Origin of the sequence: Halonotius sp. F2-221B, assembly GCF_046719765.1 — an archaeon.
GTDB lineage: Archaea > Halobacteriota > Halobacteria > Halobacteriales > Haloferacaceae > Halonotius.
Genome location: NZ_JABEBY010000017.1, coordinates 1 through 53,793 on the forward strand (window position 1 = coordinate 1; position 53,793 = coordinate 53,793).

61 protein-coding genes and 3 tRNA genes (1 of these 64 only partly in view) are annotated in these 53,793 nt (G+C 63.9%); 43 read left to right on the top strand and 21 right to left on the bottom strand.

Annotated features, from left to right (window positions below; translation table 11 throughout):
* The first annotated feature begins 117 nt into the window (after positions 1-117).
* The 3 genes from HKK80_RS12255 (at position 118) to HKK80_RS12265 (ending at position 1,524) form a co-directional block, all read left to right on the top strand.
* Positions 118-351: a hypothetical protein gene (locus HKK80_RS12255; protein ID WP_411799885.1), complete on the top strand. Its 234-nt coding sequence runs from the start codon at positions 118-120 to the stop codon at positions 349-351.
* Position 352: 1 nt separating this feature from the next.
* A complete protein-coding gene (locus HKK80_RS12260) occupies positions 353-1,258 on the top strand; it encodes a hypothetical protein (RefSeq protein WP_411799886.1) in 906 nt (301 codons plus the stop codon).
* Between the two features lie 83 nt (positions 1,259-1,341).
* On the top strand, positions 1,342-1,524 hold the full coding sequence (locus tag HKK80_RS12265) for a hypothetical protein (protein ID WP_411799887.1): 183 nt from the start codon (positions 1,342-1,344) through the stop codon (positions 1,522-1,524).
* Between the two features lie 239 nt (positions 1,525-1,763).
* On the opposite strand, the gene HKK80_RS12270 is transcribed toward HKK80_RS12265, so the two are convergent.
* Positions 1,764-1,914, bottom strand: a tRNA-Met gene (locus HKK80_RS12270).
* A gap of 172 nt (positions 1,915-2,086) precedes the next feature.
* On the opposite strand from HKK80_RS12270, the gene HKK80_RS12275 reads away from it, so the two are divergent.
* Positions 2,087-3,292 carry a PH domain-containing protein gene (locus HKK80_RS12275; RefSeq protein WP_411799888.1) on the top strand — a complete coding sequence of 402 codons (1,206 nt, stop codon included), beginning with the start codon at positions 2,087-2,089 and terminating at the stop codon, positions 3,290-3,292.
* Between the two features lie 19 nt (positions 3,293-3,311).
* Here the strand turns inward: HKK80_RS12275 and HKK80_RS12280 are convergent, their stop codons facing one another.
* From HKK80_RS12280 to HKK80_RS12295, 4 genes are all read right to left on the bottom strand, one after another.
* Entirely contained in the window at positions 3,312-3,728 is a 417-nt protein-coding gene (locus HKK80_RS12280) for a DUF5830 family protein (RefSeq protein WP_411799889.1), read from the bottom strand.
* A gap of 102 nt (positions 3,729-3,830) precedes the next feature.
* Complete coding sequence (locus HKK80_RS12285) at positions 3,831-4,010, bottom strand: DUF5786 family protein (RefSeq protein ID WP_411799890.1); 180 nt, start codon at positions 4,008-4,010, stop codon at positions 3,831-3,833.
* Positions 4,011-4,056: 46 nt separating this feature from the next.
* A complete protein-coding gene (locus tag HKK80_RS12290; RefSeq protein ID WP_411799891.1) occupies positions 4,057-4,494 on the bottom strand; it encodes an adenylyltransferase/cytidyltransferase family protein in 438 nt (145 codons plus the stop codon).
* Positions 4,491-5,009: a Mov34/MPN/PAD-1 family protein gene (locus HKK80_RS12295; protein ID WP_411799892.1), complete on the bottom strand. Its 519-nt coding sequence runs from the start codon at positions 5,007-5,009 to the stop codon at positions 4,491-4,493. Before HKK80_RS12295 ends, HKK80_RS12290 begins: the two co-directional genes overlap by 4 nt.
* A 97-nt stretch (positions 5,010-5,106) precedes the next feature.
* On the opposite strand from HKK80_RS12295, the gene HKK80_RS12300 reads away from it, so the two are divergent.
* The gene (locus HKK80_RS12300; protein WP_411799893.1) at positions 5,107-7,005 is read left to right on the top strand and encodes a DHH family phosphoesterase; all 1,899 of its coding nucleotides are present in this window, start codon (positions 5,107-5,109) and stop codon (positions 7,003-7,005) included.
* 20 nt (positions 7,006-7,025) lie between these two features.
* Here the strand turns inward: HKK80_RS12300 and HKK80_RS12305 are convergent, their stop codons facing one another.
* Positions 7,026-8,669 (bottom strand): phospholipase D-like domain-containing protein, encoded by a 1,644-nt coding sequence (locus HKK80_RS12305; RefSeq protein ID WP_411799894.1) that lies wholly within the window; start codon positions 8,667-8,669, stop codon positions 7,026-7,028.
* Between HKK80_RS12305 and purK the strand changes: the two genes are divergently transcribed.
* Together purK and purE are read left to right on the top strand one after the other, a co-directional pair.
* Positions 8,658-9,932 carry a 5-(carboxyamino)imidazole ribonucleotide synthase gene (gene purK / locus HKK80_RS12310; protein ID WP_411799895.1) on the top strand — a complete coding sequence of 425 codons (1,275 nt, stop codon included), beginning with the start codon at positions 8,658-8,660 and terminating at the stop codon, positions 9,930-9,932. The two genes, HKK80_RS12305 and purK, sit on opposite strands and share 12 nt — an antisense overlap.
* Before the next feature lie 278 nt (positions 9,933-10,210).
* Positions 10,211-10,834: a 5-(carboxyamino)imidazole ribonucleotide mutase gene (purE, locus tag HKK80_RS12315; protein ID WP_411799896.1), complete on the top strand. Its 624-nt coding sequence runs from the start codon at positions 10,211-10,213 to the stop codon at positions 10,832-10,834.
* Here the strand turns inward: purE and HKK80_RS12320 are convergent, their stop codons facing one another.
* The 3 genes from HKK80_RS12320 to HKK80_RS12330 all read right to left on the bottom strand — a co-directional run bounded on the left by HKK80_RS12320 (position 10,835) and on the right by HKK80_RS12330 (position 13,183).
* Complete coding sequence (locus HKK80_RS12320) at positions 10,835-12,232, bottom strand: ATP-binding protein (protein WP_411799897.1); 1,398 nt, start codon at positions 12,230-12,232, stop codon at positions 10,835-10,837.
* A gap of 91 nt (positions 12,233-12,323) precedes the next feature.
* Positions 12,324-12,476, bottom strand: coding sequence for a hypothetical protein (locus tag HKK80_RS12325; RefSeq protein ID WP_411799898.1), 153 nt, complete (start codon positions 12,474-12,476; stop codon positions 12,324-12,326).
* Entirely contained in the window at positions 12,473-13,183 is a 711-nt protein-coding gene (locus HKK80_RS12330; protein WP_411799899.1) for a hypothetical protein, read from the bottom strand. Before HKK80_RS12330 ends, HKK80_RS12325 begins: the two co-directional genes overlap by 4 nt.
* Positions 13,184-13,319: 136 nt before the next feature.
* Here HKK80_RS12330 and HKK80_RS12335 point away from each other — a divergent pair, with 136 nt between their 5' ends.
* From HKK80_RS12335 to HKK80_RS12445, 23 genes are all read left to right on the top strand, one after another.
* Positions 13,320-13,868 carry a helix-turn-helix transcriptional regulator gene (locus HKK80_RS12335; RefSeq protein ID WP_411799900.1) on the top strand — a complete coding sequence of 183 codons (549 nt, stop codon included), beginning with the start codon at positions 13,320-13,322 and terminating at the stop codon, positions 13,866-13,868.
* Between the two features lie 209 nt (positions 13,869-14,077).
* Entirely contained in the window at positions 14,078-14,599 is a 522-nt protein-coding gene (locus tag HKK80_RS12340; RefSeq protein ID WP_411799901.1) for a hypothetical protein, read from the top strand.
* A 220-nt stretch (positions 14,600-14,819) separates the two neighbouring features.
* The gene (locus HKK80_RS12345) at positions 14,820-15,233 is read left to right on the top strand and encodes an NADH-quinone oxidoreductase subunit A (RefSeq protein ID WP_411799902.1); all 414 of its coding nucleotides are present in this window, start codon (positions 14,820-14,822) and stop codon (positions 15,231-15,233) included.
* Positions 15,230-15,931, top strand: a complete 702-nt coding sequence (locus tag HKK80_RS12350) for an NADH-quinone oxidoreductase subunit B (RefSeq protein ID WP_411799903.1) — start codon at positions 15,230-15,232, stop codon at positions 15,929-15,931. Before HKK80_RS12345 ends, HKK80_RS12350 begins: the two co-directional genes overlap by 4 nt.
* Positions 15,928-17,589, top strand: coding sequence for an NADH-quinone oxidoreductase subunit D (locus HKK80_RS12355; protein WP_411799904.1), 1,662 nt, complete (start codon positions 15,928-15,930; stop codon positions 17,587-17,589). The genes HKK80_RS12350 and HKK80_RS12355 overlap by 4 nt, the downstream gene beginning before the upstream one ends.
* Positions 17,589-18,662: a complex I subunit 1/NuoH family protein gene (locus tag HKK80_RS12360; RefSeq protein ID WP_411799905.1), complete on the top strand. Its 1,074-nt coding sequence runs from the start codon at positions 17,589-17,591 to the stop codon at positions 18,660-18,662. The genes HKK80_RS12355 and HKK80_RS12360 overlap by 1 nt, the downstream gene beginning before the upstream one ends.
* The gene (locus HKK80_RS12365) at positions 18,659-19,120 is read left to right on the top strand and encodes a NuoI/complex I 23 kDa subunit family protein (protein WP_021041460.1); all 462 of its coding nucleotides are present in this window, start codon (positions 18,659-18,661) and stop codon (positions 19,118-19,120) included. The genes HKK80_RS12360 and HKK80_RS12365 overlap by 4 nt, the downstream gene beginning before the upstream one ends.
* Before the next feature lie 140 nt (positions 19,121-19,260).
* Positions 19,261-19,527, top strand: coding sequence for an NADH-quinone oxidoreductase subunit J (locus HKK80_RS12370; RefSeq protein WP_021041461.1), 267 nt, complete (start codon positions 19,261-19,263; stop codon positions 19,525-19,527).
* Positions 19,524-19,901 carry a hypothetical protein gene (locus tag HKK80_RS12375; protein ID WP_411799906.1) on the top strand — a complete coding sequence of 126 codons (378 nt, stop codon included), beginning with the start codon at positions 19,524-19,526 and terminating at the stop codon, positions 19,899-19,901. Before HKK80_RS12370 ends, HKK80_RS12375 begins: the two co-directional genes overlap by 4 nt.
* Complete coding sequence (gene nuoK / locus HKK80_RS12380; RefSeq protein ID WP_411799907.1) at positions 19,902-20,204, top strand: NADH-quinone oxidoreductase subunit NuoK; 303 nt, start codon at positions 19,902-19,904, stop codon at positions 20,202-20,204.
* Positions 20,205-20,207: 3 nt separating this feature from the next.
* Positions 20,208-22,238 carry an NADH-quinone oxidoreductase subunit L gene (gene nuoL, locus HKK80_RS12385; protein WP_411799908.1) on the top strand — a complete coding sequence of 677 codons (2,031 nt, stop codon included), beginning with the start codon at positions 20,208-20,210 and terminating at the stop codon, positions 22,236-22,238.
* A complete protein-coding gene (locus tag HKK80_RS12390; protein ID WP_411799909.1) occupies positions 22,238-23,767 on the top strand; it encodes a complex I subunit 4 family protein in 1,530 nt (509 codons plus the stop codon). Before nuoL ends, HKK80_RS12390 begins: the two co-directional genes overlap by 1 nt.
* The gene (locus HKK80_RS12395) at positions 23,764-25,293 is read left to right on the top strand and encodes an NADH-quinone oxidoreductase subunit N (RefSeq protein WP_411799910.1); all 1,530 of its coding nucleotides are present in this window, start codon (positions 23,764-23,766) and stop codon (positions 25,291-25,293) included. The genes HKK80_RS12390 and HKK80_RS12395 overlap by 4 nt, the downstream gene beginning before the upstream one ends.
* A gap of 75 nt (positions 25,294-25,368) precedes the next feature.
* Positions 25,369-26,823: a DHH family phosphoesterase gene (locus tag HKK80_RS12400; RefSeq protein ID WP_411799911.1), complete on the top strand. Its 1,455-nt coding sequence runs from the start codon at positions 25,369-25,371 to the stop codon at positions 26,821-26,823.
* A gap of 39 nt (positions 26,824-26,862) precedes the next feature.
* Positions 26,863-27,654, top strand: a complete 792-nt coding sequence (locus HKK80_RS12405; RefSeq protein ID WP_411799912.1) for a CBS domain-containing protein — start codon at positions 26,863-26,865, stop codon at positions 27,652-27,654.
* A gap of 69 nt (positions 27,655-27,723) precedes the next feature.
* Complete coding sequence (locus HKK80_RS12410) at positions 27,724-28,341, top strand: adenylate kinase (RefSeq protein ID WP_411799913.1); 618 nt, start codon at positions 27,724-27,726, stop codon at positions 28,339-28,341.
* Between the two features lie 99 nt (positions 28,342-28,440).
* On the top strand, positions 28,441-29,325 hold the full coding sequence (locus HKK80_RS12415; protein ID WP_411799914.1) for a DUF106 domain-containing protein: 885 nt from the start codon (positions 28,441-28,443) through the stop codon (positions 29,323-29,325).
* An 85-nt stretch (positions 29,326-29,410) separates the two neighbouring features.
* Positions 29,411-29,989 carry a (d)CMP kinase gene (cmk, locus tag HKK80_RS12420; protein ID WP_411799915.1) on the top strand — a complete coding sequence of 193 codons (579 nt, stop codon included), beginning with the start codon at positions 29,411-29,413 and terminating at the stop codon, positions 29,987-29,989.
* A gap of 18 nt (positions 29,990-30,007) precedes the next feature.
* The gene (locus HKK80_RS12425; protein WP_411799916.1) at positions 30,008-30,961 is read left to right on the top strand and encodes an RNA-guided pseudouridylation complex pseudouridine synthase subunit Cbf5; all 954 of its coding nucleotides are present in this window, start codon (positions 30,008-30,010) and stop codon (positions 30,959-30,961) included.
* A gap of 54 nt (positions 30,962-31,015) precedes the next feature.
* Entirely contained in the window at positions 31,016-31,390 is a 375-nt protein-coding gene (locus HKK80_RS12430) for a MarR family transcriptional regulator (RefSeq protein WP_411799917.1), read from the top strand.
* Positions 31,380-31,733 (top strand): hypothetical protein, encoded by a 354-nt coding sequence (locus HKK80_RS12435; protein WP_411799918.1) that lies wholly within the window; start codon positions 31,380-31,382, stop codon positions 31,731-31,733. Before HKK80_RS12430 ends, HKK80_RS12435 begins: the two co-directional genes overlap by 11 nt.
* Positions 31,734-31,812: 79 nt before the next feature.
* Positions 31,813-31,883: transfer RNA gene (locus HKK80_RS12440), tRNA-Pro, on the top strand.
* Between the two features lie 104 nt (positions 31,884-31,987).
* Positions 31,988-32,116, top strand: coding sequence for a hypothetical protein (locus tag HKK80_RS12445; RefSeq protein WP_411799919.1), 129 nt, complete (start codon positions 31,988-31,990; stop codon positions 32,114-32,116).
* Between the two features lie 3 nt (positions 32,117-32,119).
* Here HKK80_RS12445 and HKK80_RS12450 read toward each other — a convergent pair whose 3' ends face one another.
* The 5 genes from HKK80_RS12450 to HKK80_RS12470 form a co-directional block, all read right to left on the bottom strand.
* Positions 32,120-33,019 (bottom strand): DUF6293 family protein, encoded by a 900-nt coding sequence (locus HKK80_RS12450; RefSeq protein WP_411799920.1) that lies wholly within the window; start codon positions 33,017-33,019, stop codon positions 32,120-32,122.
* A 59-nt stretch (positions 33,020-33,078) separates the two neighbouring features.
* Positions 33,079-33,453 (bottom strand): DUF555 domain-containing protein, encoded by a 375-nt coding sequence (locus tag HKK80_RS12455; protein ID WP_411799921.1) that lies wholly within the window; start codon positions 33,451-33,453, stop codon positions 33,079-33,081.
* Positions 33,454-33,527: 74 nt separating this feature from the next.
* A complete protein-coding gene (locus HKK80_RS12460) occupies positions 33,528-34,442 on the bottom strand; it encodes a DNA-3-methyladenine glycosylase family protein (RefSeq protein ID WP_411799922.1) in 915 nt (304 codons plus the stop codon).
* A gap of 56 nt (positions 34,443-34,498) precedes the next feature.
* Positions 34,499-35,986 carry a 4-alpha-glucanotransferase gene (malQ, locus tag HKK80_RS12465; RefSeq protein WP_411799923.1) on the bottom strand — a complete coding sequence of 496 codons (1,488 nt, stop codon included), beginning with the start codon at positions 35,984-35,986 and terminating at the stop codon, positions 34,499-34,501.
* A gap of 93 nt (positions 35,987-36,079) precedes the next feature.
* On the bottom strand, positions 36,080-36,682 hold the full coding sequence (locus HKK80_RS12470; protein ID WP_411799924.1) for an NAD(P)/FAD-dependent oxidoreductase: 603 nt from the start codon (positions 36,680-36,682) through the stop codon (positions 36,080-36,082).
* A 362-nt stretch (positions 36,683-37,044) separates the two neighbouring features.
* On the opposite strand from HKK80_RS12470, the gene HKK80_RS12475 reads away from it, so the two are divergent.
* Together HKK80_RS12475 and HKK80_RS12480 are read left to right on the top strand one after the other, a co-directional pair.
* Positions 37,045-37,848, top strand: coding sequence for a helix-turn-helix transcriptional regulator (locus HKK80_RS12475; RefSeq protein ID WP_411799925.1), 804 nt, complete (start codon positions 37,045-37,047; stop codon positions 37,846-37,848).
* A 96-nt stretch (positions 37,849-37,944) separates the two neighbouring features.
* Positions 37,945-38,235 carry a PRC-barrel domain-containing protein gene (locus HKK80_RS12480; protein ID WP_411799926.1) on the top strand — a complete coding sequence of 97 codons (291 nt, stop codon included), beginning with the start codon at positions 37,945-37,947 and terminating at the stop codon, positions 38,233-38,235.
* Here HKK80_RS12480 and HKK80_RS12485 read toward each other — a convergent pair.
* Entirely contained in the window at positions 38,232-39,683 is a 1,452-nt protein-coding gene (locus HKK80_RS12485; RefSeq protein WP_411799927.1) for a DHH family phosphoesterase, read from the bottom strand. The two genes, HKK80_RS12480 and HKK80_RS12485, sit on opposite strands and share 4 nt — an antisense overlap.
* Before the next feature lie 200 nt (positions 39,684-39,883).
* Between HKK80_RS12485 and HKK80_RS12490 the strand changes: the two genes are divergently transcribed.
* From HKK80_RS12490 to HKK80_RS12515, 6 genes are all read left to right on the top strand, one after another.
* Positions 39,884-39,957: transfer RNA gene (locus tag HKK80_RS12490), tRNA-Lys, on the top strand.
* A 170-nt stretch (positions 39,958-40,127) separates the two neighbouring features.
* Positions 40,128-40,385: an AbrB/MazE/SpoVT family DNA-binding domain-containing protein gene (locus tag HKK80_RS12495; RefSeq protein WP_411799928.1), complete on the top strand. Its 258-nt coding sequence runs from the start codon at positions 40,128-40,130 to the stop codon at positions 40,383-40,385.
* Entirely contained in the window at positions 40,385-40,813 is a 429-nt protein-coding gene (locus tag HKK80_RS12500) for a type II toxin-antitoxin system VapC family toxin (RefSeq protein ID WP_411799929.1), read from the top strand. Before HKK80_RS12495 ends, HKK80_RS12500 begins: the two co-directional genes overlap by 1 nt.
* Positions 40,814-40,925: 112 nt before the next feature.
* The gene (locus HKK80_RS12505; protein ID WP_411799930.1) at positions 40,926-42,095 is read left to right on the top strand and encodes a 3-dehydroquinate synthase II; all 1,170 of its coding nucleotides are present in this window, start codon (positions 40,926-40,928) and stop codon (positions 42,093-42,095) included.
* A 69-nt stretch (positions 42,096-42,164) separates the two neighbouring features.
* A complete protein-coding gene (locus tag HKK80_RS12510; RefSeq protein ID WP_411799931.1) occupies positions 42,165-42,650 on the top strand; it encodes a cation:proton antiporter regulatory subunit in 486 nt (161 codons plus the stop codon).
* A gap of 126 nt (positions 42,651-42,776) precedes the next feature.
* Positions 42,777-43,973, top strand: coding sequence for a cation:proton antiporter (locus HKK80_RS12515; protein ID WP_411799963.1), 1,197 nt, complete (start codon positions 42,777-42,779; stop codon positions 43,971-43,973).
* Between the two features lie 15 nt (positions 43,974-43,988).
* Here the strand turns inward: HKK80_RS12515 and HKK80_RS12520 are convergent, their stop codons facing one another.
* The 3 genes from HKK80_RS12520 to gpmI are packed head-to-tail and all read right to left on the bottom strand — an operon-like array spanning position 43,989 to position 46,799.
* Positions 43,989-44,483: a hypothetical protein gene (locus HKK80_RS12520; protein ID WP_411799932.1), complete on the bottom strand. Its 495-nt coding sequence runs from the start codon at positions 44,481-44,483 to the stop codon at positions 43,989-43,991.
* Positions 44,484-44,507: 24 nt separating this feature from the next.
* Positions 44,508-45,239 (bottom strand): type I 3-dehydroquinate dehydratase, encoded by a 732-nt coding sequence (locus HKK80_RS12525; RefSeq protein ID WP_411799933.1) that lies wholly within the window; start codon positions 45,237-45,239, stop codon positions 44,508-44,510.
* A gap of 39 nt (positions 45,240-45,278) precedes the next feature.
* Positions 45,279-46,799, bottom strand: a complete 1,521-nt coding sequence (gpmI, locus tag HKK80_RS12530) for a 2,3-bisphosphoglycerate-independent phosphoglycerate mutase (RefSeq protein WP_411799934.1) — start codon at positions 46,797-46,799, stop codon at positions 45,279-45,281.
* A gap of 147 nt (positions 46,800-46,946) precedes the next feature.
* On the opposite strand from gpmI, the gene HKK80_RS12535 reads away from it, so the two are divergent.
* Positions 46,947-47,357: a hypothetical protein gene (locus tag HKK80_RS12535; RefSeq protein WP_411799935.1), complete on the top strand. Its 411-nt coding sequence runs from the start codon at positions 46,947-46,949 to the stop codon at positions 47,355-47,357.
* A gap of 9 nt (positions 47,358-47,366) precedes the next feature.
* On the opposite strand, the gene cobT is transcribed toward HKK80_RS12535, so the two are convergent.
* The gene (gene cobT, locus HKK80_RS12540) at positions 47,367-48,431 is read right to left on the bottom strand and encodes a nicotinate-nucleotide--dimethylbenzimidazole phosphoribosyltransferase (protein WP_411799936.1); all 1,065 of its coding nucleotides are present in this window, start codon (positions 48,429-48,431) and stop codon (positions 47,367-47,369) included.
* Positions 48,424-48,885, bottom strand: coding sequence for a hypothetical protein (locus tag HKK80_RS12545; RefSeq protein WP_411799937.1), 462 nt, complete (start codon positions 48,883-48,885; stop codon positions 48,424-48,426). Before HKK80_RS12545 ends, cobT begins: the two co-directional genes overlap by 8 nt.
* A 92-nt stretch (positions 48,886-48,977) precedes the next feature.
* Between HKK80_RS12545 and HKK80_RS12550 the strand changes: the two genes are divergently transcribed.
* Positions 48,978-50,144, top strand: coding sequence for a S1C family serine protease (locus tag HKK80_RS12550; protein ID WP_411799938.1), 1,167 nt, complete (start codon positions 48,978-48,980; stop codon positions 50,142-50,144).
* Here the strand turns inward: HKK80_RS12550 and HKK80_RS12555 are convergent, their stop codons facing one another.
* Positions 50,145-50,648, bottom strand: coding sequence for a bifunctional nuclease family protein (locus tag HKK80_RS12555; protein WP_411799939.1), 504 nt, complete (start codon positions 50,646-50,648; stop codon positions 50,145-50,147).
* 528 nt (positions 50,649-51,176) lie between these two features.
* Here HKK80_RS12555 and HKK80_RS12560 point away from each other — a divergent pair.
* The 3 genes in view from HKK80_RS12560 to purM are tightly spaced (at most 51 nt apart) and all read left to right on the top strand, a layout consistent with a single transcriptional unit that may run on beyond the window.
* A complete protein-coding gene (locus tag HKK80_RS12560) occupies positions 51,177-52,877 on the top strand; it encodes a TraB/GumN family protein (RefSeq protein ID WP_411799940.1) in 1,701 nt (566 codons plus the stop codon).
* Entirely contained in the window at positions 52,874-53,524 is a 651-nt protein-coding gene (locus HKK80_RS12565; protein WP_411799941.1) for a metalloprotease, read from the top strand. Before HKK80_RS12560 ends, HKK80_RS12565 begins: the two co-directional genes overlap by 4 nt.
* Before the next feature lie 51 nt (positions 53,525-53,575).
* On the top strand, positions 53,576-53,793 hold the 5' portion of the coding sequence (gene purM, locus HKK80_RS12570; RefSeq protein WP_411799942.1) for a phosphoribosylformylglycinamidine cyclo-ligase. 778 nt of this gene lie beyond the right edge of the window; only the first 218 of its 996 coding nucleotides appear in the window; it begins with the start codon at positions 53,576-53,578; the stop codon falls past the right edge of the window.

Below are 53,793 nucleotides of genomic sequence, written 5' to 3' on the forward strand. Positions count from 1 at the left end.
CCTCTCGTATCGGCATCCTCACCATGTCAGACTGCGATCTTGCTGCTACCGTTATCAGGAGAACGGACAACTAGCGACAATGGATTTAACCCACTGTACGTCCTCTACTGTGTAGAGATGCTTAGTGAGATACGCCGTGCAAACAGCGATACCCGCGTCCAGTATGTGTTGATGGTTATCTTTGGTGGGCTCTGTATTCTTGCCGCGTTTTCGCCGTTCGAATACACGCTCCGGATGACAACCGTTGGCACCCTGTTTGGGTTTACCGCCGGCATCTGGGTGTCGCACCTCGTGCAGGTGCTTCGTCGGGCCATCGACGCCAACAGCACCGTTACACCACAGGCTGAGTAACATGAGTTCACCAGAGCCCTCCACTGACAGCACGGAGTCGACCGAGGACGCGACGTTTCTCTCCGGGATCGAGTTTCTGACCGGCGATGATCCGAATCTCGGCTCCTTTCTGTTGACGATCGGTGCTGTCACCTGTGTATTTATCGCGCTGTTTCAGCTTGGGCCGGTCGAGCCGCCGGTCTCCCATCTGTTGACCGCCGGTGTGCTCATCATCACCGTCGTTAGTGCCGGCTTCGCCGCGCTGCTCGACTCGCTTGGCTACTTCGATTCGACGCCGCCGGAACAGCCCGAGGCGTCCGCCGACACGACCACCACCGAGTATCCGTGGGTTCCATCCGCGCCGGTGTCGGCCTCCCTCCCGCCGATGCTCAACTTTGATGCGGAACTGCAGGCGTTACACGCCCATTACGACGGCGATCTCCCCGAACAGTTTGACCCGTTTATCGCGGAGTACAAGCGACTCAAGACGAATCCCAGCAATCGGTCGAGTATCGCCAGTGATCTTCGGGCCGATCTCAACCCGATCGGGACGATCCTCGACGAGGAGAGTTCGGCCTACGACAACTACGAACGGATCAGCGAGGGGCTGTTCCGGTATCTCGGCGATGCTGCCGATCACTTCACCGCCACTGAGCCGGTTTTCTACAACAGCACGGATACCGCACACGATGTGGTCGACATCAACGACGAACTGGGGCGGGCCGAGGTCACGATCGACAACGACGGCGAGGCCATCGATATCGATCTTGAGATCGAGTTCTACGACGGTGACACGTTGCTATCGAGCCGGAGCTGTCCGGTCGGCACCGTTGCCTCCGGCCAACAAAAGACGGTCGACACCGATGTGTTCATTCCCGCCGCCGCCGACCGGGCGATGACGGTCATTACACCGGCCGCCGACAGCTAAAGCGTCGCTTCGATTTGTCGGCCGCCCCGGCCCCACGGGAGAGCAGAACGCTCAAGACGGTTGCGTTCGGAGTGGCGGCCAGCATGGAGATCCCGAATCAATCCGGAACCGGCATCATCCTGTTCGTTGTCGGGGCATTGCTCTTTATCCCTGGGCTGGTCTGGCAGGAGGGGCTACTCACGTATGGCATCCTGCTCGCCGCGGCTGTGGTGTTGACTGTTGGTACCTACCTCTTCGGCACCAGCGGTAGCGACCGGCCGGTCTGATGGCACCAGCGATCTGCGTTATTCTCTGAGTCGAGCAGCGCAGTTGTCTCGGTCGGCGATTGTGTTACCCAGTAGAATCATGGCCGGGGTGGGCTCCGAACTTCCGTCGGAGCAAGCTCCGACGACTCGCAGACTCACTGCCGTTCGTCTGCGACCATACACGGGTTCTCCGCCCGCTTCCGGCCACGTCTTTCCGGACTCACCACTCACTGGCGTTCGTGGTTCATCGGAAAGACAAGTGGCCGGGGTGGGCTCCGAACCCACGATCTCCGCATATCCCAGGTACGAGGCTCGGCAGGCCTCATGGGAGCGGACGCTTCCAAGGCGGTACCGCACCGAATCTCAGTAACCCTATGAGTGCGGCGCTATGTCCAGCTAAGCCACCCGGCCGCACCCCAATATACCCTGATCCGGTTCTTTAACCTTCTCATCTACACCGGTCTCACGGCGGGCGATCTGTCGGTCGCTCACACGCCCCGCGCCATCGTTCGCCGCGCGGTGGCCGCCGTGTATCACCGATGAGACAGCCGGTTTTATGTCCCACCACCGGCATCGTACACCAATGAGTTTGCCCGACGCGCTTACGTCCGCACTGGGGGAGGAATCCGCGGTCGCGGAGGTCGATCTCGGCGGCGACGACACCCTCGCTGTCACGCCGACACGGACGCTCGTCTACCGCGCCGAGGGGTTGCTGTCGGACGAGGCCGTCGAGGAGTACCCCCACGACGCCGAACGCCTGACGCTATCGGAGGGCCGCCGGAAGGCCAAGCTGACCATGGAGTACGGCCTCGATGGGACGGAGACGCTGTCGCTGCCATCCTCCCGGGTTGATGACGCACTGTTCCCGATTCTCGCGGGCGTCATCAACGCCGCCGGTATCACCGACCCCGGCGAGAGCGTGCTGAAGACGTTCCGGTTTAGCGAGATCACGCTGATCATCACCAGCAAGCAGGTCGTCAAACATATCGGCGCGCCGGTGTGGACCGAGGAGTTCGAAACCTTCGAGTATGAATCGATCACCGACGTCACCTTCGAGGAGGGAAGCGTCGCGACCACGGTCGTCCTCACCCACGACGGTCGACAGGATCGGTTCAAGATCCCCAGCGACGACGCCCGCGCCGTCCGGGAAGCGATCGTCGATGCGGTCTGTGCGTTCCACGAGGTCGACAGCATCGACGCGCTGCGCGAACAGGTCGCCGAGGCGGCCGACGACGATCCGGACACACCGAGCGACGCGGAGGCGTCGGCCGATCAACTCGACTTTGGGGAGGGGATCGATCCGCTCGGAGCCAACCCGCCCGCGGTTGACGCCGACGCGGACAGCGACACCGGCTCGGAATCGACAGCGAGCGAGGCCGTCGGCGACGAGGCACTCGCGGCGTCGCTCGGTGAAGGCGAAAGCGACCAGTCGACGCCCACCACCGGCGGTGACCACTCGCCCGCGGCCGGCGGTGACCAATCGTCCACGGCCGGCGGTGAGCCCGCGACGGCCGATGGGGACGCGTCGTCGGCTGGTGATAGTCAGCCGGCGACCGAGAGCCAGTCCACCCCCGGCACCACCGATGCTGACACCGATGCCGACGACGCCGGGCCGGCGACACGTGAGCTCACGGCGTCGGGATCTGAAGCTGCTGGTCCGGCTGACGAGGACGAGCTCGCCGAGACGGTTGCCACACTCGCCGAGCGGATCGACCGACAGGAAGAACAGCTGGCCCGCCAAAACGAGCTGATCGAGACGCTGATCGAGGAGCTTCGCCGCGGTCGATAACCAACGCCGGCTTGCCGCGTTAGTCGTCGCGGCCCACAACTTTTCGAACACAGTCGGAGCCAAACGGCCCGAGTTCGCCGGTCTCGAAGCTGATGAAATGGCCTGTCGAGAGCCCCGCGCCACACCGCTGACAGGTAAACTCGCCGTCGCGGGCGACGACCTGCTGCTCGAAGCGGACGAAACTCCCGCCGCGTCGCACCCGAATCCGACCCTCCTCGCGCTCGATGAGACCCCGCTTTTCGGCGGTATCGAGGATCTCCCGGGTGAGCGATGGGCTTGTCGTTACGGTCTCGATGCGATCGATCACCGCCGACAGCGGCAGCTCATCGGCTTCGAGATGCTCGATCAGTGTGAGTGCGAGATCGCGTTTCGCTGCCCGACGCTGCGGAACCGCCTCGTCGGGTGGTTCGCCGGATGCCGAGTCGCCGTCGGTCACGGTCGTGGCTTTGCCGGCGGCCCGCATAATCCTTCCGCGGGCTGATTTGGATTCCTGTTGCGAGCCGCGATTGAATATCTGCTCGCGGTGTCGGTGTCGACGCTATTCTTCGGTGTCGTCTTTCATCTCCGCGAGCTGATCGATGAGGTTGTCGGTGTCGGCTTCCGACTCGAAGGACACCTCGCCGTTGTGGTCGTTTTCGTGGACGGCGACCCCGTCGCTGTCGTCGGTGTCGACATCCTGGTCTTTCTGTTCGGACTCATCGTAGCTTCCGAATCCCATATCGGATCGACCGACAGCGATCGATAAAAGCTGACTGATGTCGCTGTCACCCGCGCTGTGCCAGGATTCGCTCAATGATCGCCCTCGACGACAGCAGTTCGTCATCGTGGGCGGGTTCCCGCGCCGTTGCCCGCTCGATCCGGCAGTCAACCCCGCGGTCGGCCAGCGTCTCGCTGATCGCGTCGGCGTCGTGGTGTTGGTCGTGGCCGAGGACGATCACGTCGGGATCGATCCGCTCGATCGGCACGAAGATGTCCTCGGGGTGGCCGCGGTGGGCCGCGTCGACGACGCCGAGTGCTTCGACCGTCTCCCGTCGCTGGCGATCCGAGAGGATCGGCGGCTCCTTGTGGGTGACGTTGGCCCGCCGGGCGACGATGACGTGGAGTTCATCGGCGTACGTCGCCGCTTCCTCCAGATAGTGGATATGGCCCGGATGTAGCAGGTCGAAGGTGCCTTGGGCGACCGCGCGTGTCGGTGCGGTCATCGGTCGGACTCCTCGCTGTCGGGATCGCGGCCCTCAGCCCGCAGCTCGGCGTCGATATCCGCTTGTGTGAAGTCGAAAAACTGCTCCTCGGGGAGGTCGACATCGAGCACGTCGAGCGATCGGGGGTCGCCGTTGCTGTCGAAGGCCTTCCAGTCGCGCCAGCCATAGGGTGAACCGATGATGATGTGGACGTTGCCCTTGTGGAATGTTTTCAGATCCGCGTCGCTCGGTCGCAACACGCCGTTTGGGTGGGAGTGCACCGAGCCGACGGCTTTGCGGTCGTTGGGGATCATATTGGATTTGACCGTCGCACTCCGGGGGTCGGATTTGGTGCCGGGGATCACCAACACGTCGGTGATGACCTGACCGCGCCGTTCGAGATCGAACTTGCGGGCATCCTCTCCCCGAAGGAGGCCCATATACTCGTTGGGGTGGGTCGCCTCGCTGGCTTCGAGTGCGAACTCCAAGGTCTCGCGGGCGATGCCGAGGATCTCACTCGAACGGAACAGCCGCATTGCCATCCCCTCGGCCCGGCGGCCATCTAAGCGTTCCGAAAGCCCCGGCGAGCGGAGATAACAAGCTTAACACGTCGGTCGCTCGTAGCGGGCGTATATGACCGATGATTCCGCCGGGGATTCCGGCGTTCGGGAGGATTCCCGTCCCGTCGTCTACGATCTCGCCCCTGACTGTACGACCACCGATATCGCGTCGGGCGAACACTACCACGCTGTCGTCAACGGCGTCGTCGACTACGGCGTTTTCGTCGATATCTCGGATAACGTCTCGGGGTTGATCCACGAGTCAAACCTTGATCGCTCCTACGACGTGGGCGACCGCCTTGTCGTCACGCTTGATGTCGCAAAGGACAACGGTGATCTCGCCTTCGATCTCCCCGGGTTCGACGACTACCGAACCGAGCTCCGCGACCACGAGCCGGATATCACACAGATCGACGAGCTTGCGACCGGCGAGACGGTCACCATCGAGGGCCGGCTCGTCCAGATCAAACAGACCGGCGGGCCGACCATCTTCGAGGTCGCTGACGGCACCGGCATCGTCAGCGGTGCGGCCTTCGAGGAGGCCGGCGTTCGGGCGTACCCCGACGCCGAGATCGATGATGTCGTCCGGATCACCGGCGCGGTCGAGCTTCACGACGACGTGCGGCAGGTGGAGATCGACTCGCTGACGATCCTCGCCGGCGAGACGGCCGCCGACGCGAACGACGCGATCGATGCCGCCCTTTCGGAGCGGGCGACGCCGGCCGACATCGAGCCGCTGGTCGAGTGGCCCGCCTTCGAACCGATCTTCGACGACCTCGTTGACCTTGCCGAACGCCTTCGTGAGACGGTGCTTGCGGGTCGCCCGATCCGGATCCGCCACCACGCCGACGGCGACGGGATGTGTGGGGCGACGCCGCTGCAACTCGCCTTGGAGAACTTCATCACCGAGGTACACGCCGATCCCGACGCACCCGAACACCTCTGTAAACGCCTGCCGAGCAAGGCACCCTACTACGAGATGGAGGATGTGACGCGGGATCTCAACTTCGCCCTTGAGGGCCAGGATCGCCACGGCCAGAAGCTCCCGCTGTTGGTCATGCTCGATAACGGCTCGACCGAGGAGGATGTGCCGGCCTACCGGAACCTCGCCCACTACGACATCCCGATCGTCGTCCTCGATCACCACCACCCTGATCCGGAGGCGGTCGACCCGCTGCTGGATGCCCACATCAACCCCTATCTCTACGGCGAGGATTACCGGATCACGACCGGGATGATGTCGGTCGAACTCGCCCGGCTGATCGACCCCTCGATCAGCGACGATGTCGAACACGTGCCGGCGGTCGCCGGGCTCTCGGATCGCTCGAAAGCCGACGTGATGCCGCGGTTTGTCTTCCGGGCCAACGAGGCCGGCTACGACCGCGACGATCTCGAAGCCATCGGCGAAGCACTCGATTACGCCGCCCACTGGCTGCGCTACAACGAGGGCAAAACGCTCGTCAACGACGTGCTTGATGTGGGTTGTGACGACTCCGATCGCCACGAACGCCTCATCGAGTTCCTCGCCGAGCGCGCCGAACGCGACGTGGAACGCCAACTCGACGCCCTTGAGCCGCATGTCGAACACGAACGACTCGACTCCGAGGCGCATCTCTACCGCATCGACCTCGACAACTTTGCCCACCGGTTTACGTATCCCGCGCCGGGGAAGACAACCGGCAACCTCCACGATCGGAAGGTCACCGAGACCGGCGAGCCCGTGATCACGATCGGCTACGGCCCTGATTTCGCCGTCCTTCGCTCTGATGGGGTTCGCCTCGATATCCCCGAGATGGTGACCGAGCTCAACGAGGAACTCCCCGGTTCCGGTGTCTCCGGCGGCGGCCACCTCGTCGTCGGTTCGATCAAGTTCGTCAAGGGGCGTCGTGAGTCGGTGATCGACCTACTGGTCGAGAAGATGGCCGACGCCGACCTCGACGAATCGCTGTCGAGTACGGCCCCGCTGGAATAACGCGGTCGGCTACTGCCTCCTCAGTTCTCAGCAAAGACCAGCCATCGCTTTGCGAGCAGCGCGGTAGCACTGATCACGGCGACGGCGACGACCACGAGCCCGGCCGGAAGCTCACCGCCCGGGAGGAGGCTAAACCCACCGCCGTCGCCGCTGGCCTGCCAGTCGCCGGTGAAGACCTCCCGGTAGTAGTCGGCGACCCGCTCGTCGGTGACGGCGATCGCCACCTCGCGGTTGTTTTCGGCGGAGTTGTCGTTCCAGTTGAGACTCCCGATGACGGCGGTGTCGTCGGCGACGATCCCCTTGGCGTGGATTTTGCCAAATCGGTTGTTCTCCTCAGCGACGCGCACGCTGAGCGGAACGTTGTCGTCGGCCACTCGCTCGCGGAGTTGCTCCGCCAGCGCGGTGTTTTCCTCCTCGGCGTACCAGGTTCCGCTCAGCAAGATTTGCACCTCGGTGCCGCGGTCGGCCGCGCGGATCGCCGCCCGGAGCAGCCGGTAGTCGCGGTCGCCGATCGACGGCTGGATCACGAGTAACTGGTCGTCGGTGTTGTTGATGCGCTCAACCAATGCCGATTCGGCGTTGTCAGGGGCGGCCAACACCCGCAGTTCGTCGGCCGTCGTCGACACCGGCGGGTGGTGCTGTGGATACGAGCCGGTCGCCGTCTCGGCTTCGACGGTCTCGATCTCCTCGCGGACGGTTTCCCACGCGGGCGTATCCTCCCATGTCGTATCGTGTTCGAAGATGGCGGCCAGCTCGTCGGCGACCCCCGCTGAGGTGGTGGTCAGCCCCCAGCCGCGGCTGTCGGCTCCGCCGGTACCTGACGGTTTCCAGTTTTCGGTGAGGACGACGGCGGTGTCGTCGGCGACGGCGTACTTCGGGTGGTGGTACCGGAACCGGGCGGCGTCACCGGTCATCACGCGCACGTCGACGCCGGCGGCGGCGAGCTCATCGAGGACGGTTGCCTGCCGTTCCGTCATGCCGCCAACCGGGCCACCCTCAACGAGGACGGCCACGTCGACCCCGCGGTTGTGGGCGGCGATCAGTTCGTCGACGACCCGTTGATCCGTCAGCGTGTAGGCCGCGAGATACAGTCGGCCGTCGGCGTCGTCGATCGCATCGATCGGTGCGGCCGGATTGTCTGGGAGGACGAACGCCTCGACTGACACGTCGGTGACGGTGGTGGGTGCTCGCGGCTCGAAGCCCGTGGGCTGCCAGCGCGGCTCGCGGTCGGCGCGCCACTGCTGGCTTTCCGGGGCGTCCTCGTAGCTGACGGTGTCGACGACGCTGTCGCCGCGACGAAGGGTTAGTGTCTCGCCGCTGACAGCGAGTTGGAAGCTGCCGCCGGCGGCGACCGCGGTCGCGTTCGTGTAGGTCGCGGTTTGGTTAGGATGCCGTGTCGCGGCGAACCGCCCCGTCCGATCGTCCGGCAGGTCGGCAACCCCCTCGCCGTCGGTGAGCGTCCAGTTGCCCGGCTCGGTGATTGTGACAGTTGCATACTCGCCGTGGTTTTGCTCGGTTGTTGGGTTCGGGTAGAGTTCGACAATCTCCCCTGTCGCTGCTGTCGTTGCTGTCGCGTCTGCTACCCCCACGGATGGCGCGGTGAGGAGGAGGCAGCCACAGACGAGGAGCCAGCCAAGCGGCCGAAGCCGGCGGTGCCAGGTCACGGCGGGGGTGCTGCGGCTTCGGATAAAAACGTCCGGGCGGAGCCCACGCAACAGGTGAGAACCCTTATTTTCGCCCGCCGGAATCTCCCGCGTATGACAACGCTCCCCGGCCCAACGCTCGGCGTCGTCGGCGGCGGGCAACTCGGCCGTATGCTCGCCGAGGCTGCTGCCCCGCTCGGTGTCGAGGTGATCGTCCTCGATCCGACCCCGCAGTGTCCGGCCTCGCTTGTCGCCCGCGACCAGATCGTCGGCGCGTTCGACGATCCCGACGCAGTACGGGAACTCGCCGCCGTCAGCGACGTACTCACCTTTGAGATCGAACTCGCCGATCCCGACCTGCTTTCGGAGGTTGCCGACGAGTACGACGTACCGATCAACCCTGATCCCGATACGCTCCGGACGATTCAGGACAAACTCGTTCAGAAGGAAGCCCTCGCCGACGCCGGGATTCCGGTGCCGGATTTCATCGGGGTTGGCGGCGAGAAAGACCTCCGGCTCGCAGTCGAGGAACTCGACGGCGTGATGCTGAAAGCCCGCGAGGGCGGCTACGACGGTCGTGGCAACACGCCGGTGCAGGATCCCGATGACGCGGCCGCCGCGCTCGACGAACTCGGCGTCGACACGATGGCCGAAGCGTTCGTCCCCTTCGAGCGCGAACTCTCGGTCATCGGCGTCAAGCGAGCCGACGGCGTCGATACCTTCCCTGTCACCGAGACGATCCACGAGGAGGAGATCCTCCGGGCCAGCGTCTCGCCAGCGCGTACCGATGACGAGACACGCAAGCGCGCCCGCGAGGTCGCCGCCGACGTATTGGAGTTCCTCGACGGCTACGGCGTTTACGGGATCGAACTCTTCGAAACCGAGGACGGCGAAATCCTTGTCAACGAGATCGCCCCGCGGCCACACAACTCCGGCCACTGGACGATCGAGGGCGCGCGCACCTCACAGTTCGAAACCCACGTTCGCGCTGTCCTCGGCTGGCCGCTCGGTTCGACTGACCTCCGAGAACCAACCGTCTCGGTGAACATCCTCGGCGATGTCGACGAACCCGAGGCGGCGACGCTTTACAACGTCGACAGCGTGCTTGAATCATCGAACGCCCACATGCACTGGTACGCCAAGAAACAGGTTCGACCGCTCCGGAAGATGGGGCATATCACCGTCACCGATCCCGATGCTGACACCGACGATGCGGGCGACCGCGACGACCTACTTGACCGCGCGGAATCGCTCCGCGACGGCGTTACCTTCGTCGGTGAGTAGCGCGATGGTGGTGCGTAGATGCGCACTGAGCAAACACTATACTTTGGCCGGCGTATCAATCGAATCCTGGTGGATTGAAACGGCGAGACGCGCTCGTCGAACCCGGCCGACGCAAGCACTACAGGAGTGAGCGGAGCGAACGACGAAGCGCGCAGCGAGGCCCGGGAGTCGAGCGCGTCGAGGGCTTTCTACAATAACACGTCTTTCTCAGAGTCGCAGTTGAACCCGACTAGTAATAACCGCAACGCACTTGCCGCCGCTGGGAGCATCCACAGCTAATGACCACAGCACCCGAAGTCCAAGAGCTGATGGACAGACTCGAAGCCGAAGCCGACCAGCAGCGCGACCCGGCGACGACACCGGAAGTTGGCATCATCATGGGCTCGGATTCGGATCTCGACGTGATGGCCGGAGCCTACGAGGCCCTCGACGAACTCGGCTTCGCCGAGCAGACCGACTTCGAGAACCCACCCGAGAGCCGATTTACCTTCGAGAGCTACGTCGTGTCGGCTCACCGCACACCGGAACTGATGACCGTTTACGGCGAAACCGCCGCCGACCGCGGACTCGACGTGATCATCGCCGGCGCGGGCGGGAAATCAGCCGACCTCCCCAATATGACCGCCTCGATCGCCTACCCGATCCCGGTGATCGGCGTGCCAGTCCAAGAGAAATCCGTCGACAGCGTCATCGGGATGCCGACCGGCGCGCCGCTCACGGCAGTTGATGCCGGTAAATCGTTCAACGCTGGGCTCTCAGCGGGTCAGATCATCGCCCGCGAACACGATGAGATTGAGCAGGCATTGATCGAGTATCACGACTCCTTGCAGGGCGGCGTCGGCGAAGTCTCAAAGGCCCTCCACGACCGCGGGATCGACGGCTTCCGCGAGCGCGACGCGTAACTACCCGTGTTGTGATCGAAGTGCGTCGACGAGTTCGCCGATCTTGACGAGCCGGAGGTCGTCACGTTCGCTTGCGGCTTCTTCGACTGACGGTTTGAATCCGCTCCGGCTGATCAGGACGTACTCACAGCGGCGATCCCCGCCGGCTGGCGGCGTCCACCGGAGCTCCTCGGTATGCGATTCCAGCGACGCCAGTGCGTCGTAGCCGAGCGGTGACGCTTGGAACTTGCACTCGCCGACCAGCAGCGTCTTGCCGGCCGTAAACCCAACTACGTCGATCTCGTGATCCTGATACCACCACTGGCCGACATCCGTGATCGTCTCGTCGGGATACAGATCGCGCAGAGCCGTTTGACAGAGGCGTTCGAAAACGGGGCTGACGAAGTCAGCCAGCCTCGGTTCGATGAGTTCCTCGAATGATTCAGGGCCGACCGCGTCGTATCGCCGTCCACTGCCGTAGACAAACTGGAACCAGAACCGAAACAGCGGATCAAGCAGGCGGTATCGTCCGCGGCGTGACCGTTGTTTGTCCTCGGTGATCGGGACGTGTCGCTCGATCAGTCGGAGTCGTTGGAGCCGACTGAGGTATTTCGAGAGCTGGTTAGTGTCGATCCCGGCCGCTTGAGCGATCTCGTTTCGTGTCGTCGCACCGCCGGCAATCGCTTCGAGGATTCCGAAATACCGGCTCGGCTCGGTGAGCTCCATCCGCAACACGTAGTCGGGGTCATCGTGGAGTGGCCCGTGTTGGGTAAGGATCGCTTCGTGAACTGCCGCTGCAAGCGTGTCGAAGCCGGCGGCCGCTTCGAGGTAGTAGGGTGTGCCGCCGAAAATCCCCCACCGGAGGAGCTGTTCGACTGGATCGATCTCCTCGAAGAACGCCATTGCGGCATCGAACGGTAGCTGTCGCACGTCGAGTTTGGTCGACGCCCGGCCGTACATCGGGCTGTTGCCGAGCAGTGCTGCCTCTTCCATCATGCTGATCGATGAGCCAACGAGAACGAACGTCGCCGCCGAGTCGTCCATCCCGTGATCGAACATCGCCTGCAGCACGGAGGGCAGGCTGTCGTCTTCCTCGATGAGATACGGGAATTCGTCGAGCACGACGATGGCGTCCTGCTCAGCGAGAAACGAAAGCACGGGTTCCCAGTCGCGTTGCATCCGGTTGATTCCGGGATACGTCTCGGCCGCAACCGAGACGAACTGGTCGAGTTGGAGGGCTTTGGTCTTCTGGCGAGCCTGATAGACGACGGTGTCGTCTCGACCGCGAAGCGACTGTTTGACGAGTTCGGTTTTGCCGAGTCGCCGCCGACCGTAGATTACAGCCAACTCGGCGTCAGATGAGTTGTAACACGTATTGAGTCGGGCGAGTTCGGCCTCTCGGTCGACGAACTGCTCCATACGACCGTGTCGTTCGCAACTCACATAATTATTTGGAGTACGTTACTTCGAAATAGCATACTCTGAAGTACCGTACTTTGAGGTATGTTATTTATCTCGGTGTCGTCAGCAACGCCGACAAATCGTTCGACGCTGGGTACAGGACGGCGTCGGCAAGGTCTCGAAAGCCTTGCACGACCTCGGGATCGACGGCTTCCGCGCGCGAGTCGTAGACGCCACCCGTCGTCTTGGTTCTCGATCTCACGCCGTGCTGTTGGTCGCAGGCGGACTGATCTCTGTTCCGTTGATCGTCGGCGCGTTTTGTCGAATCTCGGTCCAATCAGTCACATCGGTCACTGTTTCGTTGGTCAGATCGACGTCTACTGAATACTTCAGGTCGGTACGTTCGCTTGCGGTTGGATCCCGCAGCCTGACAACCGCTTCGTCCGGTACGTAGGTTGGCTCGCGGTTGACGACGACCGAACCGTCTGCTGTCTCCTCGGTTTCGGCTTCGTATTTGATTACTGTGACATTTCCTGACTCGCTTCGTTCGGTGACGTTTCCGCTGATCTGCATCGCCGTGGTATCGAGCCGTTGGATGGCGTCGACAGCCAGTGTGTACTCTCCGTCGGCAAGGTATGTTTGGATCGTTTCGTTGGTTCGGGCGATCCGTTTCGCGCGCTCACGCTCCCCCTCGGTTAGTGGCTGTGCCCGCTCGGTTTCGACATTGAACTGCCCAGCGGCTGCCGTTTCGACGCGGACTGACGTGACGTTGTACATATCCTCGGTGACGGTCACCTCCTCTTGGTCGGTCGCAACGGTAACGTTCTGCTCGGTCACGACAAACCGGGTGTCGGCCTCGGCTGTGGTGCCGCTCGGCGCGCCGAGCGTGGCTCCGATTCCGGCGACCGCCACGCCGAGGACGGCGAGCGTCAGCAGGACGGCAAGTCGAGACCGAATGTTGCTGCCCATCGTATGTAATGGTTGGTTGAAAGTCCTCTTGACTCCTGTGATGAAACACGTTGGAAACGCGTTTCAAACGCCTTTCACGCGGGTTTCACGGCCTAAAACGGCAACCGTTAAACCGACCTGTCAGAGAGCCGTTCATATGGTCCGCCGCATGCTTCAGGGCCGACAGCTCGTTGCGGCGACGGCGTTCGTCGGTGCTGTCGTCGTGCTTGCCGTCCAGCTGATCACCCCGTCGCCGGTCATGGTTTCTCTCGGTCAGAACGGTGCCGAGACGACACAGATCGGCCAGTATTTCACCTACGCCGACGTGACGGTGATCGTCGGCAGTGCCATCGCCTGTGGAGCCACCGGCACCTGGCTGCTGGTCGGCGACCACGCTACGTCGGAGCGATCGGAGACGTCGGCGGCGACCCGCTCGGCCGACGGTAGCGGCAGCAAGCCCGACACGACCGAAGTAGCCGAGCAACCCCGCGATCAGTGGGAGCAGACGGCCGAACGCCTCCGGAACAACGAGGAGACCCTCTACTCGTTGCTCGTCGAGGCTGACGGCGAGCTCCCACAGCGCGACCTCGTCGCGGAGACCGACCTCTCGAAGGCAACAGTCAGTCGGACGCTGGACTCGCTGGAACAGAAAGACTTGGTCGAGCGGAAACGCCGCGGCATGGGAAACGTAATCCACCTCGAATAGCGGCTTTTCTGCATGTGGCGTTTTGGAGTCGTTTCAAACCGGTTGTGGCGTCGTTTTCAACAGCTTTCGAACAGTTACCAATAAAGTCCTATTTGGGTTTTCAGGTGAGCTTCCGGCGGGGCAGTCCGGGACGACAGCGATCACAGCAGCCACACCACGACCGCAGCGGGTGTGATGGACACGCTGTCGTCAGGGCTGTTCTGTAACACATGCGATACAAAACAGCAACACTCGCGGTGCTGACGCTGCTCGCCGTCATGGCGAGTGGTGCCAGTGCCGCATCGATGACGCAGCCGCCGGCCTCGTCGGCGGCGGACGTAGCACAGCCGGAAAACTACACCGTCGAAACGATCGATCCCGACGACCAGCTGGATCGGGCCGACGCCGAGTTGGCTCGCCAGCTCGCGTGGGGTAACGACACCGTCAGGGAGCACGTCGACGCGGACGATCCGATCACGTTCCAACTACAAGCACCTGCCAGTGAGGGCGGCCATGTCTCCGTCTGGGTCGAACAGCACGGAACCGCACAGGTGACTGCGGATGTCGACTTCGATGCCGAGTCGGTCGTCGACGTTGACGAGGTTGATGTCCTCACCGTCGACAACACGGAGCGCGTTGAGATGGAGACGGATTTCGACGTGTCCGATGCTGCCGACACGACCGTTTTTGAGGTGACCACCGACCGCGATGGCAACGCTGAGATGACCCTCGAAGGGAGTATCGACGAGTAGCCCGCTGTTGGGGGCTCGTCGATCACTCCCGGCGTCTGTTCGACTGTGCCCGTCACGACTCCTGAGACGGATCTGGCTGCCACCCGCTCACACCGCTTTTTTGATCTTTCGTCTCCCGACGAACCTGCCGAAATAACCCGTACTCGTTTCGAGAAGCCGGCAGAAAATCAATGCTTATGAGGGCCGGGCGCAAACCCTCGTGTGTTACGGAGTATACCGAATGTCATGGATAGCTATCGGGGCACTGGCGTTGGTCGGCATTGCGATCCCGCTTGCGATGATCGTGGTGTCGGCGTTGTTGCGTCCAGCCGTCCCAGAAAGCGGTAAGAAAACGACCTACGAGAGCGGTGAGATCCCGACCGGCTCGGGGCGCGTCCAGCTCAACATCCAGTACTACATGGTCGCGTTGCTGTTCGTCGTCTTCGATATCGAGACGGTGATGGTCTTCCCGTGGGCGGTCATGTATCGCAGCGCGCTTGCGGCAGGCGTCCCCCTGTCACAGGCCCTGCTGCCGCTTCTGGCCTTCGTTGGGATCCTCGTCGTCGGTCTCGTCTGGGCGTGGCGCGTCGGCGCGGTACAGTGGACACGGAGCCTGCGGGCCGCCACGCAGAAAACGGAGCGACAGAACACATGAGCAGCGACAACCAACCGTTTGTCACCGACAGTTCGAAGGTAGGCACAGAAACACGTGAGGCCCGGCTCTCCGGGCAGGACAACCGGTTTAACTCCCGGCTGCGCGAGGCGTTCGGCTCCTCGCCGTTTATCCTCACCAAGTTCGACAAGTTCATGAACTGGGTGCGGGGCTCCTCGATGTTCATGCTGCAGTTCGGGATCGCCTGCTGCAGCATCGAGATGATGCACACCTACGCGGTCAAACACGACCTCGACCGCTTCGGTGCTGGCGTCCCCCGCGCGTCGCCACGGCAGGCCGACGTGATCATCATCCCGGGGACAATCGTCTCGAAGTTCGCCCCGCGGATGAAACGCGTCTACGACCAGATGCCCGAGCCGAAGTTCGTCATCGGCATGGGCTCCTGTACCATCTCCGGCGGCCCGTTCCAGGAGGGGTACAACGTCGTCAAGGGCGCGGAGGAGGTCATCCCGGTCGACATCCACGTTCCGGGCTGTCCGCCCCGCCCCGAGGCACTCATCTACGGCGTCGCCAAACTCCAAGAGCGGATCGCCAACGGCGAGTCCTCGCCGGTGACGGTCAAACCCTACGAGTTAGAGGAGTTCGGCGATCTCGAACGCGACGAGATCATCGACCAGCTCGCCGACGAGATCGATGTCGAGGATCTGGTCATGCGGTACAACTGGGCTGATTCACCATGAGCGTGGAACTCCCCGACTCACCGGATCTCGCCGAACCGACACCCGAGGCCATCGAGGAACTCCTCGGCGACCTCGTCATCGGCCGCGACGACCACGAGAACGCGCCGGGCTTTGTCATCAAACCCGACACCGTTGTCGACGCGCTGCGTCGCCTCCGCGATCAGGCCGGCTTCGATCACCTCTCCTGTGTGACCGCCGAGGAGCACGCGGATCGCTACGAGTCGATCTACCACCTGACGAGCTACGACGACCGCACCCAGGAGGTCAGCATCATCGTCCCCGCCGACAAGGAAAACCCGGTCAGCCAGTCGGCCAACGAGGTCTTCCGGACGGCTGACTGGCACGAGCGGGAGGCCTACGACCTCATCGGCATCGAGTACGACGACCACCCCGACCTCCGCCGCATCCTCCTCCCCGAAACGTGGCAGGGCCATCCGTTGGGGCAATCCTACGACCAGGATCAGCCACAGGTCGTCCCGCTGCGGGAGCACAAAAACCCGCTGTTGGAGGATCAGACGGCCGACAACGACAGCGAGACGATGTATCTCAACATCGGCCCGCACCACCCGGCGACCCACGGCGTCCTCCACATCAAGACCGTTCTCGACGGCGAGCAGGTCGTCGATCTCGAACCCGACATCGGCTATCTGCATCGGTGTGAGGAGCAGATGTGTCAGTCGAGTACCTACCGCTACCAGATCATGCCGTACCCCGACCGCTGGGACTACATCTCGGCGGGCCTGCTCAACGAGTGGGCCTACGCGCGGACGGCCGAGGAACTGGCTGACATCGAGGTGCCGGAGTACGCCCAGATCATCCGAACGATGGGCGCGGAGCTCTGCCGGATGGCGGCACACTTCCTCGCGCTGGGAACCTTTGCCCTCGATATCTACGGCGACTTCACCGCGCTGTTCATGTACTCCATCCGCGACCGCGAGAAAGTCCAGAACATCCTGGAGGATCTCACGGGCCAGCGGCTGATGTTCAACTACTTCCGGCTCGGCGGCGTCGTCTGGGATCTACCGGAACCCCGCGAGGAGTTCTTCGAGAAAACCCGTGATTTCCTCGACGAACTGCCGACCGCACTGGAGGAGTACCACGACATGATGACCTCCAACGAGATCCTGCAGGTGCGGACGGTCGACACCGGTGTGTTACCGCCGGAAGTCGCCAAAAGCTACGGCGCGACCGGCCCGGTCGCCCGCGGCTCGGGCATCGACTACGACGTGCGCCGCGACGACCCCTACGGCTACTACGAGAACCTCGATTGGGATGTCGTCACCGAGGACGGCTGTGACAACTTCAGCCGCCTGCTCGTCCGGATGCGCGAAGTCGAGGAGTCGGCCAAGATCGTCGAGCAGTGTATCGACCTCCTCGAAGACTGGCCGGAAGACGAGCGCAACATCCAGTCGAACGTGCCGCGAACGATCAAACCCGACGACGACACGGAGATCTACAAATCCGTCGAGGGCGCGAAAGGCGAACTCGGGATCTACATCCGATCGGACGGCACCGAGAAGCCCGGCCGGTTTAAGATCCGGAGCCCGTGTTTCTCGAACCTCCAGACGCTGCCGGAGATGTCGAACGGCGAGTACGTCCCCGATGCGATCGCATCGCTCGGCAGTCTCGATATCGTGCTCGGCGAGGTGGATCGCTGATGGCCGGTCTCCTGCAGGGTGAGGTCTTACTGCCGGAACAGATCGCCGACCTGCTCGGGCTTGAGGGCGCGCTCGGCGCGGCTGTCGGCGCGTTGATCGGCGCGTTCGTCGTCGGCAACGTGATGCTAGCGTTTACCGGTGTTGCCGGCCCGTGGGCCAAACGAAAGATCACGGCCGCCTTCACCGACCGGATCGCCGTCAACCGGATCGGGCCGTTTGGGTTGTTCATTATCGTCGCCGACTCGGTGCGGCTGCTCTCGAAGGAGTTGATTATCCCGGATGGGGCTGATCGCCCCTCCTACGATCTCGCGCCGTTGATTCTGCCAGCGTCGGCGATGCTTGGGTTCGCCGTGATTCCGATGGGGAGTCTCGGCCCGTTCAACATTCAACTCGCTGATCCCGAAGCGGGGCTTGCGCTCGTCTTCGCGTTCGCCTCGATCGCCTCGATCTCGCTGGTGATGGGCGGCTACGCCTCGAACAACAAGTACTCGCTGATGGGCGGGCTCCGGGCGGTCGCCCAAAACATCGCCTACGAGATCCCGCTGGTCGTGACGGCGATGTCGGTTGTCGTCTTCACCGGCTCGCTGCAGATGAGCACGATCGTCGCCGAGCAGAGTACGACGCTGATCTCGATCGCCGGTGTGTCGATCCCGGCGTGGTTCGCCTTCGTCAACCCCTTCGCCTTCGTGTTGTTCCTCGTGGCGAACATGGCGGAGATCGGCCGCAACCCCTTCGACATTCCGGAGGCACCGACCGAGATCGTTGCCGGCTACCAGACCGAGTACTCCTCGGTGTACTTCGTCCTGTTTTACCTCGGGGAGTTCCTCCACGTCTTCCTCGGCGGGGCGATCATGGCGACGATCTTCCTTGGCGGGCCGGCCGGACCCGTTCTCCCTGGGTTCGTCTGGTTTGTCATCAAGATCTGGGCGTTCTTCCTGTTCACCCAGTGGGCGCGGTCGGCGTTGCCGCGCGTTCGTATCGACCAGCTGATCGAGATCGGTTGGAAGGGGATGCTCGTGCTCTCCTTCGCTAACCTGGTGCTCACGGCCATTATCGTGGGAGTGATAGCATGATCGGACTCCTCAAAGGGATGGCGACGACGATGAAACACGCATTGGACGGGAAGACCTTCACGGTCGAATACCCCGAAACAGCACCGGAAGTCAGCCCACGGTTCCGCGGCGTCCACAAGTTCAGCCAGGAGCGGTGTATCTGGTGTCGACAGTGCGAAAACGTCTGTCCGAACGATACGATCCAGATCGTGATGGACGACCAACGAAACGGCGAGCAGTACAACCTCCACATCGGGCAGTGTATCTACTGCCGGCTCTGTGAGGAGGTCTGTCCGGTCGACGCCATCCTGTTGACACAGAACTTCGAGTTCACCGCGGATACGAAAGATGAGTTCGTCTACAACAAAGAACAGCTCAAAAACGTGCCGTGGTACAAGGGGATCGACCCGCTGAACTCACGGAACCCCGACCGCGACGCCTGGATCGGCGAGGGCGACGGCGAAGTCGACTATCAGTAATCGCCCAGCCGCTCCACGCTGACCGCGCTGTCTCACCGCGTTGTGTTGCCCTCCCAGAGCTTCGAGGCTGTTTGCCCACACGTCTGTTTTGCGGATCAGTCTCGAAATCTTCAAAGGGATTCCTTCGGGACATACAGGTAATGGTTTATGAGACCATCGCGTTCGCGCTGTTCGCCCTCCTGACGGTGGGCTTCAGCTTGGGTGTCGTCCTCGTCGACGACGTGTTTCACGCGTCGCTGCTGTTGGGCGGCTCCTTGCTGAGCGTCGCGGTGCATTACGTCCTGCTGCAAGCGGAGTTCCTTGCGGCGATGCAGATCCTCGTCTACGTCGGCGGGGTTCTCATCCTGATCACGTTTGCCGTGATGCTGACGCGACGCGAGACCGACTTGGAGGTGACCAACGTATGACCGATACCGACGGCTCGGATCGCGCATCCGCGGCGTTGGCTGTGACCGCGCTGTTTGCCGTCCTGGCAACGATGGCGCTCGGGGCCGCTGGCAGCTTCCCCGAGCCAACTGGCTTCCCGGCCGATGCATCGATCGTCCACAACATCGGCTACGCGCTGTTCGATATCGGGATCGGCGAGATCCCGGCTGAGGGCTTTCTCGCCGCGTTCCTGATCATCGCGCTGGCGCTCGATGTCGCCCTTGACGCCGCGATCTATCTCGCCAAACGCGAGGATGAGGGCTCGATCGTCTCGGCGTTGACCGACGGCGGCCGCGATATCGTCGCCGGCGACGTGGCCGAGCGCGAGCCCGCCGATGAGGGGGGTGACCGATAGATGGTGCCGCCCGAATACTATCTGGTGTTGTCGGCGGCGATCTTCTGTATCGGCCTGTTCGGCATCCTTACCCGACGGAACGCGCTGTACTTCCTGATGTCCGCCGAGCTCATGTTGAACGCGGCGGTCATCAACCTCGTCGCGTTTTCCTTCCAGTGGGGGAACCTCACCGGCCAGACGTTCGCGCTGTTTGTGATCGCCTTGGCCGCCGCCGAGGTCGCCGTCGGGATCGGGATCGTCCTCGTACTGTACCGCAACTTCGGTGAGATTGACGTGCTGAACGCCGACACGATGAGGTGGTAACTAATGGTATCAGCATCCGCATACGTTCCGGCAATCGTCCTGTTGCCGTTCGTCTCGTTTGTCGTCGCACTGTTCGGCCGTGAGAACCTCCCGAAACGGGGGGCCTACGGCGGCATCGCCGCGACCGCGGGGTCGCTGGGGCTGTCGCTGTGGGTGCTTGTCTCCGTGCGCAACGGCGCGGCCTTCCAGGAAACCTACTACACGTGGGCGACCGGTGCCGGCGCTCAAGACTGGACACTCACCTTTGGCGCGCTGATCGATCCGCTGTCGGCGCTCATGCTTGTGATCGTCTCCTTGATCGCCATGCTCGTCCACGTTTTCAGTCTCGGCTATATGAACGACGAGGACGAGCGCGATCTGCCGCGGTACTACGCCGGACTCGGTCTCTTTACGGCCAGCATGCTCGGCTTCGTCATCGCCGACAACCTGCTCATGGCGTTCATGTTCTTCGAGCTGGTCGGGCTCTGTTCCTATCTCCTGATCGGCTTCCACTTCCGGGAGCCTGGCCCACCGTCGGCGGCGAAAAAGGCATTCCTGGTCACCCGGTTCGGTGACTACTTCTTCCTCGTCGGCGTCGTCGCCGTCTTCACGACCTTTGGCACCGCGGCCTTTGCGGGCGCGGAATCGTTCCCCGCACTCGCCGAGGCCGCGCTCAACGGCGAGGCGACGGTGTGGACACCTGGCGGGCTCGCGGAGTCAACGTGGTTCACGATCGTCGGCCTGCTGGTTCTCGGTGGCGTCATCGGGAAATCCGCGCAGTTCCCGCTGCATACGTGGCTGCCGGACGCGATGGAAGGCCCGACACCGGTCTCCGCGCTCATCCACGCCGCAACGATGGTCGCTGCCGGTGTCTATCTCGTCGCCCGGATGTACGGCTTCTACGTGTTGTCGCCGACGACGATGGCGATCATCGCCTTCGTTGGTGGCTTCACCGCCCTGTTTGCGGCGACGATGGGCGTCGTCAAACGCGAGCTGAAACAGGTGTTGGCGTATTCGACGATCTCACAGTACGGCTATATGATGCTCGCACTCGGCTCGGGTGGCTACGTTGCGGCTGTCTTCCACCTGACCACGCACGCGTTCTTCAAGGCCTTGCTGTTCCTCGGTGCTGGCTCGGTCATCATCGCCATGCACCACAACGAGGATATGTGGGATATGGGTGGGTTGAAGGACAAGCTGCCCGTCACCTACTGGACGTTCCTCGCGGGCTCGCTCGCACTCGCGGGCATCTTCCCGTTTGCCGGCTTCTGGTCGAAAGATGAGATCCTGTATGAGGCCCTGATCCACGGCCTTGATGAGCCGCTGATCCTCGGGGCCTACGTGATGGGGCTGCTCGCGGTGCCCGTCACCGCCTTCTACACCTTCCGGATGGTGTTCCTCACCTTCCACGGCGAGCCACGGAGTAGCCTCGCCCGCGACCCACACCCGGTTCGGTGGAACGTCAAAGGGCCGCTGTCAGTACTCGGCATCTTGGCCGTCGTCACCGGCGGCATCAACCTCGTCCCGGTACAGAAGGTATTGGGCATCGAGGGGATCGACTACCTACATCTCTGGCTCGACAACCACTGGGGCGGCATCGAGGGGCTCTCCTCGCACCACTACGCGGAGCTCGACCCCTACAGCAGCCAGTACCTCTTCGGCGGCGAGGTGCCGACCGTGCTTGCCGGCGCGGCTGTCTCACTGGGGCTGGCGATCGGTGGCCTCGCCCTTGCGTGGGTGCTGTACAACGTTGCCGATCCCGACGAGCACACCGACAAGCTCGGCGGGCTCAAAGAGTTGTTGTACAACAACTACTACCAGGATGAGTTCCAGGTCTGGGTCGCCGACACCACCCGCGCGGTCGCCGGTGGTGCCGACACCTTCGATCAGGGTGTCATCGACGGCGTTGTCAACGGCGTCTCCTCGGTGAGCCTGCTGAGCAGCGAGCGGATCAGACGGATTCAAAGCGGCGTCGTCAGCAACTACGCCCTGCTGTTGACCTTGGGGCTGACGACACTGCTTGTTGTCTTCGGCCTCATCGGAGGGTGGTTCTAATGATACTTGAAGCACTACTGGCGGTCACGTTCGCAGCGGCCCTGCTCGTCTTTGCGGCCCCCGACGAGTACGCACCCAAACTCGCCTTCGGCCTCAGCCTGCTGCCGATCGCCGGCAGCCTCTATCTGTGGTCGGCCTTCGAGGCCGGCGGCAACGCGCTGACCGGCGGCGAGATCGCGTTCAACACGGTTGTCCCGTGGCTGGAGGTCGCCGGCTACCAACTGCAGTGGTACGTCGGCCTTGACGGCATCAGCCTGCCGCTGGTCATCCTCACAACGTTCCTCACGTCGCTGGCGATCGTCAGCGCGTGGACACCGATCGACGAGCGACAGAGCCAGTTCTACGGGCTCATGTTGCTGATGGAGGCGAACCTCATCGGCGTCTTCACCGCTCTGGACTTCTTCCTCTGGTTTGTCTTCTGGGAGGCTGTTCTCGTCCCGATGTACTTCCTGATCGGGATCTGGGGCGGCCCACGCCGGAAGTACGCCGCCATCAAGTTCTTCGTCTACACCAACATCGCCTCGCTGGTGATGTTCATCGGCTTTATAATGTTGGTGATCGGGCTGCCGGTCAACAGCTTCGGGCTGCCGGAGATCAGCCAGTCGCTGGCCGCCGGCGAGCTTGGCAACTTCTTCTGGCTGCCTGCCGATACTCTCGCCTTGGTCGCCTTCGCGGCCATGTTCATCGGCTTTGCGGTGAAGGTGCCGGTCGTGCCAGTCCACACGTGGCTACCGGACGCCCACGTTGAGGCCCCGACACCGGTGTCGGTGATGCTGGCGGGCGTCCTGCTGAAGATGGGGACGTACGCCTTGCTGCGGTTCAACTACACGATGTTGCCCGAGCAGGCACAGTATTTCGCGGTGCCGATCGCTATCATCGCCGTCGTCTCCGTGATCTACGGCGCGATGCTTGCGCTCGCCCAGGAGGATCTCAAACGGATCGTTGCCTACTCCTCCGTATCGTCGATGGGCTACGTCCTCCTCGGGCTGGTCGCGTTCACCGAGTTCGGGCTCGGCGGCGCGACGTTCCAGATGATCGCCCACGGCCTGATCTCGGGGCTGATGTTCATGGCGGTCGGCGTCATCTACAACGCGACGCACACTCGTCTCGTCGGCGACATGTCCGGACTGGCTGATCGGATGCCGATCGCCGTCTGGATCCTCGTCGCTGGCGCGTTCGCCTACATGGGCCTGCCGCTGATGGCCGGCTTCGCCGGAGAGTTCTTCATCTTCGTCGGCTCCTTCGGCTCGACGGTGCTGCCGTACGCGCCGGTGTTTACCGCCGTGGCGATGTTCGGCATCGTCATCGTCGCCGGCTACCTCCTGCGTGCGATGCAGGGGACGCTGTTTGGCCCGTTCAACCTTGAGACAGACTACGAACTCGACCGCGCGCCGATCCACGATGTCGCTCCGCTGGTCGCGCTGCTGGCGGCGATCCTCGTGCTCGGCGTTGTCCCCTCGTTGTTCTTCGATATGATCCGTGATGCAACCGTTCCGCTGCTTGAGCTACTGGGAGGTGGGGCACCATGAGCCTCCTGCTCCAAGGTACCGCGACCGACTGGGTGTTCAGCGTGCGCGCGCTGCTGCCGGTCGTTTTGCTGGCACTCACCGGCCTCGTCGTCTTCGGTATCAACAGCTTGCGGCCCGACAGCCGTGATAACAAGTTGCTGGCACTGACCTCGATCGCCGGCACGCTGTCGGCGCTGGGTGTCGCCATCTGGTATCTACTTGCCGGCACCGGCCAACCAACCCACGGCGGCGCGATCAGCCTCTTCAGTGGGGCGATCATCGTCGATGGCCTCGGGCTGTTCTTCACGGCCATCTTCACCAGTGTCGCCACGCTCGTCATCGCCGCCAGCTACGACTACTTTGAGACTGACGCCAACCCGGCGTCGTTCTACTCGCTGTTGCTGTTGGCGACGACGGCGATGGGGCTGATGGCGGTTTCGAACTCGCTGGCGACCGTCTTCGTCAGCCTTGAGATGGCGTCGCTGCCATCCTACGCGCTTGTCGCGTATCTCAAAAACAATCGCGGCAGCGTCGAGGCCGGCCTGAAATACTTCCTTATCGGTGCGGTCTCCTCGGCCGTCTTGGCCTTCGGGATCAGTCTCGTGTACGCGGCGACGGGCTCACTGCTGCTGCCCGATATCGCCGCTCAGATCGGCTCTGTCGCCGATCTCAACGGCGTGCTCGGGGTCGGGATCGTGATGGTCGCCGGCGGTGTCGCATTCAAGACGGCGTCGGTGCCGTTCCACTTCTGGGCACCGGAGGCCTACGAGGGCGCGCCCGCCCCGGTTTCGGCGTTCCTCTCGTCGGCCTCGAAGGCTGCCGGCTTCGCGGTCGGCTTCCGCGTCTTTGCGACCGCCTTCCAGCCCGCCCTCGACATCGGCATTGACTGGGGGCTGCTGTTCGGGATTCTTGCGGTCGTCACGATGGTGCTTGGCAACTTCGCGGCGGCGACCCAAACCGAGGTCAAACGCATGCTTGCGTACTCCTCGATCGGACATGCGGGCTACGCGCTGATCGGACTGGCGGCGATCACCGCCGGCGCGAGTGCCGCCAACGCAACCGTGATGGGCGCGGCGATGGCCCACCTGTTCGTCTACGGCTTCATGAACACCGGCGCGTTCCTGTTCATTGCGATGGTCGAACGCTGGGGCGTCGGCCGCACCTTCGAGGATTACGCCGGGCTCGCCGAGCGCGCACCGATGGCGAGTCTGGCGATGGCGGTGTTCATGTTCAGCCTCGCCGGCCTCCCGCTGTTCGGCGGCTTCTTCTCGAAGTATTTCCTCTTCCTCGGGGCGATCAACGCCGGGTTCTGGTGGCTCGCGGCGGTTGGTGCGGTCACCAGCGCGCTGTCGCTGTTCTACTACAGCCGGGTCGTCAAGGCACTGTGGCTTGAAGATGCGACGACCGATCTCGACGCCGTCGGCGACGTGCCGACCGGTCTCTACGCCGCGGTCATCGTCGCCGGCGTTGCGACCGTCCTGCTGCTGCCGGGCTTCGGGCCGGTCATCGAGACCGCCGAGGCCGCCGCGGCCGCGCTGTTCGCCTGATCTTCGCTTCCACAGTTTTTTCACCCGTATCACCGACACAGCAGTGTTTTCCCCGCGCTTGCCCAACTTCCTCCCATGATGCGTCGGCTCGTTCTCGGTGACCGCGCCGTCGGCAACGCCATCGCGACCAGCGTTGCCGACGACCCCGGGACGCTGTATGTTGTTACCGACGACCGCGGCTGGTCGACAACGCTCCGGGAGGCCGGGATTCGGGCGATCGAAGCTGACCCGACCGATCCAACACAGTACCCCGATGTCGCCGATGTTGTCGTTGTCGCCGCCAGCGACGACGCCCGTGGCTGTGCGATTGCTGAACGCGCCCGCGCGGCCTTTCCGGCGGCGACGCTGATCGCGGTCTGTACCGACGGGATCGATCCCGATCAGCGAGCGGCCTTTGCTGACGTTGTCGACGAACTCGTCGATCCGACCGCCGTGGTCGCCGACGAACTGGGGTCGATCGCTGGCAGCGAGCGGGGCGACCGGATGGCGCGACTCGTGGCCGCAATCCGGCCGCTGTCGGAGCCGCTGGCGGTCGTCGCCCACGACAACCCCGATCCCGATGCGATCGCCAGTGCGATCGCGCTGACCGAGATCGCCGACCATCTTGGTGTCGACAGCGAGGCCTACTACTTCGGGGAGATCACCCACCAAGAGAACCGCGCGTTGGTAAATCTGCTGTCGCTGTCGTTGACGGCGACGACGCCCGACTCGTTTGCGGTCGATGAGTTTGGGGCGATCGCGCTGGTCGATCACGCCCGTCCCGGCGTCAACGATGGGCTGCCGCCGGAGACGATCGTTCGCCTCGTTATCGATCACCATCCGCAGCGCGAACCGATCGACGAACGCGGCGGCTACCTCGACATCCGCCCGGCGTTGGGCTCGACAAGCACGATCATGGTCGAGTATTTCCAACAGCTCGGGATCAGCCCGGAGCCGTCGCTGGCGACCGCGCTGCTGTACGGGATTCAGACCGACACCGACGGCTTCACCCGCGGGGTCGCCCCGGCGGATTTCGAGGCGGCTGCGTTTCTCTCCGCGTATGCCGACGAGCGCGCGCTCACGAAGATCGAATCGCCGACGATGAGCCACACGGTCGCCGACACGCTGGCGGCCGCAATCGACGGGCGGGAGGTGCGCGGCTCGGCGTTGGCAAGCTGTGTCGGCCGGCTTGCCGATCGGGATGCTCTCCCGCAGGCTGCCGATAAGCTGCTGGATATGGAGGGTGTTGAGACGGTCATCGTCTTTGGCTACGACGACGAGACGATCTACGTCTCCGGCCGGAGCCGCGGATCGTCGGTCGATCTCGGCGAAACGCTGCGGGAGGCACTCGGCCAGGTCGGCAGCGCGGGCGGCCACGCGACGATGGCCGGCGCGCAGGTGCCGATGGGGGTGCTTGAGGCCGTCGAGGAGTGGGAGACGCTGTCGGTCGTCGTCCACGACACGATCGCGGGCCGGTTCTTCGAAGCGCTCGATACCGCGCCTGCACCCGGCCAGTACGGCGATCCGCTGGTTCGGTTCCCGCCGGAGTGATCGACAAGAGTTTTTTGTCAGCTCCTTGTAGAGCACGTAATGGACACTGAGCCACGGGTCAAAGCGTATATGACGCGGGCGGTGACGACGGTCTCGGCGACCGACACCGTCGAGGCTGTCCGGGCACAGATCGATGGTGAGGACGGCCACAACGGGTTTCCGGTCTGTCGTGACGGCCGCGTCGAGGGGTTTGTCACCGGCCGGGATCTGCTTGCCGCCGACGCCGCGGCAACGATCGCCGACGTGATGAGCGCGGAGACGATCGTTGCTGATCCCGAGATGTCGATCACCGACGCCGCCCGCGTGATCGTCCGCTCAGATATCGAAAAGCTGCCCGTCGTCGACGATGACGGCGAGCTTGTGGGCATCCTCTCGAATACGGATGTCATCCGCAGCCAGATCGAGCGGGCCACCCCCGAGAAGGTCGCCAAGCTTAGCCGGACGCTTACCGATATCCACGGCGTCGAGCTGAGCCAAGAGCGACGATCGGTCGCGCTTGCCGAGCTTGTGCCGACACAGGCGGAGGTGTATGCCGACGAGCTTGATGGTCGGCGCTACGAGCTCGAACGCGGGCTGGCCGAGCCGCTGGTCGTGATCGATGCCGGCGACGTCGGTGCGCTGTATCTCGCCGACGGCCACCACCGCGCGCTCGCGGCCGACCGGCTTGGGATCGATGAGATGGATGCCTACGTGATCGTTCCCGCCGAACCCCTGGAGCTGGGGATGGCCCAGACCGCCGCCGAGCAGGGGTTGTCGTCGATCGATGATATCTCTGCCATCGAGCAGGATCGCCACCCACTGGTCGAAACGACGACCAAACTGCAGGGGTAAGCCGATCCACTCGGCCGACCGTGGCACGGAATTGTTCAAAGCTATAAGGCCGCCCGGAATGATGTCGGTATGAGCAATCGACTGCTGTTGCTTGGCCCGCCCGGTGCTGGCAAAGGTACCCAAAGCTCGCGGCTCGCCGACGAATTCGATCTCGAACATATCACGACCGGCGATGCCCTTCGGGCAAACAAGGATATGGAAACCGAGTACGGCACCCCCCGAGAGTATATGGATGCCGGCGAGCTCGTCCCCGACGGCCTAGTCAACGAGATCGTCGAAGCCGCCATCGACGAAGCCGACGGCTTCATTCTCGATGGCTATCCGCGAAACCTCTCGCAGGTCGAGTATCTCGATTCGATCACCGAGCTCGATGCGGTCGTGTTCCTCGATGTCGGCGAAGACGAGCTGCTCCGCCGGCTGACGGGCCGGCGTGTCGATCCCGAAACGGGCGACGTGTATCACACCGAGTTCAACATGCCCGACGACGACGAGATCGTCGACCGACTCGAACAGCGCGACGACGACACCGAGGAGGTCGCCACCGAGCGACTGGAGGTCTACCGGGAAAACACCGAGCCCGTCGTCGAACACTACCGGGAGACCGGCGAGTTGATCGAGGTTGACGGCGAAGCCGATCCGGACGGTGTCTTCGATCGCATCGTCGACGCCGTCGGTCTCGACGACTGATCGAACCCCTCCTTGTCGGATACGTCACAGCCTGCCGACCACGCTGCTGACGCCGACAGAGTACAACCTTCTTATTCACGCGTTGCCAACGAGGGCACAATGAGCCGAATCGAACGCAAAGTTCGCTCGTTGGTCAACGCCGACGCCGAGATGAAACCCGCCATCGAGACCGTCCTCGACAACGCCACTGACAACGAGGTGCAGTGGGTCGACGTTCGGGATGAGATCTCCAGCGGCCAGTGGGGCCGGCTGATCGAAAAGGGGATCCTCGTCGACGGCGAGGGTGGGTTCCGGATCGAATCGCCCGACGCCGTCCGTGAGGGGCTGACCGAGGACAGCGACGCCGAGGAGATCGAATCGACCTCCTGGACGAAATGGGATAAGGCCGCCGCCGGCCTGACCGTCGGCCTCTTTGCGGGCTACGCGTGGGCCCCCGCTCGCAACGTCGTTGCCGGGGCGATCGACGTTGTCATCGGGCCGCTAACGAACGTCGTGCCGTTCTACGTCGTCGTGATGATCATCGCGCTGGCGACCGGGCTGTACTCGACGCTGCTGCGGGTCGCGCTGACCGACGCCGACAAGATGGGCGAGTACAAGGCGCGGATGGACGAGATCAAGCAGAAACGCGAAGACGCCAAGGAGCGTGGCGACGACGAGGCCCTCGAAGAGATCCAACAGGAGCAGATGGAGGCGATGGGCGACCAGCTCGGCATGTTCAAAGAGCAGTTCCGCCCGATGGTCTGGATCATGTTTCTCACCATCCCGGCGTTCCTCTGGATGTACTGGGCGCTTGGCTTCCGCGGCGGGGTCGAACACTACGCCTTCCAGAACATCGTCATCCCGTTTGTGGGTGAGGTCTCCTGGACAACCGGGATCGTCGGCCCGATGCAGATCTGGATCGTCTGGTACTTCCTGTGTTCGATGGCGTTCAACCAGATCATCCAGAAGGGGCTCAACATCAGCATGACGCCGTCGGCGGACTGACCCTCCCCGTTTTCCCCGTATGCGACCGCGGCCCACGGGCGCGCTGAAGGGTAATCTCTTTTAGGTGGACGGCCACAGGGAGGATATGTTACTCACCGTCTCTGGCCCCCCTGGCAGCGGGAAGTCGACGAACGCTGCCGCCCTCGCCGACGCCTTCGATCTCGATCATGTCAGCGGCGGGGATATCTTCCGTGAGCTGGCCGCCGAACGCGGCCTCTCGCCCGTCGAGTTCAACGAGTTAGCAGAGGAAAACGACCAGATCGACCGCGATCTCGACGCCCGGCTGCGGGAGATCGCTGTCGAGGACGACGATGTTGTACTGGAGTCCCGGCTCGCTGGCTGGCTTGCCGGCGACCATGCGGATGTAAAGATCTGGCTCGACGCGCCGCTGGCCGTCCGCGCCGAGCGCATCGCCGACCGCGAGGACAAATCCACCGCCGTCGCCCGCGAGGAGACCGAACGCCGCGAACACAGCGAGCGCACCCGGTATCAGGAGTATTACAACATCGATATCGCGGAGCTTTCGATCTACGACATCACCTACAACACCGCCCGCTGGGGGCCTGAGGCCGTCCAGCGAATGCTTGCCACCGCCGTCGAGGCCTACGATCCGGCCATCGATGAGGGGAAAACCCCGGTTGAGGGCGTCGTCTACGACTTCTGAGCGATCTTTGATCCACCAATGAGCGATCCACTTCGCGCTGCGCCCGACGACCGCACGCCCGCCGAGCTGTTGGCCTTCGGCGTCGTCAACCTGGATAAGCCCGCCGGCCCCTCGGCCCACCAGGTCGCCGGCTGGGTGCGGGATCTGGCCGGCGACGCCGTCGACGACATCGGTGCCGCGGCTGCCGACGACGAGGAGTCGCCACCGGCTGCGGAGTCACCCACGGTCGACCGCGCGGCGCATGCGGGGACGCTGGATCCGAAGGTGACGGGCTGTCTGCCGATGCTGCTCGGCGATGCCACCCGGATGGCCCAGGTCTTTCTCGAAGGTCGCAAGGAGTACGTTGCCGTTTTGGAGCTCCATGGCCCACAGCCGGCGGATTTCGAGTCGGTGCTGAGTCGGTTCGAGGCCCCGCTCTACCAGAAACCGCCGAAAAAGAGCGCGGTGCGCCGCAAGCTTCGCGTCCGAGAGATCTACGCGTTGGAGCTGTTGGATCACACCGACCGCCAGGCGTTGCTCCGGATCGCGTGTGAAAGCGGCACCTACGTTCGCAAGCTGTGTCACGATCTGGGGCTGGCACTCGGGACGGGCGCACACATGGGCCATCTTCGCCGCACCGCGACCGACCCCTTCGACGACACTTCCTTGGTCGATCTGCACGAGTTCACCGACGCGCTGGCGGTCGCCCGCGAGGGCGACACCGAGTGGCTGCGCGAGGTTGTCCAGCCGGCTGAGCGCGCACTGGAGCATCTGCCGAGCGTCGTCATCGCCCCCTCGGCGGCCGAACAGGTCGCCACCGGCGCGCCGGTGTACGCGCCGGGGGTAATCGAGGGCCCTGACACCGTGGTCGACGACGACGCGCTTGTGGCCTGCTATACGCCCAACGGGAGTGCGGTCTGTCTCGGGCGGCTCGTCGGCGACCCCGACGCCGACAGCGGCGTTGTGGTTGATCTCGAAGCCGTGTTGGTGTAATCTCGATTCGCAATCGCGCAATACATTCAATACACGCCAGTACAATCAGTCTGTATGCCGATCACCAGCGACGAGTTTGAGGAGCTCTCGTCGACCCCCGGCGAGCCAGCGGCCGGCACCAACGCGGATCGGATTCTCTCCTTCCTTCGAGAGCACCCGGAGACAGCGTACACCCAAAGCGAGATCGCCGCCAACACCGGTGTGAAATCCGGATCAGTTGGCCCGACGCTCGTGCGACTCCGCGAGCGTGGCCGGGTCGATCACCGGGAACCCTACTGGCGCATCAGCGACCACGAGCAGAGCGTCGACGCTGCCGCTGAACACGCCGCAGCAACGCTTACCGAGCGGGAGGGGACGGATCGCCCGCCACAGTTGAGCGAGTGGGAGCCCCACGCCGTCGATCCGCGCACGCTCCGCGATGACGAGTGACCGGTTTCTCGCCGGCGACGTGGTGTGGGCTCCTGATCCGTACCGCACCGGCTCGAATCCGCGGCCGTGGCTCGTTCTCAGCGCGGATGCGGTGCCGTACCGTGGTGAGGAGTATATCTGTGCGGGGCTCACACTGAGTGATCTTCCCGCAAACATCGCGGTCACCGAGAGCGATTGGGTTGCTGGCTCCAATCCTGACACGCTTTCATACTGTTCTCCATGGGTGCTCGCAACGATCAAACACGACGCGGTCGTAAATCCACAGGGACAAGTGACCGATGAGTTTACCCGGCGGATCATCGCTCGCAGCAGCGAGTATCTGTCCGGCGACATCGAGAAGTAGCACTGAAACCACCCGACACAGCCGGTGGCGACGAGCGAAACAAAGGTGTTAAACAACCGCCTCGCATTCTCTCGGGTGCGGGACTGTGGGGTAGTGGTATCCTCTGCGGATGGGGTCCGTAGGACCTGAGTTCGACTCTCGGCAGTCCCACTCTGTTGAACTTGTGAGCGACCGCTTTGGCGCGCTGGCGTCGTCATTGAAATACGCTATCTGAAGTAGCAAAACATTACACCCCGGAGCGACCACCCTGGGGTATGGAACTGGATTCGTACATCACCACGGAGGAAACGGAGCTCTCGCCGGCAGTCGTCGTGACGACCGTCCTGTTGGCCGCGGCGTTTGCCCTCGGGTTGCTCTACCAACTCGTCGCGGTCGTCCTCTAAGCCTCACTCCCGGGTCGTATCCGCGTGTGAGCGAACCCATAGCTCGCCGATCCGCGAGAGCGTCGTCCGGTAGGATTTGCCGACCTCCTCCTGTTCAATGTAGCCCTTGCCGCCGGGGCCGAGCCGGTCGACGTTGTAGATGACCTTCGATCGGAAGCTGTCGGTGTACTCCTCGTTGAGATCGCGGGCGAGTGCCTCCGCAAGCTCGCTGACGGAATCAAACTCGCCGTGTTCGCCGAGGGTAAAGAGGATGAGCTCCTCGAAGGGTTTGACACTCGAAAAGGAGGCCACCGGGAGCTCGACGATATGCTGGCCGTTGATCTCCTTTGCGCCGATCGTCGAGCCGCGTTCGTCGAACTCAGCCAGCAGATCGGCCGTGCTCTCTAGTCGCTTTTCGACGCGGTCGCGGTCGAAATCGTCGGCCGCAAGCAGATCCGTGAGCAGTTCGCGCTCGGCTCGTAGCTCCTCGGCCAACTCGGTTTCAAGATACTTCTCAGGGGCGGTGTAGTAGGTGTGAATCCGGTCTCTGTCCTCCTGTCGTTCGACCATCACCGAGTGGGCCGCCGTCGCAAACGCGAAGCTGACGGGCCGGGGCATCGAGCAGACGTTGACCCAGACCTCCGCGCCGCCGTCGAGCTGCTCGTTGATGAGCTCGAATGCGCCCTCGAAAGCCGTGTCATAATCGTACACGTCTTCGAGACGAATCCGGTCGGTCTCCGCGCCCAGCAAGCTTTGAAAATCGGTTTCGAGCTTGGAGGCGAGGTTGCGGGAGTATTCGACGTTGGCCTCGCTGCCGACCGCGCCCTCAAGCAGAATTGCGCGATCCACGTCGAACTGATCGCGGATCAGCGGCGCGATGAGCCGGTCGTAATCGAAGCCGACCGGCACGATGTGGGTTTGCATACGTGGTGGTGGAGGGGATGGCCCTAAAAACACTCCTGCTCGGCGACGCCACCGGCCGGCTACTCCTCAGTTGGCTCGCTGTCGTCGTCACGTTCCTCGTCGGAAATCTCCTCGACCGACGCGATCGCCAGCGGGATCTCGCTGAGTCGTTGGCCGATCTCCGTGCGAGCGACCCGCTTTGCGTGTTCTTCCTGCTCGACGTTGAATACGTCCATCGTCAGCTCCAGGGCGACGAGGGCCTCGTCGGCGACGATGTAGGCCGGCGGCAGCTCCTCGCCGTCGGGATCGGTCGGCGACCCCATATCGATCTCGACGTAGTTGAGATCCGGGTTCAGCAGCTCGCCGGTCTTCGAGATCGCAATGCGGACGGCCTCATCGACCGTTTCCACGTCGTACACCGATACCGCGGCTTCGACGACGACTCGGCAGTCCATGGGTGTGGGTAGCAGGGCGGCAAGTATGAAAGTTCGGCTGCGACGACAGCTCTCCCCCAGCCGTCGCTCTCGACTTACTCGCCGCCGTTTCGGAGGTAATGAAACACGTATGTCTGGACGTAGCCGGCGTACGCGCCGCCGAACCGCTCGCGGATCGCCCGCGACGTGGCCGTGTAGTTGCCCTGCTCGCAGTCGGGGTAGTACTCCTCGATCGCCGTTCGGATCCATGTATCCAGCGGGATCGCTTCGAGGTAGCCAAGCGAGAACAACAGCACGCAGTCGGCGACCTTATCGCCGACACCGACGAACTGGGTGAGATACTCGCGGGCGGCCTCGTAGGAGCGGCCGACGGCCGCTGCCGGGTTGGCCTCGCCGTCGGCGACCATCGCAGCCGTCCGCTGGACGTACGGCGCGCGGTAGCCGAGGCTGAGATCGCGCAACTCGGCTTCGGTGCGAGCCGCCAACGACTCGGGCGTCGGAAACGCCTGATACGTCCGCCCGTCGAAGTCGACGGTCTCGCCGTACTCGGCGGCAAGTCGCTGCTGCATCCCGTGAATCCGGCCGACGCGCATTTGCGCAGAACAGATGAACGAAATGAGGCAGGCAAAGGGTGGATCGCGGACGAGCCGCATCCCGCGGTACTGCTCGAAGGCGCGGTCGAACAGCGGCTCGTCGGGCGCGTCGGCCCGAATTTCGTGAAGGTCGTCGTCGAGTCGCAGGAGATGCGTGAGGATGGCCACGGCGTCGGTTGTCGACTCCCACTCGATCCGGTCGTCGACCTGCCGGACGCGGACGACAGCCTGCTCGTCGCTGACGCCGTCGAGCGGCGGGACGACCGTTTCGTACCACGCCTGCCCGCCGTAGGCGTCGTCGGTGGTGTACATCTTCCCGTCGAGCCGACTCCAGAGATAGCTCTGACCGCTTTCGACCGTCGACTGCAGATCGAACGGCCCGGCCAGATCATCAACCGGGATAACGCCTGTTTCCATTAGGAAATAGGTGGCAAAGGGCGGGTTTCGGGGTTTCGGTTCCGTGGTCGACCTCGTTATCGAAGCTCGATCATCGTCATCGTGCCGAGTTTGGTGGCGATATCCTCCGCAAGCCCGTCGCTGGTAACTCGCCACGTCCAGTTGCCCTCGGCGGTGCCCGGCGTGTTGAATCGGGCGTGATCGTCAAGCGCGAGGATATCCTGCATCGTCGTAAACGCCAGTACCGCGTCGGATCGCCACACCGCCTCGATCATCGACCAGTTGATCTCCTCGCCATCGACGCCGAGATTGTAGTGCAGACACTCACGCTGGCGATCGCCAAGCCCGTTGTAGTAGCCCTGGAACGTGTTGGTGTCGTGTGTCGAGGTGTAGCCGACCGAGTTTTTCGGGTAATGCATCGGCTGGTGGGCGTTGCCGTCCTGACACCAGTCGGCGTACTGCGGGACGCGCATGCCGGGGAAGCCGAACTCGTCCATCAAGGCGTTGAGTTCGGCATCCGGAAAGCCGAGATCCTCGGCGATAAACGGGAGTTCGCCAAGCCGATCGCGGATCGTCTTGAAGAAGTCATACGCGGGGCCGTCGCGCCACTCGCCCTCGGCGGCGGAGTCGGCGTGGGTTGGAATCGCCCAGTACTCCAGAAATCCCTGGAAGTGATCGAGTCGGGTTACGTCGACCTGGCCGAACAGCCGCTCAAGCCGGCGGGCCCACCAGTCGTAGTCGTTGTTGGCGAGCCTCCCCCAGTCATACAGCGGGTTCCCCCATTTTTGGCCGTCATCGCCATCGTTCGGCGGGACGCCGGCGACCGCTGTCGGCCGATTTTGGTCGTCGAGTTGGAACGCCTCGGGGCTGGCCCACACGTCCGCGCTGTCGAGGCCGACGTAGATCGGCACGTCGCCGACGAGTTTGATGTCGGCGTCCTCGGCGTCGGCTTTGAACGCCTGCCACTGTTTGTCGAACCAGTACTGGACGAGGATGCGGTACTCGATCTCGTCGCTGAGTTCTTCGCGCGCCTCGTCGAGCGCGTCGTCCTCGCGGGTGCGGATCGGTTCGGGCCAATCGATCCAGGCGACGCCGTCGTGTTTTTGCTTCAGCGCGCGGAACAGCGCGTAGTCCTCGACCCACGGCTCGGATTCGCGGAACTCGGCGAGGGCTGCACGGTCGTCCTCGCTTGCTGTCTCGCTGAACCGCTCGTGGGCGGTTCGGAGTTTGTCGCGTTTGTACTCGGCGACGCGCTCGTATTCGACGGCGTGGCGGTCGAAATCGGGAACCGGTTCGAGGTCGTCGTCGGTCAGCCAGCCGTCGTCGACGAGTCGATCAAGGCTGAGCAACAGCGGGTTGCCCGCGAAGGCCGAAAACGACTGGTACGGCGAGTTGCCGTGGGCCGCCGAGGTCGGCCCCAGCGGGCAAAACTGCCAGTAGGTCTGTTCGGCGGTGTCGAGAAATGAGAGGAACTCGCGGGCGCCCGCACCGAGGTCGCCGATGCCGTGTGGCCCCGGTAGTGAGGTGAGATGCAGGAAGACGCCGCTCGTCCGTTCGAACTCCATACCCGCACTGTCGGGGGCATCCGTGTCAAACGTTGTGGTCTGCGGTCGGTGTCTGTTGCTGCCGCGGTCGCGCCGCGGCCGTCCGCGACCGCCCTACGCCTCGTCGCTCATCGCACCGAAGGCCTCGTCGGCGTCGGCCGGCACGTCGAAATCGTGGAAGTGTTCGCCCTTCTCCTTCGAGAGGATATTGAGCGCGGCCGCCGCGCCGTCGCCCGCCGAGATGACCGCCTGCCACTCCTCGGCGCGCACCATCGCGCCGGTCGCGTAGGCATCGTCAACGCTGGTTTCCATGTCGACGCCGACATCGACGACATCGCCATCGAAGGCACAGCCCAGCGATTCGGCGAGATCGCGGTTGGCACCCGTCGCCAACACGACGTAGTCGGCCTCGTAGCTGCCGTCGTCGGTTTCGAGGCTGAAGCCGTCGTCGGTCTCGTTGACAGCAGTGACCTTCTCGCCTTGGTGTCGCTCGACGCCGAAGCTATCGACCTGCCGGCGGGCGGTCTCCATGAACGCAGTCCCGTCTTGGGAGCCGACACCGAGATAGTTGAAGAGATGGGCCTTGTGCATCCACGTGCCGTCGGTGTCGAAGACACGGGCCTGCAGGCCGTTTTTCTGGGCGAACAGCGCGGCGCTCAGGCCGGCAGGGCCGCCGCCAACGATGCTCACGGTCGCGTCAGTGTCAGTCTGACTCATACTACCTCCGACAGTGGCCAGCGGTAAAGAACCACAGGCGACATCGATGTTACTAGTGGGTTGTTGAAAAGTGTCGTGTGGCCGCCAACCGGCAGCCAGCGTGACAGTACCGAGCCGACCCGGGCAAGTCGGCCGGTGGTGCTTGTCGATCCGGGCAGGTTCGACAAGTCGATTGATCGACCGTCCGGGCAGGGCGGCCGACAGGATCGCCGGGTTGTCAGAGGCACTCCGGCATCTATCGTGACGGGGGGATACCGTTTTACATCACCGTCTGGGGAGACGTGTCGGCGAGTGACGAACGTTTAAATATATCACGGTTGTTTATACGTGTAGACCGCCACCCCGCAGGATTCCATCCACCAATGGTTGCCACTGATCCATCCGACGTGTTGTCAACGCTCATTCAGCGGGAATCGGTGTTGTACGCCGTCGATGTCGCCGGCTGTGAGAAACGCGATATCGTGGCCGCGGTGCCCTCCTCGCGGTCGACAGTCGACCGGAGCATCCGCGAGCTGGAAGCCGCCGGGCTCGTCACCCGAGCCCCGGAGGGGTATCGACGGACGCTGCTCGGCGAGCTGTTGTTGTCGGAGTATTACCGATTCAAGGCACAGACAGCCGAACTGCTCTCGGCGGGTGAGATATTCGCCGAGCTGCCGCCGACACAGGAGATCGATCGGTCGATGCGTGAGGACGCGACGATCGTCACGGCCACGCAGGCGACCCCCCACCAGCCGGTCTCCGCGCTCTGTTCGCTGATACGCGAGGCCCAATCGATCCGGGTGCTCTGTCCGGCCGTCTTCCCACAGCTTATCGAAACCTGTGCGATGGCGACCGACACCACCGAAACCGTCGAGATCATCCTCACCGATTCGGTGGCCGCCGCGCTTGTCGATAGCTTCACCGACTCGCTGGCCGCACTCCAGGAGGCGGGGGCTGAGCTCCACCTGCTTGAGACGACACCCCCGCATGGGCTTGCGGTCATCGAGCGGCCGATGGGATCGACGGCTGGCCTGCTGGTGATCGATGACAGCGGCGGTCGCGCGCTGGTGCGCAACAGCGGCGACGACGCCGTCGCGTGGGCCACCAACCGACTGGATCACTGGCGGCGTGAGGCGACAGGGCTCCCGCTGGCTGAGACCACTGACGCCACATCTATGCTCCGGTGACAGCGGTGCCTGATCATTCTCGCCATCGCCGCCCGCCGTCTGACAGCCGTCTGTCAACCACGAAATCTTATTATCGGTGCCCGCAACGGTAGGTGCATGGACGGCACTCCACAGGAGATTACGACGCTCGTCGGTCGTGAGGTCTACTCGAACAACGGTGTGTTTGTCGGCGAGATCGAGGACGTACAGCTCAATCTGGATGCGGAATCGGTCACCAGCCTCGCGGTCGGCGAGCTCAACGATGAGCTGTTTGCCGACACCGTCGGCCCGGGTGAGGGCGTGTTGATCCCCTACCGCTGGGTGCGGGCGGTCGGCGATATCGTCCTTGTCAACAACACGGTCGAACGCCTCCGCGAGGCCGACGACACCGAGGAAGCGGTCGCCTAAGAGCCGTTTGCATCGCCGCCTTCGACGCCCAACTCCGCAAACAGCTTCTTTCTCACCGCTTCCTCTGTCAACTCAAGCAGCGTCTCGCGGTTGTCCTCGCTGGCCTCGATCCCGGTAAAGATCCCCAGCGGCACCTCGACGCTCCCCTGCGTGGAGTGGCCGACGATATCGCCGCTGTGTTCGAAGGCCCCCTCAAGCACGCTGCCGATATCGATCCGGATATCCTTCGAGCGCGCGGCGACGATGATCCGCTCGTCGACGATGCCGAACACCGCGCTGGTGGTGATCCCCTCCAGATCCAGCAGATACTGGGCGGCCTGCTCTAAGGCGTCCCGATCGCGGATGAAGCCGGCTGTCGAAAAGAGGTGACTCCCCTGTACCTCGCGGCTCTGGATGGCCTCGGCGAGTACGTCCAAGGTCTCCGGCGACATCGACGGCGATTCGACCTGTTCGAGCGTGTCGTGGTTGGCGAACGGATGAAGATAGGCGGCGGCGGTCAGATCCGCGGGCGTCGTATCCCGCTTGAAATCCAGTGTTTCCGCCCGGATACCGTACAGCAACGCGGTGGCGACCGTCTCGCTGGGGCCGAGATCGAACTCCTGGAGATACTTTGTGAGGATCGTCGAGGTCGACGAGAGGTTCGTGCGCACGTCAACGAACGGGGCGTCGATCTCCTCGTCGGGCTCGGCGTGATCGATGAAGATGTCGATCCCAAAGCCGGGATCGTCGGTCTCCGAGGGGACGTTGTCGACAAGAGCGATCCGGTCGTACTCCGTGATCGAGGGCTCCTCGTCGCTGGCCAGCAGTTCGATCCCAAGGAGGTTGACGAACGCCCGATTTTCCTGGTGGCCGATATCGCCGGCGTACCGGATGTCGGCCTCGACGCCGAACTCGTCGGCGATCGCCTGGAGGGCGGTCGCGCTGGCGATCGAGTCGGGATCGGGGTTGTCCTGGGTGAGGATCGCTAGCCGGCCCTCGGTTGATTCGAGGATGTCGGCGAGCTGGCGGGCCTTATACTGGAGTTCGCCGGATTCGAGGCTGCGGAGCGCGGAGTCGGCGATCACCTCCGAGGGGTTGACGACGACATCCGCGCCGAGCTCGCTGAGCTCATCTTGGCTGACGGGATCGGATGCCCGAACGACGATATACTGGTCGCCGCCGGCCTCCCGGATCGCCGCGACCGCCGCCTTGTTGACCTCGATGTCGGAGGCCAACACCAGCAGGATGTCGCGGTCGGCGACCGCCTCGGCGACCGAGGGATCGCTGATGTCTTGGACCGTCGCGTTGAGATCCTGATCGCGCAGGGCCTCAACGCGGTCGGTGTCCTTATCGAGGATGAGCACGTCGTTGTCCGCCTCGGTGAGTTCCTCGGCGACGGCGTGGCCGACGCTGCCACAGCCGAGGATCGCGTAGGTTGACCGCGAGGAACCGGTCACACCAGGGCTCATGCGTACCAAAAGACAGCGGCGGTGACCACTTAATGTCGTTTGTTTCGCCACGGCCGCCACAGCGGCCGCCAACGCGACCACGCCCGCGCCTTAGCCCGCGAGTGGTGTTCGCCTGTGATGACTCTTCGGGCAGCCATCGGTCACCCTCGCTGGCTGCGAAAGGAAACCCCTTTTAGCACGACACGGGTAGCCAACGGTGAGGGCTGGTAGCTCAGTTTGGCAGAGCGACGGACTCTTAATCCGTCGGTCGCGTGTTCAAATCGCGTCCAGCCCGTTTTCCTGCGACCAACGGGAGCAGTGAAAACGCTACGCGCATTTGAACGCAGCGAGCGAAGCGAACAGCGTGAGCGTAGCGAGTGAGTGTTCGAATCGCGTCCAGCTCGCTTCCGTATCACGGTCACATGCGGCGCAACATGTATACGAGATGCAGCACTACATCCGGGTATGGCCGTTGAGGAAACCAAAGTCAGTGATCGAGGGATGGTTACGATCCCAGCGGAACTCCGCCGCCGGCTCGATATCGAAGCTGGCGACAAGCTCCGGTGGGACGCTGACGACGAGGGGAACCTCTCCGTTAAGATCGTTAAACAGCGATACGGTGCATTCGACGATTTCGAACCGGTACCGATGGGCGGCGACGGAACCGAGACACATGACGTTGCAGGCCACGAAGACGATCCGAGGGTCACGGAGTCCCAGTAATGGCGGTCGCCGTCGTCGACACAAGCGTGCTTATCGGGATGGTCGATACCGATGATCAACACCACGATGTTGCAATGGAGATCGTCCGCGAGATCGACCACGGAACGCTGCCGACTGGTCGCGTGACGAACTACGTGCTCCTCGAAACGCTCAACTGGATTCATACCCGGAAACGCCATCAAAAGGCGGTTGATACGTACTCCCGTCTCAACCAATCCGCTGGCTTCGAGCTCGTTCACGCTGCACAGAAGGATTTCACCAACGCAATCGACCGCTTCAAAACGCGCGACGGGCTTGCCTTCGGTGACGCGACGATTGCAGCATATATGGATCGAGAAGGTATCGAGTACATCTATTCCTTCGACAACGATTTCGATAGCGTCGATGGGATCGCTCGGCTTGATACCGCTGAGAACCCGTTTTCGTAGATCGGCCACCACATCAACTCTGTGGCTGTGTTCCGCTACAGGGCGGTATCTGTAGCTCCCCACGTCACCCGCTTCCGCCATGTTCAAGCCGACGCGGGCTGACAGCCCGGTAATGACACGCACCGTCTGGATCAAAGCCGACGACGCTGTCGGCGACTGGGAGACGCGCAAACAACGGATCACGACCGCCATCGAGGCCGGCGTCGACTGGGTGCTCGTCGACGAAGCCGATGTCGACCGCGTCCGCGAACTCGGCGAGATCAACGTCGCCGCCTTCCGCTCGGATGCCGACATGGTCGATGAGGCCGAACCGGCCGCCGAGGGCGCGGCCGCCGACGCATACTTCGTCGGCAAGGACGGCGAGGGCGACGGGACGGTCGATCTCCCCGCGGATTTCGCCGGCTCCGCCGATCTCTCGACGCTCCGCCGTGGCAGCAACGGCCCCCAGGGCGCGTACGTCCGCATCTTCGATGAGGACTACGAGGCCTTCGCCGAGGCCGCCGCCGAAGACGCCGACTACACCGCCGTCATCGGCGAGGACTGGACGATCATCCCGCTGGAAAATCTGATCGCCCGCATCGGCGAGGAGACCGACCTGCTGGCCGGGGTCACCTCCGCCGAGGAGGCCCAAACCGCCTTCGAGACACTGGAACTCGGCGCGGATGGCGTGCTGCTCGACACTGACGATCCCGACGAGATCCGCAGCACGGTCGAGGTCAGAGATGCCGCTGAACGCGAAACCCTCGAACTCCAGTACGGCGAAGTCCTCGATGTCGAACGCGCCGGGATGGCCGACCGGGTCTGTATCGACACCGGGAGCCTGATGGAACACGACGAGGGGATGCTCATCGGCTCGATGTCCCGTGGCCTCTTTTTCGTTCACGCCGAAACCGCCGAATCGCCCTACGTTGCCTCCCGGCCGTTCCGCGTTAATGCTGGTGCGGTACACGCCTACGTTCGGACGCCTGACGGCGGCACGAAGTACCTCTCTGAGCTGAAAAGCGGCGACGAGGTGCAGGTCGTCGACACCGACGGCAACACCCGCGAGGCGATCGTCGGCCGCGTGAAGATCGAGAAACGGCCGATGTTTCGGGTGGAGCTGGAAGTCGACGGCGACCGCATCGAGACGCTGCTGCAGAACGCCGAGACGATCAAGGTTGCCACGGGCGAGGGCCGGAAGGCTGTCACCGATCTCGACGCCGGTGACGAGATGCTGCTGTACTACGAGGATGTGGCCCGGCACTTCGGCGAGGCCGTCGAAGAGTCGATCATCGAGAAATAGCGACGCGACCCTGATCAGCGACACGGTGCCGACCCATCGTTTTTAGACGCTGTCGATCCCCTGTAGGGTATGACCATCGAGGAAAGCGATCTTCCCGGCGTTGGGAAGAAACATGTCGTCGACATCGGCGACGAGGAACTGATCATCGTCACACACAACACCGGCAAACGAGAGGTGTTTCGGCGATCCGATCCGGAGGCGGACTCCGAGAAGCTCTATGAGCTCTCCGATGAGCTCGCCCGCACCGTCGGCACGATCCTCGAAGGGGCGTACTTCCAGCCCATCGAGGCCGAAAAGCAGGAGACGACGCTGCCCGGCGGGCTGTTGTTGGAGTGGTATGAGGTGCCGCCCGGCTCGCCGCTTGCGGCGACGACGATCCGTGCTGCCGACATCGGTGCGACAACCGGTGCCACCGTGGTCGCTATCGAGCGTGACGGCGACACCGTCGAAAGCCCCGGCCCGGAGACAACGCTGCAGGAGGGCGACACCCTCGTTGTAACCGGCACCGACGAGCAGTGTACCGCCTTTGAGTCGCTCCTGGCTGGCGACAGATGAGTGTGTTCGGGGCACAGCCGGTGCTGCCTTCGATCGACGCGGTGACACCATTGCCGACGCTGACGGTGCCGCCCACGCGACAAACCGGGGTGAAAACGGGTGGCTAGCCTGCTTGCGGTCGGGATCATGTTCGCGGCTCTCGCCGCTGTCGGCTGGCTGGCCGACCGGCTCGGCCAGTCGGTCATCCCCTTCTACATCGTCGTCGGGATGGGTGCCAGCGAGTACGTGTTCGGCCGGCTCCCCTTCGCGGGCGGCGACATCTACATCGCCGAAACCGAGTTCATCGAGGTCGGCGCGGAGCTCGGGATCGTCTTTCTGCTCTTTTTCCTCGGCCTCGAATTCAACCTTGACCGGCTGCTCGCCCGGCGGCGACAGATCAGTACTGCGGGGACAATCGACGCTCTGGTCAACTTTCCGGTCGGGTTCGCGCTCGGCTGGCTGGTGTTTGGATCGATTCTGCCGGCCGTGTTGGTCGCCGGCATCGTCTACATCTCCTCGTCGGCAATCATCACGAAATCGCTGTTGGATCTGGGCTGGATCGCCAACGATGAGGCCGAGCCGATCCTCGGGACGTTGGTCTATGAGGATCTGTTGATCGCGGTGTATCTCGCGGTGACGACCGCGGTCGTCCTCGGCGGCAGCGACGTGGGCGAAGCGGCGACCGCGGTCGCTGTCGGTCTCGGCTTTATCGCTCTGCTGTTCGTCGCCGTCCAGTTCGGAACGCCGCTGTTCGCGCGGTTACTCGACGCCGACACCCACGAGTTCGTCGTGTTGCGCACGGTCGGGTTGACGGTCGCCGTCGCCGGGGTTGCCCTCTCGCTGGGCGTCAGCGAGGCGGTCGCGGCCTTCTTCGTCGGGATGGGTGTCTCCTCGACCGGCCACGTCACCCAGATCGAGGAGCTGCTCGAACCGATCCGGGATACCTTCGCGGCCGTCTTCTTCTTCTGGATCGGGCTTGTAACTGACCCGCTCGCGGTTGCCGGCGTCGCAGGCGTGATCGCGGCGGCGGTCGTCGTCACCACGCCCACGAAACTCCTCAGCGGCTTTCTCGGCGGCCGCGCCTTCGACCTCAACGTGCGGCGATCGACGCGAACCGCGCTGGCGATGACGACCCGCGGGGAGTTCTCATTGATTATCGCGACGCTGGCCGTCTCGGGTGCCGCAAACGGAACGATCCCGCAGCCGGTCGCCGACCGGATCAGCGCGTTTGCTGTCGGCTACGTGTTGGTGATGGCGGTTGTCGGGACGACGCTGATGGGGTATTCGGCTCCCTTCGAGCGGCTCGCTGCTCGGCTGGTCGGTTCGGGGTCAGCAGGCGAGTGATCGATCGCTCGGCGCTCAGGGCTCCTCCGAGCGGGGCGACTCGTCGGATACCGTGTCGGTCGCGGCACCATCGTGATCGTCACCGGTCGTGAGCGGCTCCGTACACCAGGTACAGAAATCGAGGTCAGCGTCGGTTGTTTTACCGCAGTGCGGACAGGAGATGCCACCCTCGTCGCCCGGAACCGCATCGCTGGTCGGTGTCAACTCCTCGGACTGCTGGCCGTCGAGATACGCCAACAGCGTCGCATCGAAGACGCTGACAGCCGTGATCACAAAGAGCGTTAGCCGTACCTCCATCGGGATCGCACCGAAATCGAAGGGATCGAGCGTTGTTGGCTCGGGGACGTAGTAGCTGATCAGCATAATCCCCGCACCGAGTGTCACCGTCAGCCACAGCAGCGAGCGTTTCCACCGACGGAGATACGCGTGGCCGACCCCCGGCACCCCGATCATCGCACCGCCGAGAGCGACGAGGGCGGTCACCACAACCCGTCGTCGTGCGCTGTCCATATCTCACCTTCGCCCATCGGCGTGTTAAACATCCGTGTTCGCCGTCGGTGTCGTCAGCCCGTCGACCAACTCACGGAGCATCGCCAGCGGATACTGCCCCGGCGCGGTTGCGTCGGCGGCTGCAACCGGCGCGTAGCCGATCGTTGAGCCGTACACCGGCGCGACCGCCCGGGTGTGTTGGCCGGCCGCGCCCATCCCCATCGTGGCGACACGGCGGCCGGCCGCCGTCGCCCGATGCGTTGCGGTCAGCAGATCGAGGGCGTCGCCGCGGTCGTGGGCCGTCGTGGCAAGTTTGGCGATATCGCCAGCCTCACCACCGAGCCGCAGCCGTTCGGTGAGCTCGGCGACCGGCGGCGTCGCCTCGAAGTCGTGGATCGAGGCGATCACCGTCACCCCTGCCTCGCGGGCACTGGCGCGCACGTCTCGGGCGGTGTCGGTGTCGGCGGCGGCTGCACGGCCCGTGAGCGCGTTGAGTTCGAGGTCGACAGCGGCGACGGCATCGTCTTCGAGGGCCGTCGCAAGCGTCGCAAGGCGACCTGCCTCGTCGGTCGCCTCGCCGCCCTCCCACGCTGCGCGGTTGGTGGCGATGATCGGCAGTTCGCCGTCGTAGCCTGCTAGCTGCGCAAGCGGGTCGGCGGCGAGATCCAGCCGGAACTCGACAGCATCGGCGTGTTCGCGGGCCGCCGGTTCGTCGGCGAGGCTATCGGTCGAGGCGGCGAGGACGAACGCATCAAAGCTGAGCTCGAAGCCGGACATATCTCGGAATTCACCGCAGATGACAAAACCGTACCGCCGTCAGTCGTCGGTCAGCAACGACTCGCCGGTCATCTCCGTCGGCGTCGGGAGTTCCATCAGCTCCAGTAGCGTCGGTGCGAGATCACACAGCGCGCCGCCTGACCGCATCCCTCGTCCGCCGTCGTCGCCCTCCGGGGAGATGTAGATCACGGGAACAGGGTTGAACGTGTGGGCGGTGTGGGGATCCTCTTCGGTGCCCATATCGTCGGCGTTGCCGTGGTCGGCGGTGACGATGAGGTGGCCGCCGGCGGCCTCGATGGCGTCGACGAGCTGGCCGAGCTGTTCGTCGACGGCTTCGACGGCGGTGATCGCCGCCTCGTAGTCGCCGGTGTGGCCGACCATATCCGGGTTGGCGAAGTTGACAACGAGCAGCTCGGGGTCGTCGGCCTCGATGATATCGATGGCGGTGTCGGTCACTTTCTCGGCGTGCATCTCCGGCTGGAGGTCGTACGTTGCCACCGCCGGGCTTTTGATGATCTCCCGTCGCTCGCCGTCGAACTCGATCTCTCGGCCCCCGTTGAGGAAGTAGGTGACGTGTGGATACTTTTCTGACTCTGCAAGCCGCAGCTGGTCGAGGCCGGCGTCGGCGACGACCTCGCCGAGGGTGTTTGCGGGCTGTTCCGGCGGGTAGGCGACATCGAGGTCGAACGTCTTGTCGTACTGGGTCATCGTCACCAGCTTGGTATCTGGCGGACTGGTCTCGATACCCCATTCGGGCTCGATGTCTGCGAGCATCCGCACCAGTTGGCGGGCGCGGTCGGCCCGGAAGTTGACAAAGATGACCGCATCGCCATCGGAGAGTGCGGGCTGGTCGGCCACCAGCGTCGGCTCGATGAACTCGTCGGTGTCGCCACGGGCGTAGCTGTCCTCGACAGCGTCGACCGCCGTGTCGGCTGTGTGGTCGGCCTCGCGGTTGACAATCGCGTCGTACGCGCGATTCGTCCGCTCCCAGTTTTCGTCGCGATCCATCGCGTAGTAGCGGCCGGAAACGGTGGCAACGTCGCCGGTGCCGTGGTCGGCGGCCGTCTCGGTGATCGTTTCGAGATGGCCCGCGCCGGATTTCGGGGCCGTATCCCGGCCATCGGTAAAGGCGTGGGTGACTGCCTCGACACCGCGGTCGGCGGCGAGTTCGATGAGGGCTTGGAAGTGGCTGATATCCGAGTGGACGCCGCCATCGCTGACCAAGCCCATCAGGTGTACCGCGCCGTCGTGGTCGTCGGCGTCGCTGATCGCGTCGTTGAGCGCGTCATTGTCCCGAAAGCTGCCGTCCTCGATCGAGTCGACGATCCGGGTGTAAGACTGTTTGACGACCCGCCCCGCCCCGATGTTGAGATGGCCAACCTCGCTGTTGCCCATCTGGCCCTCCGGCAGGCCGACGCGTCGGCTGTGGGTGGTGAGCGTGTTGAACGCGCCCGTCTCGCGCAGACGGTCGAAGGTTGGTGTTGCCGCCGCGGCCACCGCATCACGGCCGTCGTGATCGCCAAGCCCCCAGCCGTCAAGCACGATGAGTGCACCTCGCATATGTCGGCCCTCGCCCGCCGGGGTAATGACGTTTCCCTTTGGATCGATCTCGTGGTCGGCTGACAGTCACCGTTGTGCCGGTGGCTTTTTTGCGTCCGGGGTCGTCACCACGGGTAACAGCCGCTGCTCGGGGGAGCACACCTGGACATGAGTGGGAGTCACACCGACCGTTCGTCACAGCGTGCGGTCATCGATATCATCAATATTTTGAGCGTTGCGGTTCTGCTCGTTGTGACCTCCTCGACAGCCGCGGTTGTCGGTGCCGCGGTGTTCAGCGGCGAGTTCGACGACCGTGGGCTCCAGCAGCCCGACGAGGAGGATGATGACCCGACCAGAGATGTCGCCGTCGACACCGAGTCGACCGGGGTTGGAACGACGATCACCTGGACAAACCCCGGTGATGCGGCGTACGTCGAGATCCGTGATACCGAGGGGAACCTCATCGAGACGATCCAGGTCTCCGGCGGCGAGGCGACCGTCGATCGGGACAGCTTCGAGGTGTATGCGATCTATGAGGATGGCAGCGAGACGCTGATCGAACAGCGGGGAACGGGCTGAGCCCGCGGCTTAGCTGTCGGTGAGCCCGCTGTCTGCGAACGTCGCCATCTCGGTGTGGGTTCGGCAGGCTGCCCGATAGCTACTGATCGCCAGCCCCGCACCCGTGCCCTCTCCGAGGCACATCTCGTAGTCGAGACAGGGCGCAACGTCGAGGGCGTCCAGTTGGATCGCATGGCCCGGCTCTGTCGAGACGTGTGAGCCACATAGATACCCCCTCACGCGCTCGTCGATCCCGGCAGCCACCAGCGCGGCCGCACCCGTGACCACGCCGTCGAGGACGACCGGGATCCGTCGGCTAGCGGCTTCGAGTGTCACCCCGACGAGGCCGCCGATCTCGAAGCCGCCAACACACCGAAGTACGTCGATCGGGCTGTCGGGATCGGGATCGGTGACCGCGAGTGCCTGTTCGATCGTTTCGATCTTTTGCTGTCTGGCTGCCTCGTCGATCCCGGTACCGTGGCCGGTGACCTCGGCGACCGCGCTGTCGGTCAGGGCCGCGGTGATCGCCGCGCTGGCGGTCGTGTTGCCGATGCCGAGATCGCCGAGGCCGACGATCCCCGCCTCGGCGGCCTGATCGGCGACGAGCGCTCGCCCGGCGGCGATCGACTCGCGTGCCTGTTGGCGTGTCATCGCGGGCTCGACCGCCATGTTCGCGGTGCCGTCGGCGATGTGGTAGTCGATGACACTCGCCGGCACGTCGCCGGCGACACCCATGTCGACGACGTGGGTGGTGATCTCGGTGGCCCCAGCCAGCGCGTTGATCGCGGCATCGCCGTTGTCGACGGCCTCGACCATCGCGGCGGTCACCGACGCCGGGTAGGCGCTGACGCCCTCGCTGGTGACGCCGTGGTCGGCCGCCAGCGTGAGAAGCACCGCCGGGTCGACGCTCGGGGTCGGTGTCGCCTGCATGGCGGCGATCTCGACGGCCATCGATTCGAGCCGACCGAGGCTGCCGGGCGGTTTGAGTAGCTGGGTCTGTCGCTCTTGGGCCGCCTCGTGGGCCGTCTCGTCCAGCGGTGGGATCGACACCGCGATCGGGGTGTCGTCCCCAGCCGGTGTCGACGCGTCAGTCATCAAACTCCGGCAGATCGTCGGGCGCCTCGTACTCGGATTCCCAGTCGATGTACTCGTCGTACAACACCTCACACACCTGCTGGCCGAGCTCGGTCAGCCCGGCGTTGATCGCCGAGACAGTCGCCCAGCTGTCGAGATCGGGGTGGAGGTCTCGCTGTTTCCAATCCTCGGGGATGCCGGGGGCGTGGTAGCCGACACGATCGGCAAACCCATCCCAGAAGAAATCGAAATGCTGGAGCATCTCGATGTCGACAACGATCCCGAACCCTGCGTCGTCGAGATCGGTGTCGGCGGCCCACAGCTCGAAGGCTTCGGCCCACGCGCCCTCCCGCAGAAACGTCTCGATCTCCTCGCGCCTATAGTCGGTGTCGCCGACGACCTCGGCGTCCTCGTACTCGTTTGGATCGACCGATTCAAGCGTCGGCGGCTCCGGTGGCTCGGCGGTGACTGGCATACCCACGCTATACCGACGCGACGAATAAGTGTGGTCGTCGGCCCCGCGCCGGTGATCGGACTGTTTTTGCCGGCGGCGACACCTCCCGGTGTATGGAACAGACGCGACGCGCGCTGTTGGCGTCGGTTGCGACGGGCGCGGCCGCGGTGGCCGGCTGTGCGGCCCCCGAATCGGTCGACAGCAGTGCCGACGAGAGCCCCTACACGCGAGTGTACAACGAGGTCCTCCCTTCTGTTGTCGTTGTCCACGTTGCCGAAAACGATCGCAAAGTCGGACAGGGATCGGGATTTGCGATCGACCCGCGGACGATCGTCACCAACCACCATGTCGTCGATCCGGGCTCAGAGGTTACGGTTCGGCTGGCTGATGGCCAGTGGGCCGACGCCAGCGTTGTCGGCTCGGATCGACACAGCGATCTCGCGGTGCTCGAAGTCGACTCCTCGGTGTCGGTCTCGGAGACGCTGTCGTTTGTCACCGAGCCGACGCCGGTCGGCGCGGAGGTCGTCGCCATCGGCGCGCCCTTTGGGCTCAGCGAGTCGCTGTCGCGGGGGATCGTCAGCGCGCGCGGTCGCTCCGTCCAGGGGCTCAGCCGGTTTTCGATCCCGGCGGCGATCCAGACTGACACTGAGGTCAACAGCGGCTCCAGCGGCGGCCCGCTGGTCGATCTCGCGGGCGACGTTGCTGGCGTCGTCTTCGCCTCTCAGGGCGGCAACGTCGGCTTTGCGGTCTCGGCGGAGCTGGCAACGCGAGTTATCCCCGAACTCCGCTCGACCGGGAGCTACGACCACTCCTATCTCGGTGTGACGATTCTCACGGTCGAACCGCAGATCGCCGACGCCAACGGCCTCGATCGCCCGCGTGGCGTGTTGGTCGTCGAAACAACTGATGGCGGCCCAAGCGACGGGATCTTACAGCCGAGTATCACCGGCAGCGACGACGCTGACGCCGATGCCGACGACGGTGACACCGGGGAGCCGCCGGCAAACGACACCGAGCCGGAACCGCCGAACGGCTCAACCCCAGAGCCGCCATCGCCGGACGAGCCGGAGCCTGAGCAGCCGCAATCCGGCGCGGCAGCGATCCCGACCGGCGGCGACGTGATCTTAGCGATCGGCGGCAGCGAGATCAACAACACCGACGAGTTGAGCCGGGTACTTGCCTTGGAGACCCGCCCCGGTCAGACAGTTCCGATTCGGGTACTGCGAGACGGCGAGGAGGTCGTCGTCGACGTGACGCTCGGAACGCTGCCGGACGCGTAGCTACTCGTCTGGGTCGTCCGAAAAGAGATCGTCCGGCACCAACTCGTCGTCACCGCCGCGGGAGTCGGGCTCTTCAACCTCGATCTCGTCGGGATCACGGCCGGCGGCATCGAGGATCTCATCGGAGACGCTGATCGGACACTCGCTGCGGACGGCGATAGCGATGGCGTCGCTCGGCCGGGCATCGAACGCAAAGGTTTCCGGCTGGCCGTCGACGTACCGCTCGGCGTCGATCTTGGCGTAGAAGGTGCCGTCGGCCAGCTCATCGATCCGGACGCCGTCGATCGCGCCGCCGAACTCGGTGACCATCTCGACCAGCAGATCGTGGGTCAGCGGTCGCTCGAAGGGCTCGCCCGACAGCGAGTGTCTGATCGACTGTGCCTGATCGCTGGTGATGAAGATCGGGAGGTACTCCTCGCGTGCGGTGAGGATGACGGCGGGAACGTTGGTTCCGTCGGGACCGACGCCCATTCCGATCCCCTCGACCGCTGCATCGTGTGACATACCTGCTCTTCGGGTGGGACGTATGAATAGCTGTTCCCGGTGTGGGGTCGTGTTCAGGTAGGCTGGTGAAACTGGAACCATCTCGAAAGCCCCGACGCGCTGGTTTCGGTGGGCTCTCACGGCTCCCTTCGGTCGCCGTTCGAGCGACCGTGGTCTCCCTACGGTCGACCACGCGCTCGCTGCGCGCTTCGGGCCTGCGCCCCTGCAGTGCTTGCGTCGCCCCCCTTCCGCCAGCGCGTCGCCCCTTTCAGCCCCGCCCGACCGAAGCTGCCTGACCCGTCGACGCGGGTGGGATTGAAAGGGGCCGGCGTCTCGCCGAACCCGGACGACGCAAGCACCACAGCGAACGTAGTGAGCGAGGAGCGCAGCGAGTCCCGGGAGTCGAGACGCCGGGGGCTTTCGAAGTGTTCGCAATCCAACCGCACTAATCTGAACAGTACCGTGTGGCCGACTCATGGTTGGTCACCAAGCGGTCGCCCAAACGCTGACTCCGACACTGGTAAACCCGCCGGTGGACAAACGCGGCCAATGAGTACCCCCGCGGATCGACCGACCCAAACCGAGCCAGCCGACGGCGAGGGGTCGGTATCGGTCATCGGGACCGCCCACGTCTCCCAGGCAAGCGTCGAGGAGGTCGAAACCGCGATCGCTGACGAGCAGCCGGATATCGTTGCCGTCGAACTCGATGACGGGCGGTATCGCCAACTGAAGGGCCACGAGCCCGACGATCTCGACGCCAGCGATCTGCTGCAGGGCAACACCGTCTTCCAGTTTCTCGCCTACTGGATGCTGTCGTACGTCCAAACACGGCTTGGCGAGCAGTTCGACATCGACCCCGGCGCGGATATGCTGGCCGCCGTCGAAACCGCCGAGGAACACGGGATCGATGTCGCCCTCGTCGACCGCGACATCCAGGAGACGATCCAGCGGTTCTGGGCGCGGATGACGATCACCGAAAAGCTGCGGATGGTCGGCGGCCTCGCCTTCGGGGTCACCGACAGCCGCGTTGTCGGCGTGATGGTCGGCCTCATCGTCGGCCTGGTCGCCGGCCCCGCTCTCGCCCTCTTTGGCGGCGCGGTCGGCATCACCGAGGCGGTCTATCTCCGGGCTGCCGCAAGCGGCCTGCTCGGCCTTGCTGCCGCCCTCTTCATCGACCAACTCGCGGGGCTCGCGCTTGGCGGCGACCGTCGCCTCATCGCCTCGCTTGGCGGCGGCTGGGCGGTTGCCTCCGTCGTTGCTGCCTCCGGGGTTGCCGACGCCGCTGTCGGCTCGTTGCTCGGTGGGTTTGCGGTCACGATCATCGGCAGTCTCACGCTTGGGCTTGTCGGCGGCCTCGCGCTCGGCCTGGTCGCTGCTGTGGTGATCGGGCTGTTGGGCCCGAGTGGCCCAGCCCCGGAGGGTGGCATCGACGAGATGGAGATCGAGGAGCTGACCGACGCCGACGTGGTGACGGTGATGATGGAGGAGTTCCGGCAGTTCAGCCCCGGCGGCGCGGAAGCGCTGATCGACGAGCGCGACGCCTACATCGGCCACCAGCTTGTCGGGCTTCGAGAGAACGGCTACGACGTGCTGGCGGTTGTCGGTGCGGGCCACCGTGCGGGGATCGAGGGTTATCTTGACGATCCGGCCTCGTTGCCACCGATGAACACGCTGGTTGGCGAGGAGACCGGTCGCGGCATCCCGTGGGGGAAGATCATCGGGATCGTGCTTTCGGTCGCGTTTGTGAGTTTCTTCGTGCTGTTGGCGATGGCCGGTGTGCAAAACGCCTTCCTGCTGCGCGTGTTCGGCGCGTGGTTCCTGATCAACGCCGTCTTTGCCGCCGGCTTTGCCAAGCTGGCTGGCGCGCGGTGGTCGTCGGCCGGCGTCGGCGGTGCGGTCGCGTGGATGACCTCGATCAACCCCGCCCTCGCGCCCGGCTGGTTCGCCGGCTACGTCGAGCTTCGACATCTCACGGTCAACGTCGGCGACATCGGGACGCTCAACGATCTGCTCTCCGATGAGACGAAACCGATCGGTGAGATCCTCGGCGAGATGTTCGATGTCCCGCTGTTCAAGCTGATCATGGTCGTCGCCCTGACAAACGTCGGGAGCATCGTCGCCAGCGCGCTGTTCGTGAGCTACATCCTGCCCCTCCTTGGCACCGAACTCGGCGGTGTCGACGGGATCTCACAGCTCATGCTCGATGGCGCGCGCAATAGCGCGGAGCTGATCTGGAGGACGATCACATGAGCACCGCCTACCGGATCGGCGACTACGAGTTCAGCAGCCGTGAGGTGCGTGACCTGCTGGTCGCTTGGGCCGCCCTGGGGCTGGCCTTCACGATCTTTTTTGCCGGCGGCGGGCCGAACCTGCTGGCGATGGTCGGCCTCCCGCTGGTGGTGTTGCTTGGGGTGAGCCTGTTGACCGCCGGTGTCGCCTTCCTGCTGCACGAACTCGCACACAAGGTTGTTGCCGTCAACTACGGCCAGATCGCAGAGTTTCGCGCCGACTACAACATGCTCTTTTTAGCTGTGATGAGCGCGTTGCTCGGGTTCATCTTCGCCGCACCCGGCGCGGTACACCACCGCGGTTACCTGAACGCAAAGGAACACGGCCACATCGCCATCGCCGGCCCGGTGATGAACCTCGTGTTGGCGGCGGTCTTCCTCCCGGTATACCTGGGCGGTGTCGGGCTGAACCTTGGGCTGCTTGTCTTGCTCGGCCAACTCGGGATCATCGTCAACCTGTTTCTGGCGGCGTTCAATCTCGTCCCGTTCGGCCCGCTCGACGGGAAGACCGTCATCGCGTGGAGCAAACCGGCTTGGGGCGGGACGTTTCTGTTGAGTGCTGCCTTGACCTACATTGCGTGGACGACGCTCGATATCAGTATCATCTAAGCGACTCGCCGAATCATCGCGCTTTTGTGTTCGCTGCCCGCGCTGTGAGGTATGACTGACGACGCGGACGACGAACTCACCTACGCCGATGCGGGCGTCGATATCGAAGCCAGCGAGTCGGCGACGGCCGCGCTGATCGACGCGGTCGGCGACAGCGAGGGCGATTACGCCGGCTTACTCGACATCGGCGACCGATATCTCGCCTTAGCGACTGACGGCGTCGGCACGAAACTCCTCGTCGCCGAAGCCCTCGGCGACTACTCGACGGT

What these genes read in the sequence shown, in the direction of transcription:
- HKK80_RS12255 (WP_411799885.1), top strand. Translation starts at nt 118, where the DNA reads ATGCTTAGTGAGATACGCCGTGCAAACAGCGATACCCGCGTCCAGTAT.
- HKK80_RS12260 (WP_411799886.1), top strand. Translation starts at nt 353, where the DNA reads ATGAGTTCACCAGAGCCCTCCACTGACAGCACGGAGTCGACCGAGGAC.
- HKK80_RS12265 (WP_411799887.1), top strand. Translation starts at nt 1,342, where the DNA reads ATGGAGATCCCGAATCAATCCGGAACCGGCATCATCCTGTTCGTTGTC.
- HKK80_RS12275 (WP_411799888.1), top strand. Translation starts at nt 2,087, where the DNA reads ATGAGTTTGCCCGACGCGCTTACGTCCGCACTGGGGGAGGAATCCGCG.
- HKK80_RS12285 (WP_411799890.1), bottom strand. Translation starts at nt 4,010, where the DNA reads ATGGGATTCGGAAGCTACGATGAGTCCGAACAGAAAGACCAGGATGTC.
- HKK80_RS12290 (WP_411799891.1), bottom strand. Translation starts at nt 4,494, where the DNA reads ATGACCGCACCGACACGCGCGGTCGCCCAAGGCACCTTCGACCTGCTA.
- HKK80_RS12295 (WP_411799892.1), bottom strand. Translation starts at nt 5,009, where the DNA reads ATGCGGCTGTTCCGTTCGAGTGAGATCCTCGGCATCGCCCGCGAGACC.
- HKK80_RS12300 (WP_411799893.1), top strand. Translation starts at nt 5,107, where the DNA reads ATGACCGATGATTCCGCCGGGGATTCCGGCGTTCGGGAGGATTCCCGT.
- purE (WP_411799896.1), top strand. Translation starts at nt 10,211, where the DNA reads ATGACCACAGCACCCGAAGTCCAAGAGCTGATGGACAGACTCGAAGCC.
- HKK80_RS12320 (WP_411799897.1), bottom strand. Translation starts at nt 12,232, where the DNA reads ATGGAGCAGTTCGTCGACCGAGAGGCCGAACTCGCCCGACTCAATACG.
- HKK80_RS12330 (WP_411799899.1), bottom strand. Translation starts at nt 13,183, where the DNA reads ATGGGCAGCAACATTCGGTCTCGACTTGCCGTCCTGCTGACGCTCGCC.
- HKK80_RS12335 (WP_411799900.1), top strand. Translation starts at nt 13,320, where the DNA reads ATGGTCCGCCGCATGCTTCAGGGCCGACAGCTCGTTGCGGCGACGGCG.
- HKK80_RS12340 (WP_411799901.1), top strand. Translation starts at nt 14,078, where the DNA reads ATGCGATACAAAACAGCAACACTCGCGGTGCTGACGCTGCTCGCCGTC.
- HKK80_RS12345 (WP_411799902.1), top strand. Translation starts at nt 14,820, where the DNA reads ATGTCATGGATAGCTATCGGGGCACTGGCGTTGGTCGGCATTGCGATC.
- HKK80_RS12350 (WP_411799903.1), top strand. Translation starts at nt 15,230, where the DNA reads ATGAGCAGCGACAACCAACCGTTTGTCACCGACAGTTCGAAGGTAGGC.
- HKK80_RS12355 (WP_411799904.1), top strand. Translation starts at nt 15,928, where the DNA reads ATGAGCGTGGAACTCCCCGACTCACCGGATCTCGCCGAACCGACACCC.
- HKK80_RS12360 (WP_411799905.1), top strand. Translation starts at nt 17,589, where the DNA reads ATGGCCGGTCTCCTGCAGGGTGAGGTCTTACTGCCGGAACAGATCGCC.
- HKK80_RS12365 (WP_021041460.1), top strand. Translation starts at nt 18,659, where the DNA reads ATGATCGGACTCCTCAAAGGGATGGCGACGACGATGAAACACGCATTG.
- HKK80_RS12370 (WP_021041461.1), top strand. Translation starts at nt 19,261, where the DNA reads ATGGTTTATGAGACCATCGCGTTCGCGCTGTTCGCCCTCCTGACGGTG.
- HKK80_RS12375 (WP_411799906.1), top strand. Translation starts at nt 19,524, where the DNA reads ATGACCGATACCGACGGCTCGGATCGCGCATCCGCGGCGTTGGCTGTG.
- nuoK (WP_411799907.1), top strand. Translation starts at nt 19,902, where the DNA reads ATGGTGCCGCCCGAATACTATCTGGTGTTGTCGGCGGCGATCTTCTGT.
- nuoL (WP_411799908.1), top strand. Translation starts at nt 20,208, where the DNA reads ATGGTATCAGCATCCGCATACGTTCCGGCAATCGTCCTGTTGCCGTTC.
- HKK80_RS12390 (WP_411799909.1), top strand. Translation starts at nt 22,238, where the DNA reads ATGATACTTGAAGCACTACTGGCGGTCACGTTCGCAGCGGCCCTGCTC.
- HKK80_RS12395 (WP_411799910.1), top strand. Translation starts at nt 23,764, where the DNA reads ATGAGCCTCCTGCTCCAAGGTACCGCGACCGACTGGGTGTTCAGCGTG.
- HKK80_RS12400 (WP_411799911.1), top strand. Translation starts at nt 25,369, where the DNA reads ATGATGCGTCGGCTCGTTCTCGGTGACCGCGCCGTCGGCAACGCCATC.
- HKK80_RS12405 (WP_411799912.1), top strand. Translation starts at nt 26,863, where the DNA reads ATGGACACTGAGCCACGGGTCAAAGCGTATATGACGCGGGCGGTGACG.
- HKK80_RS12410 (WP_411799913.1), top strand. Translation starts at nt 27,724, where the DNA reads ATGAGCAATCGACTGCTGTTGCTTGGCCCGCCCGGTGCTGGCAAAGGT.
- HKK80_RS12415 (WP_411799914.1), top strand. Translation starts at nt 28,441, where the DNA reads ATGAGCCGAATCGAACGCAAAGTTCGCTCGTTGGTCAACGCCGACGCC.
- cmk (WP_411799915.1), top strand. Translation starts at nt 29,411, where the DNA reads ATGTTACTCACCGTCTCTGGCCCCCCTGGCAGCGGGAAGTCGACGAAC.
- HKK80_RS12425 (WP_411799916.1), top strand. Translation starts at nt 30,008, where the DNA reads ATGAGCGATCCACTTCGCGCTGCGCCCGACGACCGCACGCCCGCCGAG.
- HKK80_RS12430 (WP_411799917.1), top strand. Translation starts at nt 31,016, where the DNA reads ATGCCGATCACCAGCGACGAGTTTGAGGAGCTCTCGTCGACCCCCGGC.
- HKK80_RS12435 (WP_411799918.1), top strand. Translation starts at nt 31,380, where the DNA reads ATGACGAGTGACCGGTTTCTCGCCGGCGACGTGGTGTGGGCTCCTGAT.
- HKK80_RS12445 (WP_411799919.1), top strand. Translation starts at nt 31,988, where the DNA reads ATGGAACTGGATTCGTACATCACCACGGAGGAAACGGAGCTCTCGCCG.
- HKK80_RS12450 (WP_411799920.1), bottom strand. Translation starts at nt 33,019, where the DNA reads ATGCAAACCCACATCGTGCCGGTCGGCTTCGATTACGACCGGCTCATC.
- HKK80_RS12455 (WP_411799921.1), bottom strand. Translation starts at nt 33,453, where the DNA reads ATGGACTGCCGAGTCGTCGTCGAAGCCGCGGTATCGGTGTACGACGTG.
- HKK80_RS12460 (WP_411799922.1), bottom strand. Translation starts at nt 34,442, where the DNA reads ATGGAAACAGGCGTTATCCCGGTTGATGATCTGGCCGGGCCGTTCGAT.
- malQ (WP_411799923.1), bottom strand. Translation starts at nt 35,986, where the DNA reads ATGGAGTTCGAACGGACGAGCGGCGTCTTCCTGCATCTCACCTCACTA.
- HKK80_RS12470 (WP_411799924.1), bottom strand. Translation starts at nt 36,682, where the DNA reads ATGAGTCAGACTGACACTGACGCGACCGTGAGCATCGTTGGCGGCGGC.
- HKK80_RS12475 (WP_411799925.1), top strand. Translation starts at nt 37,045, where the DNA reads ATGGTTGCCACTGATCCATCCGACGTGTTGTCAACGCTCATTCAGCGG.
- HKK80_RS12480 (WP_411799926.1), top strand. Translation starts at nt 37,945, where the DNA reads ATGGACGGCACTCCACAGGAGATTACGACGCTCGTCGGTCGTGAGGTC.
- HKK80_RS12485 (WP_411799927.1), bottom strand. Translation starts at nt 39,683, where the DNA reads ATGAGCCCTGGTGTGACCGGTTCCTCGCGGTCAACCTACGCGATCCTC.
- HKK80_RS12495 (WP_411799928.1), top strand. Translation starts at nt 40,128, where the DNA reads ATGGCCGTTGAGGAAACCAAAGTCAGTGATCGAGGGATGGTTACGATC.
- HKK80_RS12500 (WP_411799929.1), top strand. Translation starts at nt 40,385, where the DNA reads ATGGCGGTCGCCGTCGTCGACACAAGCGTGCTTATCGGGATGGTCGAT.
- HKK80_RS12505 (WP_411799930.1), top strand. Translation starts at nt 40,926, where the DNA reads ATGACACGCACCGTCTGGATCAAAGCCGACGACGCTGTCGGCGACTGG.
- HKK80_RS12510 (WP_411799931.1), top strand. Translation starts at nt 42,165, where the DNA reads ATGACCATCGAGGAAAGCGATCTTCCCGGCGTTGGGAAGAAACATGTC.
- HKK80_RS12515 (WP_411799963.1), top strand. Translation starts at nt 42,777, where the DNA reads ATGTTCGCGGCTCTCGCCGCTGTCGGCTGGCTGGCCGACCGGCTCGGC.
- HKK80_RS12520 (WP_411799932.1), bottom strand. Translation starts at nt 44,483, where the DNA reads ATGGACAGCGCACGACGACGGGTTGTGGTGACCGCCCTCGTCGCTCTC.
- HKK80_RS12525 (WP_411799933.1), bottom strand. Translation starts at nt 45,239, where the DNA reads ATGTCCGGCTTCGAGCTCAGCTTTGATGCGTTCGTCCTCGCCGCCTCG.
- gpmI (WP_411799934.1), bottom strand. Translation starts at nt 46,799, where the DNA reads ATGCGAGGTGCACTCATCGTGCTTGACGGCTGGGGGCTTGGCGATCAC.
- HKK80_RS12535 (WP_411799935.1), top strand. Translation starts at nt 46,947, where the DNA reads ATGAGTGGGAGTCACACCGACCGTTCGTCACAGCGTGCGGTCATCGAT.
- cobT (WP_411799936.1), bottom strand. Translation starts at nt 48,431, where the DNA reads ATGACTGACGCGTCGACACCGGCTGGGGACGACACCCCGATCGCGGTG.
- HKK80_RS12545 (WP_411799937.1), bottom strand. Translation starts at nt 48,885, where the DNA reads ATGCCAGTCACCGCCGAGCCACCGGAGCCGCCGACGCTTGAATCGGTC.
- HKK80_RS12550 (WP_411799938.1), top strand. Translation starts at nt 48,978, where the DNA reads ATGGAACAGACGCGACGCGCGCTGTTGGCGTCGGTTGCGACGGGCGCG.
- HKK80_RS12555 (WP_411799939.1), bottom strand. Translation starts at nt 50,648, where the DNA reads ATGTCACACGATGCAGCGGTCGAGGGGATCGGAATGGGCGTCGGTCCC.
- HKK80_RS12560 (WP_411799940.1), top strand. Translation starts at nt 51,177, where the DNA reads ATGAGTACCCCCGCGGATCGACCGACCCAAACCGAGCCAGCCGACGGC.
- HKK80_RS12565 (WP_411799941.1), top strand. Translation starts at nt 52,874, where the DNA reads ATGAGCACCGCCTACCGGATCGGCGACTACGAGTTCAGCAGCCGTGAG.